This window comes from Nocardia concava NBRC 100430, assembly GCF_000308815.1.
GTDB lineage: Bacteria > Actinomycetota > Actinomycetes > Mycobacteriales > Mycobacteriaceae > Nocardia > Nocardia concava.
Genome location: NZ_BAFX01000138.1, coordinates 1 through 55,024 on the forward strand (window position 1 = coordinate 1; position 55,024 = coordinate 55,024).

At 68.0% G+C, this 55,024-nt stretch carries 62 protein-coding genes (1 of these 62 cut by a window edge); 31 read left to right on the forward strand and 31 right to left on the reverse strand.

The annotated features are described in order from the left end of the window. Positions 1-1,157 (reverse strand): purine-cytosine permease family protein (locus tag ON43_RS31965; protein WP_083913872.1); only part of this gene is annotated, 1,157 nt, incomplete at its 3' end. Positions 1,158-1,351: 194 nt separating this feature from the next. Here ON43_RS31965 and ON43_RS31970 point away from each other — a divergent pair. Then, positions 1,352-1,801, forward strand: coding sequence for a VOC family protein (locus ON43_RS31970; protein ID WP_040813512.1), 450 nt, complete (start codon positions 1,352-1,354; stop codon positions 1,799-1,801). A gap of 106 nt (positions 1,802-1,907) precedes the next feature. On the opposite strand, the gene ON43_RS31975 is transcribed toward ON43_RS31970, so the two are convergent. Beyond that, on the reverse strand, positions 1,908-2,411 hold the full coding sequence (locus tag ON43_RS31975; RefSeq protein ID WP_040813514.1) for a DUF2505 domain-containing protein: 504 nt from the start codon (positions 2,409-2,411) through the stop codon (positions 1,908-1,910). 39 nt (positions 2,412-2,450) lie between these two features. Here ON43_RS31975 and ON43_RS31980 point away from each other — a divergent pair, with 39 nt between their 5' ends. From ON43_RS31980 to ON43_RS31995, 4 genes are all read left to right on the forward strand, one after another. Continuing rightward, complete coding sequence (locus tag ON43_RS31980; RefSeq protein ID WP_373283510.1) at positions 2,451-2,969, forward strand: DUF3592 domain-containing protein; 519 nt, start codon at positions 2,451-2,453, stop codon at positions 2,967-2,969. Between the two features lie 9 nt (positions 2,970-2,978). Further along, positions 2,979-3,689, forward strand: a complete 711-nt coding sequence (locus ON43_RS31985) for a demethylmenaquinone methyltransferase (protein ID WP_040813516.1) — start codon at positions 2,979-2,981, stop codon at positions 3,687-3,689. A gap of 152 nt (positions 3,690-3,841) precedes the next feature. Beyond that, on the forward strand, positions 3,842-8,374 hold the full coding sequence (locus ON43_RS31990) for a bifunctional nitrate reductase/sulfite reductase flavoprotein subunit alpha (protein WP_040813519.1): 4,533 nt from the start codon (positions 3,842-3,844) through the stop codon (positions 8,372-8,374). Between the two features lie 40 nt (positions 8,375-8,414). Further along, positions 8,415-9,482, forward strand: coding sequence for an alpha/beta hydrolase (locus tag ON43_RS31995; protein ID WP_063712671.1), 1,068 nt, complete (start codon positions 8,415-8,417; stop codon positions 9,480-9,482). Positions 9,483-9,486: 4 nt separating this feature from the next. Here the strand turns inward: ON43_RS31995 and ON43_RS32000 are convergent, their stop codons facing one another. Beyond that, positions 9,487-10,521, reverse strand: coding sequence for an aldo/keto reductase (locus ON43_RS32000; RefSeq protein ID WP_040813620.1), 1,035 nt, complete (start codon positions 10,519-10,521; stop codon positions 9,487-9,489). An 85-nt stretch (positions 10,522-10,606) separates the two neighbouring features. Here ON43_RS32000 and ON43_RS32005 point away from each other — a divergent pair, with 85 nt between their 5' ends. Further along, positions 10,607-11,236: a TetR/AcrR family transcriptional regulator gene (locus ON43_RS32005; RefSeq protein ID WP_040813523.1), complete on the forward strand. Its 630-nt coding sequence runs from the start codon at positions 10,607-10,609 to the stop codon at positions 11,234-11,236. An 89-nt stretch (positions 11,237-11,325) separates the two neighbouring features. On the opposite strand, the gene ON43_RS32010 is transcribed toward ON43_RS32005, so the two are convergent. Beyond that, positions 11,326-11,898, reverse strand: a complete 573-nt coding sequence (locus tag ON43_RS32010; protein WP_040813525.1) for a TIGR03086 family metal-binding protein — start codon at positions 11,896-11,898, stop codon at positions 11,326-11,328. 183 nt (positions 11,899-12,081) lie between these two features. Between ON43_RS32010 and ON43_RS32015 the strand changes: the two genes are divergently transcribed. Then, a complete protein-coding gene (locus tag ON43_RS32015) occupies positions 12,082-12,315 on the forward strand; it encodes a DUF8836 family protein (protein ID WP_040813527.1) in 234 nt (77 codons plus the stop codon). A gap of 90 nt (positions 12,316-12,405) precedes the next feature. After that, positions 12,406-12,621, forward strand: coding sequence for an Rv3202a family protein (locus tag ON43_RS32020; RefSeq protein ID WP_040813529.1), 216 nt, complete (start codon positions 12,406-12,408; stop codon positions 12,619-12,621). 41 nt (positions 12,622-12,662) lie between these two features. Here the strand turns inward: ON43_RS32020 and menD are convergent, their stop codons facing one another. Beyond that, complete coding sequence (gene menD, locus ON43_RS32025; RefSeq protein ID WP_040813531.1) at positions 12,663-14,297, reverse strand: 2-succinyl-5-enolpyruvyl-6-hydroxy-3-cyclohexene-1-carboxylic-acid synthase; 1,635 nt, start codon at positions 14,295-14,297, stop codon at positions 12,663-12,665. Positions 14,298-14,385: 88 nt separating this feature from the next. Here menD and ON43_RS32030 point away from each other — a divergent pair, with 88 nt between their 5' ends. Next, on the forward strand, positions 14,386-15,213 hold the full coding sequence (locus tag ON43_RS32030; protein ID WP_040813533.1) for a siderophore-interacting protein: 828 nt from the start codon (positions 14,386-14,388) through the stop codon (positions 15,211-15,213). A 101-nt stretch (positions 15,214-15,314) separates the two neighbouring features. Here ON43_RS32030 and ON43_RS32035 read toward each other — a convergent pair whose 3' ends face one another. Continuing rightward, positions 15,315-15,761, reverse strand: a complete 447-nt coding sequence (locus ON43_RS32035) for a DUF6918 family protein (protein ID WP_040813535.1) — start codon at positions 15,759-15,761, stop codon at positions 15,315-15,317. A 352-nt stretch (positions 15,762-16,113) separates the two neighbouring features. On the opposite strand from ON43_RS32035, the gene ON43_RS32040 reads away from it, so the two are divergent. From ON43_RS32040 to ON43_RS32090, 11 genes are all read left to right on the forward strand, one after another. Continuing rightward, entirely contained in the window at positions 16,114-17,007 is an 894-nt protein-coding gene (locus tag ON43_RS32040) for a 1,4-dihydroxy-2-naphthoyl-CoA synthase (protein WP_040813622.1), read from the forward strand. 40 nt (positions 17,008-17,047) lie between these two features. Continuing rightward, complete coding sequence (locus ON43_RS32045; RefSeq protein WP_040813537.1) at positions 17,048-17,437, forward strand: VOC family protein; 390 nt, start codon at positions 17,048-17,050, stop codon at positions 17,435-17,437. 119 nt (positions 17,438-17,556) lie between these two features. Further along, on the forward strand, positions 17,557-18,762 hold the full coding sequence (locus tag ON43_RS32050; RefSeq protein WP_040813539.1) for an inorganic phosphate transporter: 1,206 nt from the start codon (positions 17,557-17,559) through the stop codon (positions 18,760-18,762). Positions 18,763-18,771: 9 nt separating this feature from the next. After that, positions 18,772-19,041 (forward strand): hypothetical protein, encoded by a 270-nt coding sequence (locus ON43_RS32055; RefSeq protein ID WP_040813541.1) that lies wholly within the window; start codon positions 18,772-18,774, stop codon positions 19,039-19,041. 25 nt (positions 19,042-19,066) lie between these two features. Next, a complete protein-coding gene (locus tag ON43_RS32060; protein ID WP_051179528.1) occupies positions 19,067-19,408 on the forward strand; it encodes a DUF3349 domain-containing protein in 342 nt (113 codons plus the stop codon). A 109-nt stretch (positions 19,409-19,517) separates the two neighbouring features. Then, a complete protein-coding gene (gene menE / locus ON43_RS32065; protein WP_040813543.1) occupies positions 19,518-20,654 on the forward strand; it encodes an o-succinylbenzoate--CoA ligase in 1,137 nt (378 codons plus the stop codon). A 116-nt stretch (positions 20,655-20,770) separates the two neighbouring features. Continuing rightward, entirely contained in the window at positions 20,771-21,781 is a 1,011-nt protein-coding gene (locus ON43_RS32070; RefSeq protein ID WP_040813545.1) for a daunorubicin resistance protein DrrA family ABC transporter ATP-binding protein, read from the forward strand. Next, positions 21,778-22,620, forward strand: coding sequence for an ABC transporter permease (locus ON43_RS32075; protein ID WP_040813546.1), 843 nt, complete (start codon positions 21,778-21,780; stop codon positions 22,618-22,620). The genes ON43_RS32070 and ON43_RS32075 overlap by 4 nt, the downstream gene beginning before the upstream one ends. A gap of 210 nt (positions 22,621-22,830) precedes the next feature. Then, entirely contained in the window at positions 22,831-23,124 is a 294-nt protein-coding gene (locus ON43_RS32080) for a hypothetical protein (protein WP_157514259.1), read from the forward strand. Positions 23,125-23,186: 62 nt separating this feature from the next. Then, positions 23,187-23,945, forward strand: coding sequence for a DsbA family protein (locus ON43_RS32085; RefSeq protein WP_040813550.1), 759 nt, complete (start codon positions 23,187-23,189; stop codon positions 23,943-23,945). Continuing rightward, complete coding sequence (locus tag ON43_RS32090; protein WP_051179529.1) at positions 23,942-24,838, forward strand: cytochrome c biogenesis CcdA family protein; 897 nt, start codon at positions 23,942-23,944, stop codon at positions 24,836-24,838. Before ON43_RS32085 ends, ON43_RS32090 begins: the two co-directional genes overlap by 4 nt. Here the strand turns inward: ON43_RS32090 and ON43_RS32095 are convergent. Continuing rightward, positions 24,822-28,508: an AfsR/SARP family transcriptional regulator gene (locus ON43_RS32095; RefSeq protein WP_157514260.1), complete on the reverse strand. Its 3,687-nt coding sequence runs from the start codon at positions 28,506-28,508 to the stop codon at positions 24,822-24,824. The two genes, ON43_RS32090 and ON43_RS32095, sit on opposite strands and share 17 nt — an antisense overlap. A gap of 168 nt (positions 28,509-28,676) precedes the next feature. On the opposite strand from ON43_RS32095, the gene ON43_RS32100 reads away from it, so the two are divergent. Continuing rightward, positions 28,677-29,132: an SRPBCC family protein gene (locus ON43_RS32100; RefSeq protein ID WP_040813552.1), complete on the forward strand. Its 456-nt coding sequence runs from the start codon at positions 28,677-28,679 to the stop codon at positions 29,130-29,132. A 126-nt stretch (positions 29,133-29,258) separates the two neighbouring features. Next, the gene (locus tag ON43_RS32105; RefSeq protein ID WP_040813555.1) at positions 29,259-30,134 is read left to right on the forward strand and encodes a 1,4-dihydroxy-2-naphthoate polyprenyltransferase; all 876 of its coding nucleotides are present in this window, start codon (positions 29,259-29,261) and stop codon (positions 30,132-30,134) included. A gap of 14 nt (positions 30,135-30,148) precedes the next feature. Here the strand turns inward: ON43_RS32105 and ON43_RS32110 are convergent, their stop codons facing one another. The 4 genes from ON43_RS32110 to ON43_RS32125 all read right to left on the reverse strand — a co-directional run bounded on the left by ON43_RS32110 (position 30,149) and on the right by ON43_RS32125 (position 31,726). Next, entirely contained in the window at positions 30,149-30,529 is a 381-nt protein-coding gene (locus ON43_RS32110; RefSeq protein ID WP_040813557.1) for a phage holin family protein, read from the reverse strand. 63 nt (positions 30,530-30,592) lie between these two features. Then, complete coding sequence (locus ON43_RS32115; protein WP_040813559.1) at positions 30,593-31,183, reverse strand: Clp protease N-terminal domain-containing protein; 591 nt, start codon at positions 31,181-31,183, stop codon at positions 30,593-30,595. Further along, the gene (locus ON43_RS32120; protein WP_040813561.1) at positions 31,183-31,404 is read right to left on the reverse strand and encodes a hypothetical protein; all 222 of its coding nucleotides are present in this window, start codon (positions 31,402-31,404) and stop codon (positions 31,183-31,185) included. The genes ON43_RS32115 and ON43_RS32120 overlap by 1 nt, the downstream gene beginning before the upstream one ends. A 91-nt stretch (positions 31,405-31,495) precedes the next feature. Next, positions 31,496-31,726 (reverse strand): hypothetical protein, encoded by a 231-nt coding sequence (locus ON43_RS32125; RefSeq protein ID WP_157514261.1) that lies wholly within the window; start codon positions 31,724-31,726, stop codon positions 31,496-31,498. A 193-nt stretch (positions 31,727-31,919) separates the two neighbouring features. Here ON43_RS32125 and ON43_RS32130 point away from each other — a divergent pair, with 193 nt between their 5' ends. Beyond that, on the forward strand, positions 31,920-32,804 hold the full coding sequence (locus tag ON43_RS32130; protein WP_040813566.1) for a helix-turn-helix domain-containing protein: 885 nt from the start codon (positions 31,920-31,922) through the stop codon (positions 32,802-32,804). 38 nt (positions 32,805-32,842) lie between these two features. On the opposite strand, the gene cds1 is transcribed toward ON43_RS32130, so the two are convergent. Further along, positions 32,843-33,928 carry an L-cysteine desulfhydrase Cds1 gene (gene cds1, locus ON43_RS32135; RefSeq protein WP_040813568.1) on the reverse strand — a complete coding sequence of 362 codons (1,086 nt, stop codon included), beginning with the start codon at positions 33,926-33,928 and terminating at the stop codon, positions 32,843-32,845. After that, the gene (locus ON43_RS32140; protein ID WP_040813571.1) at positions 33,925-34,236 is read right to left on the reverse strand and encodes a DUF4229 domain-containing protein; all 312 of its coding nucleotides are present in this window, start codon (positions 34,234-34,236) and stop codon (positions 33,925-33,927) included. Before ON43_RS32140 ends, cds1 begins: the two co-directional genes overlap by 4 nt. Before the next feature lie 220 nt (positions 34,237-34,456). Here ON43_RS32140 and ON43_RS32145 point away from each other — a divergent pair, with 220 nt between their 5' ends. Further along, the gene (locus ON43_RS32145) at positions 34,457-34,687 is read left to right on the forward strand and encodes a BldC family transcriptional regulator (RefSeq protein ID WP_051179536.1); all 231 of its coding nucleotides are present in this window, start codon (positions 34,457-34,459) and stop codon (positions 34,685-34,687) included. Positions 34,688-34,790: 103 nt separating this feature from the next. Beyond that, a complete protein-coding gene (locus ON43_RS32150; RefSeq protein WP_040813632.1) occupies positions 34,791-34,979 on the forward strand; it encodes a hypothetical protein in 189 nt (62 codons plus the stop codon). 93 nt (positions 34,980-35,072) lie between these two features. Here ON43_RS32150 and ON43_RS32155 read toward each other — a convergent pair whose 3' ends face one another. Continuing rightward, positions 35,073-35,474, reverse strand: coding sequence for a Dabb family protein (locus ON43_RS32155; RefSeq protein ID WP_040813573.1), 402 nt, complete (start codon positions 35,472-35,474; stop codon positions 35,073-35,075). Positions 35,475-35,585: 111 nt separating this feature from the next. On the opposite strand from ON43_RS32155, the gene ON43_RS32160 reads away from it, so the two are divergent. Continuing rightward, the gene (locus ON43_RS32160; protein WP_040813575.1) at positions 35,586-36,209 is read left to right on the forward strand and encodes a TetR/AcrR family transcriptional regulator; all 624 of its coding nucleotides are present in this window, start codon (positions 35,586-35,588) and stop codon (positions 36,207-36,209) included. A gap of 63 nt (positions 36,210-36,272) precedes the next feature. Then, entirely contained in the window at positions 36,273-36,446 is a 174-nt protein-coding gene (locus ON43_RS45135) for a hypothetical protein (protein ID WP_157514262.1), read from the forward strand. Here the strand turns inward: ON43_RS45135 and ON43_RS32165 are convergent. Continuing rightward, positions 36,443-37,006: a TetR/AcrR family transcriptional regulator gene (locus ON43_RS32165; protein WP_040813634.1), complete on the reverse strand. Its 564-nt coding sequence runs from the start codon at positions 37,004-37,006 to the stop codon at positions 36,443-36,445. The genes ON43_RS45135 and ON43_RS32165 overlap by 4 nt on opposite strands. A gap of 93 nt (positions 37,007-37,099) precedes the next feature. On the opposite strand from ON43_RS32165, the gene ON43_RS32170 reads away from it, so the two are divergent. Next, positions 37,100-37,522 (forward strand): tautomerase family protein, encoded by a 423-nt coding sequence (locus tag ON43_RS32170; protein WP_040813577.1) that lies wholly within the window; start codon positions 37,100-37,102, stop codon positions 37,520-37,522. 92 nt (positions 37,523-37,614) lie between these two features. On the opposite strand, the gene ON43_RS32175 is transcribed toward ON43_RS32170, so the two are convergent. Continuing rightward, positions 37,615-38,805, reverse strand: a complete 1,191-nt coding sequence (locus ON43_RS32175; protein ID WP_040813579.1) for a 3-ketosteroid-9-alpha-monooxygenase, oxygenase component — start codon at positions 38,803-38,805, stop codon at positions 37,615-37,617. A 260-nt stretch (positions 38,806-39,065) separates the two neighbouring features. Between ON43_RS32175 and ON43_RS32180 the strand changes: the two genes are divergently transcribed. Beyond that, complete coding sequence (locus ON43_RS32180; RefSeq protein WP_040813581.1) at positions 39,066-40,628, forward strand: glycosyltransferase family 39 protein; 1,563 nt, start codon at positions 39,066-39,068, stop codon at positions 40,626-40,628. Between the two features lie 69 nt (positions 40,629-40,697). On the opposite strand, the gene ccsB is transcribed toward ON43_RS32180, so the two are convergent. The 6 genes from ccsB to hemL form a co-directional block, all read right to left on the reverse strand. Beyond that, positions 40,698-41,684: a c-type cytochrome biogenesis protein CcsB gene (gene ccsB / locus ON43_RS32185; RefSeq protein ID WP_040813583.1), complete on the reverse strand. Its 987-nt coding sequence runs from the start codon at positions 41,682-41,684 to the stop codon at positions 40,698-40,700. After that, positions 41,684-43,303, reverse strand: coding sequence for a cytochrome c biogenesis protein ResB (gene resB, locus ON43_RS32190; RefSeq protein WP_040813585.1), 1,620 nt, complete (start codon positions 43,301-43,303; stop codon positions 41,684-41,686). Before resB ends, ccsB begins: the two co-directional genes overlap by 1 nt. Position 43,304: 1 nt before the next feature. After that, the gene (locus tag ON43_RS32195; protein ID WP_083913875.1) at positions 43,305-44,129 is read right to left on the reverse strand and encodes a cytochrome c biogenesis CcdA family protein; all 825 of its coding nucleotides are present in this window, start codon (positions 44,127-44,129) and stop codon (positions 43,305-43,307) included. A gap of 5 nt (positions 44,130-44,134) precedes the next feature. Continuing rightward, positions 44,135-44,770: a TlpA disulfide reductase family protein gene (locus tag ON43_RS32200; RefSeq protein WP_051179530.1), complete on the reverse strand. Its 636-nt coding sequence runs from the start codon at positions 44,768-44,770 to the stop codon at positions 44,135-44,137. Continuing rightward, a complete protein-coding gene (locus ON43_RS32205; protein WP_051179537.1) occupies positions 44,767-45,366 on the reverse strand; it encodes a histidine phosphatase family protein in 600 nt (199 codons plus the stop codon). Before ON43_RS32205 ends, ON43_RS32200 begins: the two co-directional genes overlap by 4 nt. A gap of 572 nt (positions 45,367-45,938) precedes the next feature. After that, positions 45,939-47,276 carry a glutamate-1-semialdehyde 2,1-aminomutase gene (hemL, locus tag ON43_RS32215; RefSeq protein ID WP_051179531.1) on the reverse strand — a complete coding sequence of 446 codons (1,338 nt, stop codon included), beginning with the start codon at positions 47,274-47,276 and terminating at the stop codon, positions 45,939-45,941. Positions 47,277-47,623: 347 nt separating this feature from the next. Here hemL and ON43_RS32220 point away from each other — a divergent pair, with 347 nt between their 5' ends. Next, positions 47,624-48,007: a hypothetical protein gene (locus tag ON43_RS32220; RefSeq protein ID WP_040813593.1), complete on the forward strand. Its 384-nt coding sequence runs from the start codon at positions 47,624-47,626 to the stop codon at positions 48,005-48,007. A 74-nt stretch (positions 48,008-48,081) separates the two neighbouring features. Here the strand turns inward: ON43_RS32220 and ON43_RS32225 are convergent, their stop codons facing one another. From ON43_RS32225 to hemB, 5 genes are all read right to left on the reverse strand, one after another. Continuing rightward, entirely contained in the window at positions 48,082-48,306 is a 225-nt protein-coding gene (locus tag ON43_RS32225; protein WP_157514263.1) for a hypothetical protein, read from the reverse strand. A 114-nt stretch (positions 48,307-48,420) separates the two neighbouring features. Next, on the reverse strand, positions 48,421-48,657 hold the full coding sequence (locus tag ON43_RS32230; RefSeq protein WP_040813597.1) for a hypothetical protein: 237 nt from the start codon (positions 48,655-48,657) through the stop codon (positions 48,421-48,423). Continuing rightward, positions 48,657-49,172, reverse strand: a complete 516-nt coding sequence (mce1N, locus tag ON43_RS32235) for a transport-regulating membrane protein Mce1N (protein WP_040813599.1) — start codon at positions 49,170-49,172, stop codon at positions 48,657-48,659. The genes ON43_RS32230 and mce1N overlap by 1 nt, the downstream gene beginning before the upstream one ends. A gap of 278 nt (positions 49,173-49,450) precedes the next feature. Then, positions 49,451-49,954, reverse strand: coding sequence for a hypothetical protein (locus ON43_RS32240; protein WP_040813640.1), 504 nt, complete (start codon positions 49,952-49,954; stop codon positions 49,451-49,453). Positions 49,955-49,984: 30 nt separating this feature from the next. Next, positions 49,985-50,962 (reverse strand): porphobilinogen synthase, encoded by a 978-nt coding sequence (gene hemB, locus ON43_RS32245; RefSeq protein ID WP_040813600.1) that lies wholly within the window; start codon positions 50,960-50,962, stop codon positions 49,985-49,987. 144 nt (positions 50,963-51,106) lie between these two features. On the opposite strand from hemB, the gene ON43_RS32250 reads away from it, so the two are divergent. Continuing rightward, entirely contained in the window at positions 51,107-51,424 is a 318-nt protein-coding gene (locus tag ON43_RS32250; protein ID WP_245568841.1) for a hypothetical protein, read from the forward strand. Between the two features lie 85 nt (positions 51,425-51,509). Here ON43_RS32250 and ON43_RS32255 read toward each other — a convergent pair whose 3' ends face one another. From ON43_RS32255 to ON43_RS32270, 4 genes are all read right to left on the reverse strand, one after another. Next, positions 51,510-51,749, reverse strand: coding sequence for a hypothetical protein (locus tag ON43_RS32255; protein ID WP_157514264.1), 240 nt, complete (start codon positions 51,747-51,749; stop codon positions 51,510-51,512). 292 nt (positions 51,750-52,041) lie between these two features. Next, complete coding sequence (locus tag ON43_RS32260; protein ID WP_040813604.1) at positions 52,042-53,604, reverse strand: bifunctional uroporphyrinogen-III C-methyltransferase/uroporphyrinogen-III synthase; 1,563 nt, start codon at positions 53,602-53,604, stop codon at positions 52,042-52,044. Beyond that, entirely contained in the window at positions 53,601-54,629 is a 1,029-nt protein-coding gene (gene hemC / locus ON43_RS32265; protein WP_051179532.1) for a hydroxymethylbilane synthase, read from the reverse strand. Before hemC ends, ON43_RS32260 begins: the two co-directional genes overlap by 4 nt. 8 nt (positions 54,630-54,637) lie before the next feature. After that, positions 54,638-55,024, reverse strand: the end of a protein-coding gene (locus ON43_RS32270; protein WP_040813606.1) for a glutamyl-tRNA reductase. 1,008 nt of this gene lie beyond the right edge of the window; 387 of the gene's 1,395 nt are visible here — the last part of the coding sequence; the start codon falls outside the window, past its right edge; its stop codon occupies positions 54,638-54,640.

The window sequence follows — 55,024 nt, forward strand, 5'->3', positions numbered from 1 at the left end:
GTTGCGTAGAAGCCGAGGATGTTGTTGAGGAAGTCGAACATATTGGCTTCCATCAGGATCAACGCGATGGCCAGGTTCAGGCCGAGGAACACGATCCGGCCCGGGTAGGTCTTGGTGACGCGGGTGAAGGAGTTGGTCCACGCCAGCGAACCCGAATACGCGTTGGTCACATTGATTTTGATCTGGCTGATGACCACCAGCGCCACGGCCAGCGTCATGGCCAGCCAGGACGGCATCATGTCGCGGTAGATCTCGAGGAACTGGTGCACCGGCTGGTTGGCGATGTCCTGCGCGCCGGGCAGGCTGGCGATCAGGTAGACCGCCAGGAACAGGCCGACGACCTGCTTGATCGCGCCGAACAGCACCCAGCCGGGTCCGGCCAGCAGCATCCAGCCCCACCACTTGCGGGCGTTCTCGGGTGTCCGGGGCGGCATGAAGCGCAGGTAGTCGATCTGCTCGGCGATCTGGGCGATGAGCGAGAGGCAGACGCCGGCGGCGAGCAGCGCGCCCGACAGGCTCACGCCCTTGCCGTCCTGGCCGCCGTAGGACAGGAAGGTGCCGACCGAATCCGGGTGGCGCACCAGCAGGAAGCCGAACGGCAGCACCATCAGGATCAGCCACAGCGGGGTGGTCCACACCTGCAGCTTGGCCAGGGTGTTCATGCCGTAGATGACCAGCGGGAAGATCATCACCGTGGACACCAGGTAGCCGATCGGAAGCGGCACGTGCAGGCCGAGTTTCAGGCCCTGCGCCATGATCGAGCCCTCGAGCGCGAAGAAGATGAAGGTGAACGAGGCGAACACTATGTTCGTGACCACCGACCCGTAGTACCCGAAGCCGCTGCCGCGGGTGATCAGGTCCAGGTCGATGTTGTAGCGCGCGGCGTAGTAGGCCAGCGGGAAGCCGGTCAGCATGACGACGATGGCGAAGATGCCGATGCCCAGCAGCGCGTTGCCGGTGCCGTTGGCGATGCCGATGTTGGCGCCGATGGAGAAGTCGGCCAGGTAGGCGATGCCGCCCAGCGCGGAGACGCCGACCACCGCCGGACTCCACTTGCGGTAACTGCGCGGCGCGAACCGCAGCGTGTAATCCTCCAGCGTCTCTTTCGACGCGGCCACCGCATTCGCCGTGGGTGTTTCTACCTGAACCACCAGCACTCCTCGTTCGGGCTCGTCGCGAGCTGTTTCCGTCTTCGAGGGTGGTCAGCGTTTGTTGATCTTGGCTTTCCGAACCATTGCACGCCGGTTACGGAAGTCTCACCGAGGTTCCGAGTGTGTGAACTGAGCTATCGATGGGAATCGCGCAATTTTGGAGAAGCCGGAAGTACCTGCTGGTCCATAGCCTCTTAGGTATGACGACCATCACCAATGTCTCGCTAGTGACCGTGTACGTGAACGACCAGTCCGCGGCCAAGGAGTTCTACACCGACAAGCTGGGTTTCATCGAGGCCAGCGATGTGACCATGGGCGACAACGGCTTCCGCTGGGTCACCGTGGTGCACCCGAATCATCCGGAGCTGGAGATCACCCTGATGGTCCCCGGTCCCCCGCTCACCGACGACCTGGCCGAGGCCATTCGCCGCTCCATGGCCAGTGGCACGCACGGCGCGCTCGGGCTGCGAACCGAGAACTGCCAGAAGACTTTCGAGGAGCTCACCGCCAAGGGCGTGGAGTTCGTTCAGGCGCCCGCCGAGCGGCCCTACGGCGTGGAGGCCATCATCCGCGACAACTCCGGCAACTGGCTGGTCCTCATCGAACCCCGCGACTTCGATCCGGCCACGGCGCAATTCGGGCCGGAGTGAGCGGTTCGGGCCGGAGTGAGCCCGGCCCGTGGATGCGGGACCACCCCCGCATCCACGGATTTCCGGGATCAGGCGCGCTGCGCCCGATCAGGCATGCCGTGCTCGATCAGGCATTCTGTGCGGCGAACCAGGTCTCGACGGACTTGCGCTCGCTGTTCATGACCTTCTTGAGCAGGTTCTCGACCAGCGGTTCGATGGCCCCGCCCACCAGCGGCACCTTCACATCGACGGTACCGGTGACCTCGATCTCGGAACCCTCTGCGGTGGGCCGCAATTCGAAATCGCCCGCCATCTCGGTGGTGATGCCGCCGGAGCGGCCGGTGAAGGCGCCCTTGGCGACGCCGTCGGCGAGCGGGCCCCAGGTGTCGGTGCGCTCGAGCATGAGATCGCTCTTGAGGACCTTCTTGACGATGCCGGGAATCTGGTCTTCGGGTGCTTTTTCGGTCATATGGATCTGAATCGTGCCGGGGCCGTCCGGGTGGGTGAGCTCCAGCGTGGCGGTGGACGCTCCTTCGAAGCGCGCCTGCCACATCTCGTCATTGGTGAGTGCCCGGTGAAGATCTTCGACCGGGACGCTGTACTGCACGGTGAAGCTGAATTTTCGGGACATGGCGAAGACCGTAGCCCAGCGATGGAATAGCCTGCTGAAGTGTCGGAAACTAGGCAGTCTCATAGCCCTGAACAGCGGAGGGCGGTGCGGTTGCGGCGGGCTCGGATCGGGGTCGTGATCACCGCTTCGGTCTTCAGCGTGCTGGCCGTGCTGCTGGTGCTCGCGGCCTGGCGCGACGACAGTCTGATCAACTCCGACAAGGGCGTGACCAGCGCCGAAGTGCTCTCGGCGGGCACGCTGCGGTCCGCGGTCATCTTCGTGACGCCCGACGGCGAGACCCACAATCCGAAAACCGGTGTGCTGTATCCGACCAAGCTGACCGCCGGCGAGCGCATCAATGTCGAATATCGGCGCAGCGATCCCGATCTCGTCCGGGTGGCGGGTCGCGATGCGCGTGTCGCGATCATTCCGGCGCTGTCGGTGATCGTGGTCGCCTGGGCCGTCGCCCTGCCCCTGCTGTGGCTGCTCGGCTCGCCCCCGACCCTGTGGTTCGACGCGATCGTGAGATGGGCGCGCGCCGCGCGGGCACGATCGTCGCGGGCACGCAGCGCCGGATAAGGTGCGAAGGTGGCGAAATTACGGCAGCGGGAATCGTTTCGGGCCCAGCTGGACAAGCAGCCGCGCGATGTGGCGTCGATGTTCGATGGCGTCGCCAAGCGGTATGACATCACCAATACCGTGATGACCGGTGGCATCGACCGCTATTGGCGGCTGATGACCCGGAAGGCGCTGGCGCTGCGGCCCGGTGAGCGAGTCCTCGATCTCGCGGCGGGAACCGGTGTTTCGACGGTGGAAATGGCCAAGTCGGGCGCCTGGTGCCTGGCCGCCGACTTCTCCCAGGGCATGCTGGCGGCGGGCCGCTGGCGGAATGTGCCCATGGTGGCGGGCGATGCCATGGCCCTGCCCTTCGCCGACGACTCCTTCGACGCGGTCACCATCTCCTACGGGCTGCGCAATGTCTCCGACCCGGATCTGGCGCTGCGGGAGATGCTGCGGGTGACCAAGCCCGGCGGCCGCCTGGTGGTGGCCGAGTTCTCCACCCCGACCTTCGGGCCGTTCCGGACGGTGTACATGGAGTACCTGATGAAGGCGCTCCCGCAGGTCGCCAATACGGTGAGCTCGAATCCGGACGCCTACGTCTATCTGGCCGAATCCATTCGGGCCTGGCCGAATCAGGCGCAGCTGGCCCTGCGGATCGCGGATGCGGGCTGGTCATCGGTGAAGTGGCGCAATCTCACCGGCGGGATCGTGGCCCTGCACCGCGCATACAAGCTCTGAGCACCGCGCCTACAAGCTCTGAGCTGTGGCATTGCTCACCGCACCGCGCTGACCTGGCCTCACAGCCGCGGTTACCGACTGTGAGGCCGATTGTCATCTGGCGATAACGTTCGGTAAATCGGGTGCAACCCGGGCTGGTTTAACTCGGAACCATGCCGGATCAGCCCGCTCCCCCGACAAGCACCCGGACCGCGTGCTCGTACTGCGGGGTGGGCTGCGGAATGACCGTCGAGACCAAGGCCGATGCGCGCGGCCTGCCCATCATCGCCAAGGTCAGGGGCGACCGGGAGCATCCGGTCAATGCCGGGCGGCTGTGCACCAAGGGCAATACGCACGCCGAGATGATGGCCGCGCCCGGCCGCATGGAGACCGCGTACCGCCGCCCCGAACGCGGGCAGCCGCCCGTGCCCATGCCCGTCGACGAGGCGATTCACGAAGCGGCCGAACGACTTCGGGTGATTCTCGACACGAACGGACCGGACGCCATCGCGCTCTACGTGTCCGGGCAGATGTCGCTGGAAGCCCAGTACCTGGCCACCAAGCTGGCCAAGGGCCACCTGCGCACCGTGCACATGGAGGCCAATTCGCGGCTGTGCATGGCGAGTGCGGCCAGCGGCTACAAGCTGTCGCTGGGCGCGGACGGGCCGCCCGGCTCCTACGACGACCTCGACCACGCCGACCTGTTCTTCGTGATCGGCGCGAATATGGCCGACTGCCATCCGATCCTGTTCCTGCGCATGGCCGATCGGCTGAAGGCGGGCGCGAAACTGATCGTGGTGGATCCGCGGCGCACCGACACCGCCGCCCGCGCCGACCTGTTCCTGCAGATCAAACCCGGCACCGATCTGGCGCTGCTGAACGGACTGCTGCACCTGCTGGTCGAGAACGGCGATATCGACGCCGAATTCATCGCCGAGCACACCGAGGGCTGGGACGGCATGCCGGACTTCCTGGCCGGTTATCGGCCCGCACTGGTCGCCGAGGTGACCGGGCTGGCCGAGGCCGATATCCGGACCGCGGCCGAATGGATCGGGGCGGCGGGTGAGTGGATGTCGTTGTGGACCATGGGCATAAACCAGTCCACGCACGGCACCTGGTCGACCAACGCCATCATCAACCTGCACCTGGCCACCGGGACCATCTGCCGCACCGGCAGCGGGCCGCTCTCGCTGACCGGGCAGCCCAATGCCATGGGCGGGCGCGAAATGGGCTACATGGGACCGGGATTGCCGGGGCAGCGCAGCCTGCTCTCGGCCGCGGACCGGGCGTTCGTGGAGGACGTCTGGGGACTGGAACCGGGCACGATTCGCGACGAGGCCGGGCCGGGATCCATCGAGATGTTCCGCGGGCTGGCCGACGGGCGGATCAAGGCCGCGTGGATCATCTGCAGCAATCCCGTTGCCTCCATGGCGAATCGGCGCACCGTGATCGCCGGGCTGGAGGCCGCCGAACTGGTGATCGCGCAGGACGTGTTCACCGACACCGCCACCAACGCCTACGCCGATCTGCTGCTGCCCGCCACGCTGTGGGCCGAATCCGATGGCGTGCAGGTGAATTCGGAACGCAATCTGACCCTCCTGCGGCGCGCGGTCGACCCGCTCGGCGACGCCAGGCCAGACTGGCAGCTCATCGCGCAGCTGGCGACCGCCCTCGGCTTTCCCGGCTTCGACTACGCCTCCAGCGCCGAGATCTTCGATGAGATCCGGCGTTTCGCCAATCCCGCCACCGGCTACGACCTGCGCGGCATCGACTACGAAATGCTCGCCGACGGCCCCGCCCAGTGGCCGTGCCCCGATCCGGCGCAGCGCCGCAATCCGATCCGCTATCTGAACGACGGGATCAGCCAGACCCGGTTCACCGACGAGCAAGGCCACACCCCGCGCCTGGCCTTCGCCACCCCCAGTCGCAAGGCCGTGTTCTTCCCGCGGCCGCACCTGCTGCCCGACGAGATGCCCGACGACGACCACCCGTTCGTGCTCAATACCGGCCGCCTGCAACACCAGTGGCACACCATGACCAAGACCGGCAAGCTCGCGAAGCTGAACAAGCTCAACGGCAAGCCGTTCCTGGAGATCCACCCGGACGACGCCGCGACACTCGAGGTGCGCGAGGGCGACGAGCTCGAAATCGCCTCCCGGCGCGGACGCGCGGTGCTGCCGGCCCAGATCAGCGACCGGGTTCTTCCGGGCACCTGCTTCGCCCCGTTCCACTGGAACGACGAGCAGGGTGAATACCTGACCATCAATGCCGTCACCAACGACGCCGTGGACCCCATCTCGCTGCAGCCCGAGTTCAAGGCCTGCGCAGTCCGGCTGCGCAAGGTCACGGTCCTCGACGCGTCCGACCACCCATCGAGCATCGCTGATTCGCCTGCCGCGACCGATGATTCGGCCGAGCCCCCGGGCTTCGGCGTGTTTCCGAACATGACGACCCCCGGCGATACCGGCCCCGCCGACGGACCCCACCCGCTGGCCGTGATGCTCGGCTTGGACGGTGCCGTCGCACCGACCCTCAGCGAGGTCGAGCGCATCTACCTCGGCGGGTATCTGGCCGCGCTGCAAAGCCTTCCGGTGAATGGCGTTCCGGTGCTGCCGGAGACCGCGCCTATGTCCGAGCACAGCCGGATCTGGATCAATGGCCTGCTCGGCGGCATGTACTCCCGTGGCGCGCAGCCGAGTTCGGCGACCGGCGGCACCGAGATCGATGCGTCCGGCGCGGCCGACGGTGGCGCGCGGGCGGACGGCTCGGCGCGGACGCGGATGGTCACGGTGCTGTGGGCCTCGCAGACCGGCACCGCCGAGGATCTGGCCGTGGCCCTGACCACCTATCTGTTCGATTCCGGATTCACGCCCCTGCTGCTGGATATGGATTCCGCCGAATTGTCCGACCTGACCGGCGATGTCCTGGTCATCACCAGCACCTTCGGCGACGGCGGCCCACCGGACAATGGCGCGGATTTCTGGGAACGCCTGAGCACCAGCGCAATCCAGCTGACCGGCATGCGCTACGCCGTCTTCGCCCTCGGCGACTCCTCCTACGCCGACTTCTGCGGCCACGGCCGCAAACTCGACGAGCTCTTCGCCGAGCGCGGCGCGACCCGCCTCCTACCGCGCGTCGACAGCGAGCCCGACCACGAGGACCTGTCCGCGGCCTGGTTCGACGAGGTGGCCGACATCCTCGACGCCGCGGGACCGACCTCCACGCCGGATGTCCAAGACAATGGCGGCTTGTGGGTTTTCCCGGGCTCGGGCCCGAATGCTGCTGGCCTCGACGAGGTTTCCGCCGCGCCGAACAGCAGCTGCGACCTCGAGCCGGAGTTCGGCGAAAACGGTGATCCGGGCGATCGCGGCGCGGCGGGTGTCGTCGGCGGCGTTGCCGCGCAAGGTCGATTCGGCCATCCCAGCGCCTGGACCGGCGATATCTCCGCGGGGCGGGGTGGCCGCGATCCGCGCAATGGTGCTGCCGGTGCGTCGAATGCGGTTGGTCGCAGCACTGCCGGTTGGTCCGGGGCCGCTACCGCGATCGACCCGGGCCGGGCGCGCGGGCGAGTGGCCGCACCCTTCACGCGGAATTCCCCGGTGCTCGCGACATTGGCGCGCAATGAATTGCTTTCGCGGGACGGGTCCGGGAAAGAGGTGCGGCAGTTCGGGTTTGATCTGAGTGATTTGGAGGCGACGTACGAGGTCGGGGATTCGCTGGGGATTCGGCCCGCGAATTGTGATGCGCTGGTGGCGGAGTGGCTCGAGGTCACGGGGTTGGACGGGCGGCGGATCATCGATGTCGAGGACGGGGAGTTGACGCTGGCGCAGGCGCTGCGCACGTATTACGACATCACGCGGGTGAGTTCGGATCTGCTGTCGTTCGTGGGTGAGCACAATGACAGCCAGCGATTGGCCAAACTGCTGCGCCGCGATAATCGGAACGAGCTGGAGGGGTACCTCTGGGATCGGCAGGCGGTGGATGTGCTGCGGGACTTCCCGGTGCACGCCGATCTGGTGGAGTGGCTCGGGACGCTGAAAAGGCTGCAGCCGCGCCAGTATTCGATCTCCTCGAGCCCGCTGGTGAGCCCGCGCGAGGTGCAGCTGACCGTGAGCGTGGTGCGCTACGGCGATCCGGCGGGCATCGGGTCGGCGGCCCGCCGCGGTGGGGTGTGCTCCACGTTCCTCGCCGATCGCGCCGACGCGCAGGTGCCGATCTTCCTGCAGCGGGCGCCGCATTTCCGGCCGCCACTGGATCCGGCCGCGCCCATGATCATGGTGGGCCCGGGCACCGGAATCGCGCCCTTCCGCGGCTTCCTGCAGGAGCGCCGCGCCCTCGGCTGCACCGGCCGCAACTGGCTGTTCTTCGGCGATCAGCATGCCAAGGACAACTTCTACTACCGCGCCGAGCTCGAGGACATGTTCCGCTCCGGCTTCCTGACCCGGCTGGATCTGGCGTTCTCGCGGGATCAGCGCGAGCGGATCTACGTGCAGCACCGCATGATCGAGCACGGCGCGGAGCTGTGGGCGTGGCTGCGCGAGGGCGGGCACTTCTACGTGTGCGGCGATGCCGCGCGGATGGCCAAGGATGTGGACGACACCCTGCTCAAGATCGCCCGCATTCACGGCAAGCTGAGCGAGGATGGCGCGCTGGCGTTCAAGAAGCAGCTGGTGGCGGAGAAGCGGTACGTCAGGGACGTGTACTGAATCCCCCTCCGACAATCTGAAAACATGATATTCCTGACGCATGTCGGTCAGGACCAGTCGATCAACCGTGCGTTTTGCGGTCGCCACCCTGCTGGCCGCCGCGTCTCTGAGCCTCGGCGGCCTGCCCGCGGGTGCGGAACCGCCCGCCCCGACCCTGCCCGGCGTCACCCTCCCCGATCTGAAGACCGAGGACGGCTCCTACATCAAGACCGTGGCCGCCAAGGACGAGCACACCGTCACCTTCTCGGTGTTCTCCGCCGCCATGAACCAGGTCTTCCCGGTCGACGTGCTGCGCCCCGACGACACCTCCGAGGCCCGCCCCACCCTCTACCTGCTCAATGGCGCGGGCGGCGGCGTGGACGCCGCCACCTGGCAATTGCGCACCGACGCACTGGATTTCCTGGCCGACAAGAACGTCAATGTGGTGCAGCCCATCGGCGGCGCGTTCACCTGGTACACCGACTGGATCCAGCCCGACCGATCGCTGGGCGTGAACAAGTGGTCCACCTACCTCGGCAAGGAATTGCCGCCGCTGATGGACGCCGCGCTGGGCGCCAACGGCGTGAACGCCATCGCCGGAATCTCCATGGCCGGTCTGCCCGTATTGAATTCGGTCATCTTCAATCCCGGACTGTTCCGCAGCGCGGCCGTCTACAGCGGCTTCTTCCAGACCGTCACCCCGCAGGGCCGGGAATCCATCAAGCTGGTCACCGAGCTCTACGGCGGCGGCAAGGTCGAGAACATGTGGGGACCGGAGAACGGCCCGCTGTGGGCCGCCAACGATCCCACCCTCAATGCCGAGAAACTGCGCGGCACCAACCTTTTCATCTCCACCGGCAATGGCATTCCCGGCGCGTTCGACGTGCCGGGCGCGCGCGGGCGGATGGAGAAGAATCCGGCCGACACCACCCAGACCGTGGCGCTCGGCTCGTTCATCGAGGCCAATGTCGAACTGTCCACGATCATTCTGCAGAAGCGCCTCGAATCCCTGAACATTCCCGCCACTTTCGAATTCCGCAGCAGCGGAACCCATATCTGGGGTTACTGGCAGGACGATCTGAAGGCGTCGTGGCCGGTGCTCGCGCAGGGTCTCTACTCGAACCCGTAATCGCCTACACCACGGGTGGATTGACGCGCGCGAAGCCTTCCTGCCGGTAGTACGGGTAGTAGGGATAGGCCGGGGTGACCGCGCTGGCCTTGTCCAGGCGGGCGATCTGATCGGCGTCCAGACTCCAGCCGACCGCACCGAGGTTCTGCCGCAACTGCTCCTCGTTGCGCGCGCCGACGATCACGGTGGCCACGGTCGGCCGCCGCAGCAGCCAGTTCAGCGCGATCTGCGGGACGGTGCGGCCGGTCTCGACGGCGATGTCCTCGAGCACGTCGACGATGTCGTAGAGCCGTTCGTCATCCACCGGCGGTCCGGCGTCGGCGGTCTTGTGCAGGCGGCTGGTCTCCGGAAGCGGTTGGCCGCGACGGATTTTCCCGGTGAGCCGACCCCAGCCGAGCGGGCTCCACACCACCGCGCCCACGCCCTGATCCAGGCCGAGCGGCATCAGCTCCCACTCGTAATCGCGGCCGACCAGCGAGTAGTAGACCTGGTGCGCGACATAGCGCGGGAACCCGTGCTTGTCCGCGGCGGCAAGGGATTTCATCAGCTGCCAGCCCGCGAAATTGGACGCGCCGACATAGCGGATCTTGCCCGAACGCACGAGATCGTCGAGGGCCGAGAGCACTTCCTCGACGGGAGTGCCCGCGTCGAAGGCGTGCAGCTGGAACAGGTCGATGTGGTCGGTGCCGAGCCGGCGCAGCGCGCCCTCGACCGACGAGATCAGCCGCGCGCGACCGGATCCCGCGTCGTTCGGGCCGGGGCCGGTGGGCAGCGTGGACTTGGTCGAGATCAGCACCTGATCGCGCCGACCCCGGATGGCCTCGCCCAGCACCTCTTCCGAGGCCCCGTCCGAGTAGACGTCGGCGGTGTCGAAGAGGGTGACGCCCGCGTCCAGGCTGATGTCCACCAGGCGGCGGGCCTGCTGCGCGTCGGTATCGCCCCAGGCCGAGAAGAGTTCGCCGCGACCCCCGAAGGTGCCCGCGCCGAAGCTCAGGGCCGGAACCATCAGACCTGAAGCGCCGAGCCGACGGTATTCCATGACCACCACTCCTAACGGAACTACAGTTTCATTAACACGAAGGACGCTACACTCGTCTCGCCACAAATGGAACTGGAGACCCGTTATGACGCCCGACACACGCACTCGCGAAGGCGCAGCCGATTCCCCCGGATCGGTCCGCCCCGGCGGTCGCACCGCCCGCGTCCGCGAGGCCGTGCTGCGCGCCGCCGGCGACCTGCTGGCCGAAAGCGGTTACGCCACCCTCGATCTGGCCGAGGTGGCCGCCCGCGCCGAGGTCGGCAAGACCACCGTCTACCGCCGCTGGCGCACCCCCGCCGGACTGGTCGCCGACCTGCTGGTCGAAATGGCGGAAACCTCACTCCCGCACAGCGATACCGGCACGCTGCGCGGCGATCTGCTCGAAAACGCCCGCCTGGTCGGCAAGACCCTCTCCGATCCACGGCAGGGCCGCCTCTTCCGTGCCGTCATCGCCGCCGCCACCAGCGACGACACCGCCGCCACCGCCCTGCGCGCCTTCTACGCCACCCGGCTCGCCGAATGGTCGCCGTGCGTCGAGGCGGCGATCGCCCGCGGCGAGGTGCCGCCCGGAACCGACTCGCGCGCGGTCCTTTCCGCGGTTTCGGCCCCGCTCTACTACCGGCTGCTCGCCAGCGGCGATCCGGTCGACGCGGCGGCGATCAGCGCCGCCGCGGAAGCCGCCGCGCTGGCCGCCGAGCAGGGCGTATTCGCCTAGGCCCCCTCGTCATCCCGGCGCGTTTTTGGCCGGGATCCACAGCGACCACGTGGATTCCGGCCAAAAGCGTGCCGGAATGACAGGGTGAATCAGCCTGCCACCCAGGCGGGATCGCGGCCGGTGAGGCCGACCACGCGATCCAGCAGCGACCCCTCGGCCGGAACCTCGACCACCGGGCCGAAGAGGCCGGGGATGCCCTCGCGCGGGGTATCGCGCAAGAAGCCGAGCAGCACCGCCAGATCCTGGTCGGCCGGGGCGTAGTCCTGCCCGGTCGCGCGGGCCAGGTCCCAGCCGTGGACCACCAGCTCGTCCAGGGCGAAGAGCGCCATCTGCGCGGCGGGCGCGAGCACCCCGCCGACCTCGGTCTCGCCGTCCCACGCCTCCGGTTCGCGCCAGGCCGCCACCAGCGACTTCAATTGCGCGGGAATGCGATCGCGCCAATCGCCGGGCAGCGGGGCGGGCGCGGGCGGCTGGGAGTTGCCGATCGCCTCCTTGGTCGCGCCCTGCCGGAAACCCTCGGTGAAGCCGAGGACGTGGGCGAGCATGTCGCGCACCGTGGGCAGTGCGGGCGTCGGCCGATCGAGATCGGCGTCGGTGACGGCGGCGGCGACCGCCTCCACCGCCGTGGCGGCGGCTTCCAGATCGAAGGCCGGTGTGGTCATGGTTCCTCCCGGTGCGGTGCGAAGACATGCCGAACCATCCGTGCGGCCCGGTCACCCATAAGGACGGAGCGGGGTCGCGCAATTCATCGGAGCACCGCGAAATGTGCTTGCAGCGCCGCGTCGCAACCGGTTCGTTAGGTGCGATCAGCGGCGAAAGCCGCTGGTAGGGAGGAGAATTGATAGATGAAGGGTGATCGTGTGGAGATCGTCGTCGATACCGGCGACGGATCTCGGAACTACGAAATAATCGCGACGAGAGCGGGTAGGCGGATAGAGACCCGCATTGCCCGCGGCATTGTGGAAGTGAGCGAAGTGACACGAACCGGAAGCTCGGTTCGTACCGCCCGATTCATGGCCGGCCGCGTATTGGCGCTGGTCGAGCACCCCGCCGACGACGGCCCGCTGCCGGACGAATGATCACCGGCGGTTGCCGACCGAGACGATCAAGCGGATCCTCGAAGGTGGCCCACTGCACGGCATCGCCAACCCGGCAGAGAGGAGCATCCGATGATCGATCGCATCGATTCAGTGCCCGAGGCCGATTCGGTGGAGCAGAGCATCCCCGCCAATCCGGTGGACGAGGCGCTCGACTCCGATTCCGAAATCACCGACCTCCCGGCCGAAGACGTTGGCTGGACCGCCTCCGAGGGAGACCTCGTCGAACAGTCGATTCCGGTCCCCCTGGACGACGACCGCGAGGACAGCGCCGGTAGCGATTACTGACCGGTTCTGCCCGCACTCGAGCCGAAAGGCTCCCGCCCAAGCTAATTCGAGACGCCCGCCCGCACGGTGGCGTGCAGTTCCCGCAGGCTCGACCGCTCGGTGGCGACCTCGAGCACCCGCATGCCGTGGGCATTGCCGGTCAGCTCGACCGCCAGTTCCGCCGGGTCGACCTGGCGGTGCGGAATCCGGTAGGCGGCGCACAGCGCGGCCAGATCCATGCCGTGCGGGGTGCCGAAGACCCGCTCGAACACGCCCGCGTACTGCGGATCGCCCTGTTCGAGCAGTTCGAAGATGCCGCCGCCGTCGTCATTGGCGACCACGATGGTGAGGTCCTCCGGCCGCGGCTCGCCCGGCCCGATGAGCAGGCCGGAGGCGTCGTGCAGGAAGGTCAGGTCGCCCATGAGCGCGACCGTGCGGCCGGGATGGGTGAGCGCCGCGCCGACCGCCGCCGACACGGTGCCGTCGATCCCGGCCACGCCGCGATTGGACAGCACCCGCACACCGGGCCGCGGCTGCGAGACCAGCGCCGCGTCGCGCACCGGATTGGACGCGCCGAGCAGCAGCTGATCGCCGTCGCGCAGGGCGTCCATGACCACGGCCGCCACATGCAGACCGGTCGGCTTCGGGTGTCCGGCCAGCTCGGCGCGAACGACCTTGACGGCCTTCTCGTTCAGATCCCGGCACTGCTCGAGCCACTCGGGTCGCGGCGCGCCGGAGGTGACCGCGCGGGTGCCGGTGCCGACCACATTGCCCGAGACATCGGGCCAGCGCGGGCCGGTGGTCAGCGCGAACACCGTGATCTCGGGATCGGCCAGCACCTTCGACACCTGCCGGTGCAGGGTGGGGCGGCCGGTGATGATGGCCTGCTTGGGCTTCAACAGTCCCAGCGCCAGCGGGTGCAGGGCCGGGCCGTGCATGGGCGCGGTCGGCTCGGCGACCGTGGGCAACGCCGCGAGTTCGGGGCGATGGCCCGCGCCGTGACCGGAGATGACCACCGTGTCCGGGGTCAGATCGATATCCAGCGGCACATCGAGGGTGGCGTATTGCGTTGCCGTCCAGGGCCGTTCGCCGGCGCGGCCGGGCGGCAGCGCATCCCCCGCGGCCAGGTCCGGGACCAGCGGTTCGCGCAGCGGGATGTCGAAGTGCACGGGCCCGGCATTGCCGGAGCGGGTGCCGCGGGCGGCGGCCAGCACCCGGCACACCGCCGAGCGCCAGACGCTGTTCTGCTTCGAGTATTGCGGATCGTCCGGCTCGGCCTCGGCCAGTCCGAGGCTGATGGCGGCACGCACCTGGCTACCGAAGAGCCCGAATTGTTCGACGGTCTGGTTCGCGCCCGTGCCGAGCATCTCGTAGGGGCGGTTGGCGCTGAGCACGATCAGCGGCATGCGGGCGTAGTTGGCCTCGAGCACGGCCGGGCCCAGATTGGCGACGGCGGTGCCGGAGGTCATGACCACGGGCACCGGGCGGCCGCTCGCGGCGGCCAGGCCGACGGCCAGGAATCCGGCGCTGCGCTCGTCGATCCGCATGTGCAGCCGGATGCGTCCGGCCTGGTCCGCGGCCTGTAATGCGAAGGCCAGCGGCGCGTTTCGCGATCCGGGGCACAGGACGACGTCCCGGACTCCGCCGCGCGCCAACTCGTCGACGACGACGTGCGCCTGTGCAGTCGAAGGATTCACGCCTCCAGCCTCTCAGACAGCGGCCCGGAGCGCTGCGTCGCCCCGCTCACACCTATGCTGGCAAGTTAGGCTTTGCTAACCTAAGCCAATGGCGAAGCGCAGCAAGCATGTCAAGCCCGAGCACCGCGAGATCCTCACCGCGGAAGTCCTGGCCAGCAAACGAATCAGCCCCAATTTCGTCCGGGTCACCGTGGGCGGCCAGGGCCTGTCGGGATTCACCGCCATGGGCTTCGACCAGTGGTTCCGGCTCTTCATGCCCGGGCGTGACGGCAGCCTCAAGCTGCCCACCTCCGCCAGCAATCTGGGCTGGTACGCGCAGTACCTCATGATGGGCAAGGAACACCGTCCGCTGGCGCGCAACTACACCGTGCGCGACTACCGGGCCGCCGGCTTCGGGGAGTTCGGCAGCACGGCCGAGATCGACATCGACTTCGTCTCGCACGGCGACGACAGCCCGGCCTCGGCCTGGGCGAACAATGCCACACCCGGCGCCAAGGCCGGAATCCTCGACGAGGGCATCATGTACCAGGCTCCCGACCACAGTGATTGGACGCTGCTGGTGGGCGACGAGAGCGCGCTGCCCGGCATCGCGGGCGTGTTGCGGTCGCTGCCGCGCGGGACCAAGGGCGCGGCCTATATCGAGATTCCGCATGCCGAGGACGCGCAGGAACTGGGCGAACCCGCAGGCGTTCAGGTGAACTGGCTGGTCCGCACCGATGCGCATGCCGAGGTGGGCGCGCTGGCGGCCGAGACGGTGCGCGGGGCGGAGATTCCGAGCCGGGGCGTCTACGCCTTCGTCGCGGGCGAGCAGAAGCTGGCCGCGGGTGTGCGGCGGCACCTGGCGCAGGAGCGCGAGATTCCCAAGGCGGACATCACTTTCACCGGCTACTGGCGAGTCGGCAAGTCCCAGGGCTGATTACGGAGAAGAGAAGGGGCGAGTGCCCGGGAACCACCTCGCGGGCACCGCATTCCAGACTGTTCGCGGCCCCTCGCCGGGCCGCGAACCGGTCGGTCTGATTAACCAGCGTGCTTCTGCACCAGCTCACCCAGGCGCGGAAGCGCCTCGACGACATGCTTCTTCGCCGACGAGCGCATGGAGTTGTAGACCTTGGTCAGCGCCGGACGCGAGGATGCCTCGGCACGCGCGTCGGTCACCGACAGCAGCGCGTCGGCCACCTCGTCCTGCTTGGCGACCAGCAGATCGGCGAAGGACGCCGCGCCACCGTTCTGGTACTCGGCCCAGTACGGCTCGAGCTGCTCGACGAACTTGGGCGCGAAGGAGGACAGCGCGTCACCCACGATCGAGGGGCTGACCTTCTTGATCGCGGCATAGCCGCCCTTGACGACGAGGCCCGACGCGCCGCCCTTGTCCGACACCTCCTCGTCCAGAACCTTCTCCGCGTCGGCGATGAAGGCCGGACGCTTGGCGTCATCGAGCAGGGATTCAGACAGTGCTGCAACCACTTTCAGGTTCCTCCGGATAGTTTTTCGATGAACGAGCGCACGCAACTATACGCACCGGTGTCCCCGCACACACGATGCCAATGCGCTGCTACTGCCACAGCAGCAACAGCACTGTAAGCCCTCCGCAATCGGTTGGCAGCGTTTCACTTTCGGTTACCGCCGGGTCCAGTTTCTCCGACCAGGAGGAGCAAGCGTCCGATCGTGCCATCGGGCAACGCATCCGGCTAACAATCAGCGCCCTTATCGGATGGCCGAAATCCGCCGCCACGAATTTCGAGTGACGTGCGAAACACCGCACCGAACTGCGGTGGGCCTTCACCACGGCGCGAACCGGAACAGTATGTTCACACCCGTGACCTTCAATGCGACGCTGTGGCGGCCCGTTCCGGGATTCGAGAACCTCACCGACATCACGTATCACCGGCACATCGACCAGGGCACCGTCCGGATCGCCTTCGATCGCCCCGAGGTACGTAACGCCTTCCGGCCGCACACCGTCGACGAGCTCTACCGCGCCCTGGATCACGCCCGCATGACCCCCGATGTCGGCGCGGTCCTGCTCACCGGCAACGGCCCCAGTCCCAAGGACGGTGGCTGGGCCTTCTGCTCCGGCGGCGACCAGCGCATCCGCGGGCGCAGCGGCTACCAGTACGCCTCCGGCGAGACCGCCGACACCGTGGACGTCGCCCGCGCCGGACGACTGCACATCCTCGAGGTGCAGCGGCTCATCAGATTCATGCCCAAGGTGGTCATCGCGCTGGTGAACGGCTGGGCCGCGGGCGGCGGGCACAGCCTGCACGTGGTCTGCGATCTCACCCTGGCCTCGCGCGAGCACGCACGGTTCAAGCAGACCGACGCCGACGTGGGCAGCTTCGACGCCGGGTACGGCAGCGCCTACCTGGCGAAGATGGTGGGGCAGAAGTTCGCTCGCGAGATCTTCTTCCTGGGCCGGCCCTACACGGCCGAGGAGATGCACCAGATGGGTGCGGTCAACGCGGTCGTGGATCACGAGCAGCTCGAAGATGTGGCGCTGGAGTGGTCCGCCGACATTCTCGGCAAGTCGCCGCAGGCCATTCGAATGCTGAAGTACGCCTTCAACCTCCAGGACGACGGACTGGTCGGTCAGCAGCTCTTCGCAGGTGAGGCCACTCGCCTGGCCTACATGACCGACGAGGCGGTCGAGGGTCGCGACGCCTTCCTCGAGAAGCGCGAACCGGACTGGAAGCCGTACCCCTACTACTTCTGATTTCCGGCGCGGGCAAACGCGCGGCTGCCATGCTGCACTCATGGAGATACTGAGCAGTCGGATCATCCTGCGGCCGCGCGATTACGAGCGGACGCTGACCTTCTATCGCGACGGGCTCGGGTTGGCCATTGCCCGCGAGTATCCGGGCGGGACGGTCTTTTTCGCCGGGCAGTCGCTGGTCGAGGTGGCCGGGCACGGTCGAGCGGAGGACGCTCCGAGCGAGTTCTCCGGAGCACTCTGGTTGCAGGTACGTGATTGTGACGACACCGCCGCCGAACTCGCGCTGCGCGGGATACCGATCGAGCGCGCGCCCCGGCTAGAGCCCTGGGGACTCATCGAGATGTGGGTCCGCGACCCCGACGGGGTGCCCCTGATCTTCGTCGAGATTCCGGCGAATCACCCGATCCGCCGGGACATCCGGGGCGACTGACTCCGCCCGCGATATCCGCGCGCCCGTGGGCCGCCACCCCTTAGCACGAAGGTAACTGTGAAATGCGTCGGGGGGCACCGGTTAACGGAGCGTAAAGGGTATAGCGCAAACTGATCGGTGTGTCTGCCGAACTGCTCGTTCTGCTGATCGTTGTTTGCACAGCCTTGGCATTCGACTTCACCAACGGATTCCACGACACCGCGAACGCGATGGCGACCTCCATCGCGACCGGTGCGCTCCGGCCGCGTACCGCCGTACTCCTGTCCGGGGCGCTGAATCTGATCGGCGCGTTCCTCAGTGTGGCCGTCGCCGCGACGGTCGCCGAGGGCATCGTGGACCTGTCGGAGGTGAGCGGGCGGGCGCTGCTCGACATCGTCTTCGCCGGTCTCGTCGGCGGCATCCTGTGGAATCTGTTCACCTGGCTGCTGGGTTTGCCGTCGAGTTCCTCGCACGCCCTGTTCGGCGGTCTCATCGGATCCACCATCGCCGCGCTCGGCCTGCACGGCGTGATCTGGGCGCACGGCAGCAAGGGCGTGATCGCCAAGATCATCATCCCGGCCCTGCTGTCCCCGATCGTGGCCGCGCTGGTGGCCTCCATCGCCTCCTGGGTGGTGTACCGGATCACCAAGGGCAGCAATGAGAAGACCGTCTCCGGCGGCTTCCGCTGGGGGCAGATCGGCACCGCCTCCCTGGTCTCGCTGGCGCACGGCACCAATGACGCGCAGAAGACCATGGGCATCATCTTCCTGGCGCTGATCGCGCACGGTTCCGCCAAGGCCAGCGATCCGCTGCCGCTGTGGGTGATCGTGTCCTGCGCCATCGCCATGGCCGCCGGCACCTGCCTGGGCGGCTGGCGCATCATCCGCACCCTGGGCAAGGGCCTGGTCGACATCGCGCCGCCGCAGGGCTTCGCCGCCGAATCCACCAGCGCGGCGATCATTCTCACCTCGGCCCACTTCGGCCTGCCGCTGTCCACCACCCAGGTGGTGACCGGATCCATCCTCGGCTCCGGCATCGGACGGCCCGGCGCGGAGGTGCGCTGGGGCGTGCTCGGCCGCATGGTGACGGCCTGGGTGCTGACGCTGCCGCTGGCCGGTGTGGTGGGCGCGATCTGCTGGGGCCTCCTGCACGGCATCGGCGGAACCGCCGGTGTGCTGGTGGTGTTCGCGCTGCTGATCGCCATGGCCGCGTTCATCTGGTTCCGGTCCAAGCGCGCGGTGGTGAACTCGCAGAACGTCACCGACGACTGGGAGGACACGGCGGCCCCCGCGACTCCCCCGGCGACCCCCGCCCGCCGCAATGACGACACCGTCGGAATCGGTTAGGAGACCGCGATGCACTCCCTGCTGCACAACCTCTCCGACCTGTGGCGAGTCATGCTGGCCGCGTTGATCTTCGGGGCCGGGCTGCCGACCGTGTTCGCCGTCGGCATCCGCTGCCGCGCCCAGGTCGACGACGGCGCGACCGGCACCACCCGGACCGCGGCGCTGGTCGCGTCCACCCTCTGCTTCGCGGTGGTCATGATCGCGGTGGTGGTCGGTGTGCTCTTCATCGCACGCGGCTTCCTGGCCACCCGGCTCGGCATTCACCTGCTCGGCGCGTGACGCCGCCTCATCGAAAGGCACGCTCGTGAGCACCCCCGCAGAACAACAGCCGCTCGACCCGACGCCGCGCACCAATGTGCTGCAGAAGGTGCTGGACTGGCTGAAAGCCGGATACCCGCAGGGCATCCCGCAATCGGACTATGTGGCGCTGCTGGCGGTGCTGCACCGCAGGCTCACCGACTACGAGGTGCACCTGGTGGTGGAGCAGTTGGCCCGCGAACGCGTGGCCTCCGACATCGAGCGCACCGACATCGAGGCGGCCATTGCCCGAGTTGCCAAGGAGCAGCCCGGCGAGGACGATATCGCTCGGGTGGCCTCCAGGCTCGCAGCCGGTGGATGGCCGCTGGCGACACCGACGTCCGACTGACCGCACTCGACCCGCAGCTTTCGACAACCGGGCGCCGACCCCTCCGCGCGCCGCCACCCCACGGAATGACACGATCGCGAACGTGAGCAATACCCTCCGAATCCTTCCCATGCCCACCGGCGCAGCGGTGGGCGAAGTATTGCCGCATCTCCGAGAGGCCTTGGAGGGCAACGGCCCGGCCTGGCTCCCGGTCCCCACCGCCGACCGCCGCGAGACCCAGCGGCTCAGCGGTAGCCTGCGGCCCGGCGAGGCGATCGACGAGGACGTGGCCCTGGTGGTCACCACCTCCGGCACCACGGGAAACCCCAAGGGCGCCATGCTCACCGCGGCCAATCTGCGGGCCAGCGGCGACGCCACCCACGAGCGCCTGGGCGGTCCCGGGCAGTGGTTGTTGGCCCTGCCGACCCATCACATCGCGGGCATCCAGGTGTTGCTGCGCAGCATTCTGGCCGGGACCGAACCGATCACGCTCGACGTGTCCGGCGGCTTCCTGCCCGAGGCGCTGGTCGGCGCGATCAAGAGCATGCGCGGCGAGCGCCGCTACACCTCGCTGGTCCCGACCCAGCTGATCAAGGCCCTCGACGAGCCCGCCGCCACCGCGGCGCTGGCCTCGCTGGACGGGGTGCTGGTCGGCGGGGCCGCCACCCCGAAGCCGGTATTGGAACGGGCGCGCGCGGCGGGCATCACCGTCTTCCGCACCTACGGCATGAGCGAGACCTGCGGCGGCTGCGTGTACGAGGGAGTACCGCTGACGGGCACCCAGGTACGCATCGAGGACGGCCGGGTGCTGCTCGGCGGCGACATGGTCGCCAAGGGCTACCGCAATATCGCCGACCATCCCGCCTTCGCCGAACCCGGCTGGTTCCGCACCGAGGACGCGGGCCACTTCGAGAACGGCGTGCTGACCATCACCGGCCGCCTCGACGAGGCCATCATGACCGGCGGCCTGCTGGTCATCCCCCAGGTGGTCGAGGCTGTCCTGATCACCCACCCGGCCGTGTCCGAATGCGTGGTCCTCGGCCTGCCCGACGAACGCCTCGGCCAGCGCGTGGCCACGGCCATCGTCCCCGCCCCGGGCGCGACCGCCCCCAGCCTCGACGAACTCCGCGAACACGTGGTCGCCGAACTGGACGCCATCGCCGCCCCGCGCGAACTCGCGGTGCTGGACGAACTTCCGCTCCGCGGCCCGGGCAAGCCCGACCGCGCGAAGCTGCGCGAACTCCTGCTGGCCGGCTCGCCGAACTGATCCGGTAACCATTTCCGCAGATATATCGGCATCTGTCGTCGACATGTCGTGACCTTGCGTGAGCCGTGCAATCGCCATGCAAGGGGGGTGCAAGGCGGGCACCCCATGGTTATCGCATGACTTCTTACACACCTGCTGAGGCACTCGCCATCGAGGCGGACGGCTTGGTCAAGGTCTTCGGGGAGCAGCGGGCCGTCGACGGCGTGAGTCTCGCGGTGCCGCGGGGGGCTGTCTACGGCGTGCTCGGACCCAACGGGGCCGGCAAGACCACGACAATCCGCATGCTCGCTACCCTGCTTCGCCCCGACGGGGGCAGCGCCCGGATCTTCGGCCACGACGTGCTCGCCGAGCCGACCGCGGTGCGCTCGCTGATCGGCGTGACCGGCCAGTACGCCTCCGTCGACGAAAAGCTCACCGCCACCGAGAATCTCATCATCTTCTCGCGGCTGCTGGGCCTGTCCAAGTCCGATGCGCGGCGCAAGTCGGCCGAACTGCTCGAGGAGTTCGGGCTGACCGACGCCGCCGACAAGCCCCTGGAGAACTTCTCCGGCGGCATGCGCCGGCGCCTGGATCTGGCCGCCAGCCTGATCTCGCGCCCGCCGCTGCTGTTCCTGGACGAGCCGACCACCGGCCTCGATCCGCGCACCCGCGCCCAGATGTGGGACACCATCCGGCGGCTGGTGCGGGAGGGCTCGACCGTGCTGCTCACCACGCAGTACCTGGACGAGGCCGATCAGCTGGCCGACCGGATCGCGGTCATCGACCGCGGCAAGGTCATCGCCGACGGCACCTCCGACGAGCTCAAGTCCTCGGTCGGCATGTCGGCCCTGCAGCTGACGCTGGCCGACCGCGACCACATCGAGGAGGCGCGAAACCTGGTGGGCGAGTACCTTTCCCGCGCCGCGGGCCACCTCGTCGAGGCCGCCATCTCCCCCGAGGCCGGTCGCATCACCGCACCACTGCCCGACCCCAGCATCACCACCGACATCCTGATCCGGTTGCGCGAGCACGACATCCGGGTCGAAGAGATCAATGTCGCCAAGCCGAGCCTGGACGAAGTGTTCTTCGCACTCACCGGGCACGCCGCCGAGGACGACACCGACGAGACCGAACGGAGCGCGGCATGACCACGACTCTCACCGCCCCCGCCACCGGGCGGCACGCGGCTACGGCCGCGCCCATTCCCGAAGTAAGCAACCACATCCCGTTCAAGCAGACCGTGGCGAATTCGCTCACCATGGCCTACCGCGGGATCCTGAAGATCAAGCACAACCCGGAGCAGCTGTTCGACGTCACCGTGCAGCCGATCCTGTTCACCGCGCTGTTCGCCTACATCTTCGGCGGGGCGATCGGCGGCAATGTGCACGACTACCTGCCGATTCTGATTCCCGGCATTCTGGTCCAGACGGTCGTGCTGACCTCCGTGGTCACCGGCACCCAGCTCCGCGAGGATATGGACAAGGGCGTCTTCGACCGGTTCAAATCCCTTCCCATCGCCCGCATTTCGGCGCTGGCCGGCGCGCTCATCGCCGATATGGTGCGCTACGGGCTGGCTACCGTGCTCACCGTGGGCATGGGCCTGATCCTCGGCTACCGGCCGGCCGGCGGCGTCGTCGGCGTGGTCGTCGCGGGCCTGGTCGTGGTGTTCTGCTCGTTCGCGGTGAGCTGGATCTGGGCGCTGGTCGGCATCACCGGCAAGAGCGCGGCCGCCGTGCAGGGCGTCTCGATGATGATCATGTTCCCGCTGACCTTCATGTCCGGCGCGTTCGCCCAGGTCTCGACCATGCCGGGCTGGCTGCAGGGCATCAACAAGGCCAACCCGATCTACTACATGGTCAATGCCGCCCGTGAGCTGATGAACGGCAATGTCTACAGCTCGAACCTGCTCTGGTCGATCGTCGGCTCCATCGTGGTGATCGCGATCTTCGCCCCGCTCGCGGTGAAGGCGTACATGCGGCGCGCCTGACGCGACCGGTCGCCCCGCGGTCGGAACGCCCGTCCATCGAGAAAATCGATGGGCGGGCGTTCTGTTATGGTCGGTCCGGTGAATCCCGCAACCGCCCCGCTATGCCGAAAGTCCATTCGGCTGTATTGGGCTGCGCTTTTCACGGGAATCGCGATTGTTCTCGGGCTCATCGCCGCGGTCGCGGGATGGGGCTCATCACAGCGGCTTTCGATGCTCGAATCGAGCACACCGAGTGTGGCCGCGGTACAGACGCAGGTCTCCAAGGATTCCAGTCACCAAGCGGTTGATCCGATGCCGTCGTGCCGCAAGCAGGAACACCCGGCCTCCGATCCCACGGGCACGCTCGCTACACCGCCGCGGGCCATCGGTGACCAGCTGGTCGCCGACTGCACGGCCCTCGAACCGGCATTCCAAGCACCCCAACCGCTTTCGATCGGGAAGCAACCTCGGGCGCCCGCCCTCGCGGTGCCGGCTCCGCATCTGACGACCGTGCTGATCATTTAGACCCCTCTGAATGATCCAGCACCTTTTCGTCATTCTCGATGCGGCCGTTGAGGAGTGCACGCATGTCCCGAAAGACCAAGAATTCCAAGCGTAGAAACCCGAATTCCAACCGGAGGAAAACCTTCGCCGGGCTCGCCGCCATCGCGGCGGTCGGCCTGCTCGCCATTGCCGCGATTCAAATGCTGGGCGACGACAAGAAATCCGACCAGCCCGCCGCGGCGGCGACCGAATCCAATCCCATGTACGCGCAGCTGGCGAAGATGGCCAAGCGCGACGCGAAGGATCCGCTCGCTATGGGCCGGGCCGACGCACCGGTCGTGATGGTCGAGTACTCGGATTTCCAGTGCCCGTTCTGCAAGGTGTTCGCCACCAAGATCGAACCCCAGCTCGTCTCGCAATACGTCGACCAGGGCGTGCTGCGCGTCGAATGGCGCAGCATGGCCATTTTCGGACCGGAATCCGAGGACGCCTCACGGGCAGCCTGGGCGGCCGGACAGCAGGGCAAGTTCTGGGAGTATCACAAGGCGCTGTTCGACCACGCGCCCGAGAAGAAGAACACCAGCGCGTTCACCCGCGACAAACTCGTCGAATTGGCCGGTGACGCGAGCATTCCCGATATCGAGAAGTTCCGCGCGGATCTGGACTCCCCCGCCGCCACCGCGGCCGTGCAGGCGGATGTGAACGAGGGCATCGGGATCGGCGTCAATTCCACCCCGGCGTTCCTGATCAACGGCCGCCCGATCCTGGGCGCGCAGCCGATCGAGCAGTTCCGCGCGGCCATCGACGCGGCGCGGATTGCCGCCGGGCAGGCCACGGAATGACCGGCGGCATCGGGTTTTTCGCCGCCTTCCTGGGCGGCCTGCTAGCACTGCTGAGCCCGTGCAGCGCGCTACTGCTGCCCAGCTTCTTCGCCTACTCTTTCGAGAATCAGGGCAAGCTGCTGGCCCGCACCGGCGTCTTCTACCTGGGCCTGTGCACCACCCTGGTCCCCCTCGGCGCGGCGGGCTCGATGGCGGGGCGGCTGCTGGTCGGGCACCGCGAGCTGCTGATCGCCATCGGCGGCTGGACCATCATCGCGCTGGGCGTCATCCAAATCCTCGGGCGCGGTTTCGCTTTCGGCTTCGCCCAGCGCGCGGCCGCCAAGCAGGGACGGCCCGAGCAGGCGGGCGCGGTGTATCTGCTGGGCCTGGTCTACGGCCTGGCGGGGTTCTGCGCGGGCCCGATCCTGGGCTCCATCCTCGCGGTCGCGGCGGTCGGCGGTTCGCCGGTGCACGGCGGTCTGCTGCTGGCCGTGTACGCGCTGGGCCTGGCCGCGCCGCTGTTCGTCCTGGCCTCGCTGTGGGATCGCTTCGAGCTCGGCAAGCGAAAGTGGCTGCGCGGCCGCACCTTCCACCTCGGTCGCGTCGAACTGCACACCACCTCGGTGCTGTCGGGCCTGTTCTTCATCGCCCTCGGTGCGCTGTTCCTGGCCTTCGACGGCACCGCCGCGCTGCCCGGAATCCTCAGTGCCGACACCGAATTCGCCATGGAGAACAAGGTGCGGCAACTGGGCGACCTGGTCTCCAACAGCACCGTGCTGCTGGTGCTCGCCGCAATCGCACTGGGCGTGCTGGCCTGGCGGCTGCTGCGTACCGGCGCCTCCGAATCCGAGGCGGATTCGGCAGACCCCGAGGCGGATTCGACACGATCCGAACCGCTCAGAACCTCCCGTTGACGACCTGCAGATTCGCCATGATCCGTTCGGCGGCGCGGCGGCGGCCCAGGCCCGCCACCGCGTCCTGGGCGGCCGCGATCCGCTCGTCCCCGACCTGCGGGCGATGCAGATCCAGGTGCCGTTGCCACTGCATGACCGAGTAGTCCTGGCGTCCGAAAACCTTGGGCGTCAGGGCGATCAGCTCCAACCCCTGCTCGACATGCTGCCCGGTGGCCACCAGGTAGGTGCCGATCGCGCAACTCACCGAGCCGATCTGCGGTAGGTCCCAATACTGGCCACCGAGCACGTCCACCGCGATGCCGGTGAGCTCCGGGACGAGCCGGCCCAGCTCCTCGGAGCGGCCGTGCAGCACATGGGCGTCGATGGCCGCCGATACGAAGATGAAGGTCGCCGGGCCCGGCATCCCGACATTGTGCGGCCAATCCATCAGCGCGGGGAGCTGCCGGTAGCGGCGCAATCCGGAGTCGATATTTCCCTCGGCGAGTTCGATTTCGGCCAGTGCCGCCGTCACCGCGGCGACGCGGTGGTTGGGTTTGAGCACCGTGGCGTCCAGGGGCGGTGCGCCGACCACCGCGAGGGCGGGCTCCAGCGCCTGGCGCGCCGACGCGGGGTCGCCCACACCCGCCAGCGTCACCGACAGGAATCCGCGCATCTCGACGGCCTCGTCCCAGGCCCGCAGCTCCTCGAGCAGGTCGACCGCCCGCCGGTAGTACCCGACCGCCTCCGAATACTGTGCCGACTGCCCGTACATGCTGCCGAGGTGCTGGGTGGTCATGGCGGTGCCCCAGGTATCCGCGTCACCGCTGATGTTCATGGCGATCTCCGCGTCCCGGATGGAGCGGTAGACCTTGCCGTCGTTCTCGCACAGGTTGGCGCGCAACAGCAGTGCGGCCACCTGGATCTGCTCATCCGGCGACCGCACACCGGCGCTCAGCCGCCGGGCCAGCTGCGTGGTGTTGCGGGAACGGGTGACCAGTTCGCCGAGATACCTGGCGACCGGGCTCATCGGCGCATCCGACGCCAGGATGCGGCGCAGCGTGATCCGCACCCGGGCCGCCTCGCGCAGGTCGAAGCCGCCGAACATCATGTGCATGCCGAGCATCAACTGGCCGTAGATGAGCAGGTCGGTCGCGGCCGGGTCGGTCGGAAACGTCGTGGGCGGCATCGCGACGATGCGCGGGGACCAGCTCATCAGTTCGGCGTGCGCGCCGCGCATGACCCACAGCCCGGCCAGGACCGGGTACACGGCATGGACGGTCTCCGCGTCGCGCCGCTCGAGCGCGTAGCGCAGCACGGCGATGAGGTTGTCCATGTCGGCAGCCAGGCTCAGCACCGCCCGCACCTGTTCGGTGGTGTGGTAGCGGCGCGCGGTCTCGACCGCGAAGTCACTCGCCCACTTCGACATTCGGGTCATGACCAGGTCGGACTCACCGGTGAAGGCCAACTGCTCCTCACCGAATTCGCGGACGGTCTCCAGCATCCGGTAGCGGGTGCCGCCCTCCTCGTCCTCCAGCACCGTCAGCAGCGACTGGCTCACCAGACCGTCGACGGCCATGGCGGGATCGAGGATCTCGGGATCGGCCAGCACGTATTCGGCGGCGCCGAGGGTGAATCCCGCCGGGAATCGGCATAATCGGCGCAACGCCACCCGCTGCGGCTCGTCGAGCAGATTCCAACTCCACTCGATCACCGCGTGCAGCGTCCGATGCCGCTGCGGTGAACTGCGATCCCCACTGCGCAGCAGGGTGAATCGATGGTCGAGGCGGGAGTCGATCTCCTCCACGCTCATGGTGCGCACCCGCGCCGCCGCGAGTTCGATGGCCAGCGGCAGGCCGTCGAGGGTGCGGCAGAGCCGGGCCACCACTTCCGCATCCAGCCGCACCGAGGGGCGCACCGCGCGTGCCCGCGCCTCGAACAGGTCAGTCGCGGGTGACCCGGCGGCGTCGATGGTCAAGGGCGGCAACGGATACACGGCCTCGGCCATGATCTCCAGCGGTGCGCGGCTGGTGGTGAGGACGGTCAGCTGCTCGCTGACGCCCACCAGATCGGCGACCACCTCGGCCACCGGCTCGATCAGGTGCTCGCAGTTGTCCAGGATCAACAGCGTCGGCCGCACACCCAGCGCCTCGCGCACCTTCTGCCGAATGTCGCGGCCGTGCACCGGCCGCGGCGTGAGCGGGTCCCGCATGACATCGGCCACGCCGAGGGTGGCCGCGATGGCGACCTCGATCTCGGCGCGGGTCTCGAGCGGATTCTGCGAATCCCCGCGCAGCGAGGCCAATTCCACCAGCGTCACCGCCGTATCGTGCGCCATTCGCGCACCCAGCTCATTGGCGATCCGGGTCTTGCCGGTGCCCCCGGGCCCGAGCACCGTCACCACCCGCGAGGAGCGCAGCAGTCCTTCGAGCGCGGTCAGGTCGGCTTCCCGGCCCAGCAGCGGATTCGGGGCGGCGCGCAGCCCGATGGCGTTCTCGCCCACCAACTCTCGCGCCTCGGCGGCCTGAGCGGCACCGACCACCCGGCCCGCCGGACGCGCATGGCCCGTGCCATCCGGACCGAGCGGAAGCCCGGTGGCGAGCGAATCCTGTTGCGCTCGAATCGTTCCCGCCCCGCCGAGCTCGCGGCCACCAGGCCCGGACGCGCCCGCGTCGGGCACGACGGACAGCCTGCTCTCGGCGGAACCCTCCGGCCGACTCCGGCTGCCACCGTCCACATCGGGCGGGCGCGTTCCGGAGCCCACCACGGTCAGCTCGGGCGCCGCCACCGAATCCCCCTGCACGGCAGCGCCATTCGCCGCGGGGATACCCGGCCCCGCTCCGCGCGGCTTCCGCGCGGACGGCTGACCGGGCAGCGGCTCGCCGCGGAGGATGGCGGTATTCAACGCCACCAGCGCGGGACCCGGATCGGCGCCGAGCTGGTCGACCAGCCGGGTGCGCAAGGTGGCGAAGACATCCAGGGCCTCATTGGTCCGGCCCGCGGTGGCGAGCAGTCGCATGAGCGTCGCGTGCGCGGGCTCGTCGAAGGGGTCGGCGGCGACGGCGTGCTCGGCGAGTTCGATGGCGGCGGGCAGATCGCCGACGGCTTCGCGGGCCGCCAACTCCAGCGCGTCCAGGGCGCGGCGGCGAGTGGCGGCGAGGGTGGTGAGTTCCTCCGCGACCGGGCCGGGCGGGAGGTCGGCGGCGGGTTCGCCGCGCCAGAGGGCGCGGGCCGCCAGCACCGCTTCCAGGCAGGCCGCTCCGTCGCCGGCGGTATGAGCCTGCCGGGCTTGCTTCTCCAGCCGTTGCGCCAGGGTCAGGTCGACCTGTTCGGGGGCTAGGACGAGACGGTAGCCGGCCGGGCCGATTTCGAGCGCGCCCTCGGGCAGCGCGGAGCGTAGCCGCGAGACCTGGGTGTGCAGCGCGTTCATCGGGGAGCGCGGTGGATCTTCGCCCCAGATCTCGTCGATCAGCGACTGCGCGCTGCGGCTGCGGCCGGGGTGGATGGCGAGGGCCGCCACCAGCAGCCGGGCCCGGGCTCCGGGTACGGCGGCGAGCGCACCGTCGCGGCGCACCGCGATCTCGCCCAGCAGAGCCACTGTGATGTCATCCAGCAGGGCCATCGGGGTCGAGTCGCCCGCGTCCACGGTCCGCGCGCTTCCCGTGCTGCTCGAACTGCCTTTTTCCGAATTCATTCCCTGCCAATCGTAGGTGAGCGAACGAGCCGATGCTCGCCGCGCCCGACGGGGTCTCACCGTGTTCCGCGGTCGGCCGCACCCCGGCTTACCGGACATGCCCGACCCGGTTCAACCGGATTTCCCGAGGGCGGACCATCGATGACCTTCACGGCCTAGGCTCATGCCATGGCCGAATTCGACATTCACCGGGAAACGGTCATCAAGGCCGATCCCGTGCAGGTGCAGGCGCTCATCGACGACTTCCACCAGTGGCGCAAATGGTCGCCGTGGGAGGACACCGATCCCGCCATGGAACGCGTGTACAGCGGAGCCGATCGAGGCATCGGGGCCCGCTATTTCTGGAAGGGCAATCGCAAGGCCGGTCGCGGCGATATGGAGATCACCTCCGCCACTTCGGAGGAGATCGGCATCAAGCTGCACTTCGAGAGGCCGTTCAAGGCGACCAATCAGGTCCGCTTCGAATTCCGTCCGGCGGGTGACACCACGGCGGTGACCTGGCGCATGACCGGCGAGCAGAACGGCCTCATGGCGCTGTTCGGCAAGCTGGTGCCGATGGATCGCCTGGTGGGCAAGGACTTCGAGAAAGGTTTGGCCCAGCTCAAGGCCGCCGCCGAGGCCTGACCGGAACACTGGCCGACTCGGACAGGCGCGGCTGTCAGAGATCGCATTAGGCGTACCTCCGCATTCGCTCCGGCCGTGCGCTGGTTGAGGACGGCTTCGCCGACAATGCCTATTACGCTGCGGTGCATGGCTACAGCAGCGCAGTGGATCGAGGGCGCGCGGCCGCGCACCCTGCCCAACGCCATCGCCCCGGTGTTGGCGGGGACGGGGGCGGCCGCCTCGATCGGGGGGTTCGTGTGGTGGAAAGCGATACTCTGCCTGCTGCTTTCGGTGGCCCTGATCATCGGCGTCAACTACGCCAACGACTACTCCGACGGCATTCGCGGCACCGATGACGAGCGGGTCGGCCCGCTGCGGCTGGTCGGCTCCAAGCTGGCCGCCCCGGCCGCGGTCCGCAATGCCGCGGTCGGCTGCCTGGCGCTCGGCGCGGTGATCGGCCTGGTGCTGGTGGCCACCACCGCCTGGTGGCTGATCCTGGTGGGCGCGGCCTGCCTGGCCGGGGCCTGGTTCTACACCGGCGGCCGGAACCCGTACGGGTACAGCGGTTTCGGTGAGATCGCGGTCTTCGTGTTCTTCGGCCTGGTGGCGGTGCTGGGCACCGAGTTCGTGCAGGCCGAGCGGATCGAGTGGGCCGGGCTGGCCTGCGCGGTGGCGGTCGGGTCGTTCTCCAGCGCGGTGCTGGTCACCAACAACCTGCGCGATATTCCGACCGATACCGAATCCGGCAAGCTCACCCTGGCCGTGCGGCTGGGCGACACCCGCACCCGCACACTGCATCTGGTGCTGCTGGCGGTGCCGTTCGTGGCGAGCCTGCTGCTGGTGGCGCGCACGCCGTGGGCGCTGGCCGGGCTGCTCGCCCTGCCGCTCGCGCTCAAGGCCAACGAGCCGGTGCGGTCCGGCAAGAACGGGCCGGGTCTGATTCCCGCCCTTGCCGGTACCGGTCTGGCGATGCTGGTCTGGTCGGTCCTGACCGCCATCGCGTTGACCATCTCGGGGCTCTAGCCCTCGGGGTTCGGCTAATCCTCGTCCGGAACCAGGACGCCGAGCACCCAGTTCACCAGCGAGATGATCACGCCGCCGAGCACCGCGGCCCAGAAGCCGTCCACCCGCAGGCCGTAGTCCGTGGTCTCGGTGATCTTCGCGGTCAGCCACAGCATGAGCGCGTTGATCACCAGCAGGAACAGGCCCAGCGACACCACGATGAAGGGGAACGAGAGCACCTTCACGATCGGCTTCACCAGCGCGTTCACGATCGCGAACACGACGGTGATGGCCGCGATCACCAGGATCTTGCTCTGGGTGGTGTCTTCGGGGGTCTTGATCTCGATGCCGTTCACCCAGGCGGCGGCCAGCCAGATGGCCACCCCGTTGATCAGCAGACGTATGAGGAGCGTCATGCCCCCGATCGTAGGGCGAGATCATCGCGGAGGCCGGACATCCGGGGCGCGGCGCGAACCCGGTCAGGCCGCGCGGTCCAGATAGCCGGTCACCGCGTCGCGCAGGGCGTGCCGCGCGTCGTCGTCCCCAAGCAGGCGCTGGGTGACGGCATTGGGTGCGCGCAGGACGGCCAGCATGATGTGGGCGGCCTCGATCCGGTCGTCCGCGCGCGAGAGCGCCTCGCGCAGGGACAGTTCGACGATCTTCTTCGATTCCTTGGTGAACGGAATGTGCCCGCGCGGGCCGCCTTCCGAACCCCAGTACCTGGCCCAGCGCGATTTGTCGGCGGGGACGTCGGCCTGGTCGAGGGCGTTCTCGCCGAAGGTGGCCTCCAGGCTCTCGCGCACGGCGTCGAGGTCGATGCCGATGGAACGCAGTGCGGCCGCGTCCTCCTCACCGAGCGGCTCACCGGACCGCTTGCGGGCCAGGGCATCACGCACCTGCTGGGCGGTGAGACCGTGGGCCGCAAGGATTTCCCGCAGACCGTCATCGGGGCAGGCCAGCAGACCCAGCAGGACGTGCTCGACCTCGATGGTCGACGAGCACAGGTCCCGCGCTTCCTCCTGGGCCATCACGATCGCCGTTTTGGCCGCCTTGTCGAATCGTTCGAACATCAGCGGATACCGCCCTTCCGGTTGTACTTCTGGTGGACCGCCTGCCGGCTGACCTCGAGCGCGTCCGCGATGGCCTGCCAGGACCAGCCCTGCTTGCGGGCATTGCCGACCTGAATGGCCTCGAGCCGCTCGAGCAACCGGCGCAGCGCCAGCACCGCGCGGAGCCCGACCTGGGGGTCGGGGCTGCCGGCGGCGGCCGCCAGAGTCGTTGCTTCACTCATGAGTGTCAATTTACGTTGACATTCGGAGCGCGTCAACGAAAATTGACACGAAAGGGTGTTCGCCGTCAGCGAATCATCGGGCGGAAGGGTGTCACCCCCAGGCGGTGAACGGCGCGTACTCGCGCACGACCTCGGCCCAGCCCCACAGGGTTTCGGGATCGACCGGGATACCGGCCTGCAGGCACAGCCGCCAGCCGCTCGGCGCCTTCTCCCAGATGTCTCCGTCACGGTCCTGGTACAGCCCGAAAGCCGCAGGCTCCCAAGCGTTGACGAGCCCGGTGGACGCCGGCGGTACCGCCGTACCGCGCGCTGTCGTGATCACCCAGGGTCCGACTGTGACGTTCACATCCAAAACCGGCCGCGGTTGCTGCCCCAATTTCACTCCCGTTTGTTGTTGTCTCAAACTATTGGAGCAGAACGGATTACCGATCGGCCTCCCGCCCGGAGACCGAGTGGGTATCCGTGGGCAACCACGCGTGTACCCGACGGCCATACTAGTAAGGTCAGCCTAAGTAATGGATGGAGTCCCCACGTTCGGCGAGTACATTCGCCAGCGCCGCACCACCGCGAATCTCACGCGCCCACAACTGGCCTGGTTGGCCAACCTCTCGGTCCCCTACCTGACCAAGATCGAAGGCGGCGCCAACCCCTCGCGCCGCGTCATCGAATCCCTCGGTACCGCATTGAAACTGCCGACCGCCGAGTTCGAGTACTCACTGGTGCTGGCCGAGGGCCCACTGCCGCGCATCGAGGCCGACCACCCCACCCAGGCCGATCAGGAATACCTGGATCTGCTCAACCCCGCCATCGGCGCCTACACCACCGAACTCTGGGACATCGTCGCCGCCAATGCGGCGCACCGGCAGTACTTCCCCGAACTCGACCCCGGCACCAACTACCTGGAATGGCTGATCTTCAATCCGATCTCGCGCACCGTCATGGTGAACTGGGACAGCGAGATCCGCATGGCCGCCGGCCGGTTCCGGCTACAGCTGGCCCGCAGCGGCGAGAACGAACGCGGCGGGCAGGTACTCGAGAAGTGCCTGACCGATCCGGACTTCGCGCTGATGTGGCGGTCCGATGCCGTCGCCACCGAGCGCGCCCATCTCATCAAGCTGGTCCGGGATCCACAGACGCTGGCCATCACCGAGTTGCGCATCAATATGTGGCGCACCCAGTCGACGTTGCAATCGTGGATGTTGGTGCTCGGCACGACGGTCGATCGACCCACCGCGGTGACCCGTCCGGTGGTGCGCCAGCGGCCCGAATCGTCAAGCCCCATTAACACCATTTCGGGTCAACAAAACCGACCGGTGCGCCCGGAACAGACTGCCTTAGCTAACGACCCGACCCCGACAAAACCCCTACAGCAAATTGATGGCAATCTTCTGGATGGGTGATCAACGGTCATCAGCCGACCCGTCATGCCGTGCGAAAACTAGCCCGACCAAGTACCGGTGGCGATGAATTCGGCCAGCACCGCGGCCGGCTCGGCCAAGCTCAGCCCCTGGTCGGCAACCCATTTGTCATTGAAATAGGTTCCGGCATAACGGTCTCCGCCATCACAGAGCAGTGTCACCACGCTGCCGGTGCGCCCCTCCGCGATCATGTCGGCAATCAGGGCAAACGCACCCCACAGGTTGGTTCCCGTGGAGCCGCCGACCCTACGACCGAGCACCTCGCCCGCATGCCGGGCGGTCGCCACCGAGGCCGCGTCGGGCACCTCGATCATGCAGTCCACCACGGTCGGCACGAACGACGGTTCCACCCGCGGCCGCCCGATTCCCTCGATCCGCGAAGGCATTCCGGTCTGATAGCCCAGGTCGTCGACCTCGTAGCCGCCGTAGAAGGCCGAATTCTCCGGATCCACCACGGCCAGCCGGGTCGCGTGCCGCTTGTAGCGCAGGTAGCGGCCGATGGTCGCGCTGGTGCCGCCGGTGCCCGCGCCCACCACGACCCACTCCGGCACCGGGTGCGTCTCCAAAGTCATCTGCTGGAAGATGGATTCGGCGATGTTGTTGTTGCCGCGCCAGTCGGTGGCGCGCTCGGCATTGGTGAACTGGTCCATGTAGTGGCCGCCGGTCTCGGCCGCCAAACGCGCTGCCTCGGTGTAGATATCGGGAGCGCGCTCGACCAGATGGCATCGCCCGCCCTGCGCCTCGATCAGCGCGAGCTTCTCCGGCGAGGTCTTGGCCGGGACCACGGCCACGAAGTCCAGGCCCAGCATCCTGGCGAAATACGCCTCGCTGATGGCGGTCGAACCCGACGAAGCCTCCACCACCGTGGTGCCTTCGGTGACCCAGCCGTTACAGATGGCGTACAGGAACAGCGATCTCGCCAGGCGGTGCTTGAGACTGCCTGTCGGATGTGTGGATTCGTCCTTCAGATAAAGCTGAATGCCCCATTCGGTGGGCAGGGGGTAGCGCAGCAAATGCGTGTCCGCGCTGCGCTGGGTGTCGGCGTCGATGAGCCGGACGGCATTGTCGACCCAGTCCCGGGGTGCGCTGCGATCGCAGCGCTTCACTGCTCGTCCTTGCCCTGCAGCCGCGACATCAGCTGCTCACGGTCCTTGCGGCGCTTGGCGTCCACCGCGGCGATGTCCCGGTTGACCTGCGCGCGCAGCTTCTTGAACAGCACCAGCGACAGCGGCATGGCGATGAGCAGGCCGAACAGCAGGGCGACGATGAGCGGGATGGAAACCTGCACGGCCGCGGCCACACCCATGATGACGGCGGTGATGACGGCGACCAGCCCGAGCCGGGCCACCGTGTAGAGGGCCAGGTTTCGCGCCAGGCGGCGGCCCGCGCTGGGGGCCGGGGTTGCGTCACTCACGCAGAACAGCGTAGGTGACCGGGTAGCGGCGGCCGCCGGTGGCCTGAAGGTCGCTGGAGATTCGCTGGGCCGGGGTCAAACGTGACTGTAAACACATAACGGATATCCGTTTTGTCTATTACTCCCCCTTTACCAAAGCGAGACCGTTCGAACACCCGGGGGTCGCGGTGCAACGATGTCGCTACTGATGAGGGATCTGTCGAAACGGAAAGGTTTGCGAATGACTGCGTTCACCGCGGCGAGCCGCGCATTGGGTTCCGTCAACGGCCAGGACAGCTTGCTCACTCCTGGCCAAGTCGCTGCCCTGTTCCACGTTGACCCGAAGACCGTGACCCGATGGGCTCACGCGGGTCGGCTGGGCTCCCTGCGGACTCCGGGCGGCCACCGCCGGTTCCGCGAATCCGAAGTCATGCAACTCCTGCGGTCCCTCACCACCGAGGCCCGCGTGTAACACCCATTCATTTCCAGGGTTTGCCGCATTTCAGGGTTTACAGCCCGCTTCACGTGCCCCGGGTACGCACTCGGATTACCCTCGTTGTCAGGAGGTGAGCGACGTGACGTACCTGTTGGCACTCATCGCGGTGGTGGCGATCGCGATGCTGTGCTGGAAGGCTTTCGGCCCCCAGCGATCGGCCGGCATCGGCCCAGCACCCGCTCGGCGCAACCGCATCATCGGTCCCGAAGACGATCCGGATTTCCTCGCCAAGCTCTCGCGAGAGCATCGCGACGGCGAATCCACCTGAATTACCGAAGCTCGCCAACCAGTTAGCCAATAGACAGATGTGACCTGTCCCCCGCGGATCCGCGCCGGCGCACCCGCGGGGGACGCGTCGTTTTCAGGCGAACACGAGCTCGGGAATCGTCGCCATCAACTCCTCCCACTCCGGGTACAGCTCGACCTTGCGCCGATGCAGCGCCTCGATCTTGGCGGCCAGCTGTGGGTCCGGATCATCCGAAAGGTCCGGTCCGATCACCAGTTTCGCGAAATGCGGCGCGATCTCCGGATCCCCGGCCAGGTGCACCGGGTCGTGTAGATAGCGCTCGAGGGCGTCGAGATCCTCGATGCCCACGCAGAACGCGTGCGTGAGTCCCGACGCGGGATCGCCGAGGTCTTGCCCGACGGTCGAGAAACTGACCGAATCCACCGAGGCCGTGCGGCGCATGGCCGCGAGCACCTCGTTGCGCTGCTCCTCGGTCGTCTCATCGCGGAACCGGAACCGCAGTACGTGCACGATCATGCCAACTCCTTCGATTGAACTTGCCGGTTCAATTTTTGAGACCGGTAAGTCAAAGTAGACAACATTGAACCCATTGGTTCAATAGGGCGAACGCGTCGGTAGGATGAACCGGTGACCACAGCGAAGGCGAGCCGCGGCCGGATCGACAAGCGGCAGGCGATTCTCGAGGCGGCGCTGACCGTCTTCGCGCGGCGCGGCTACGCGCAGGCCTGCGTCCAGGAGATCGCCGACGCGGCCGCCGTCGCCAAGCCGACCGTCTACAACCACCTCACGGACAAGGAAACCCTGTTCCGCGAGGCGATTTCGGCCGCGGCGGAGACCGTCGGGGAGCAGGCGCTGACCGCACTCGAGCCGCTGCGCGAACCCGGCGAACTGGATGCGGCGCTCGGCGAGACCGCCCTCCTACTGCTGCGCGCCTGCTCCGACGACCGCGCCCTGGCCCTGCACCGGCTCACCTACGCGCAGGCCGCGGACTTCCCGGACCTGGTCGACACCGTGCTGACACGCACCACGATCCGGCTGCGCGAAACGCTCGCCGACCGGCTGGCCCGCCTGGCCCTGGCCGGTCGGCTGCGGCACGGCGATCCGGCCGTCGCGGCCGAACAGTTCCTCGCGCTGCTCAGCGGTCCGCTGGAAATCCGCTCACGACAAGGCAATCGGACCGTTCCGGCGGCCGAATTGCGGGCCGTCGCCGAGGCGGCCACCGACACCTTCCTGCGGGCCTATCGCGCCTGAGTATTCCGGGGTCATACTGAGCAAGTCTTGTTCCACAGCGGTTCCCGTTCGGGAGGTACCACGATGGAGCGTCAACAGAATCTGTCCCAGGATGCCCGCCGCAAGGTCGGCGACGAACAGGCCGCCGCACGGCGGGCCGAGCGCCGCGATCAACTGTCGGACCGGAATCTGATCCTCCGGGAGTCGGGCGGGGATTACGAAGCGCCCACGCGGCTCGATTTCATGGCCGACGCCTAGCGCTCGAAGCGGTGCCGGACCAGATCGATCCCGGACCGGGACATGCGATCGAAGGGGTCGATCGTCCCTTCGGCGCGGCACAGCACATGCGCGCCCTGTAACAGGGTCAACAGCGTGGTGGCGAGGTCCGCGGCGGCGGCTGGCTCGACACCGGCGGCCGTGAGGCGCTCGGCGAGAGTCGTTGTCCAGGAATCGAATGCGGTCGCCGCCACGGTGCGCAGGTCACCACCGTCCGGATCGATGGTGACGGCGGCGACGGCACAGCCCGCACCGCCGGCGGAGGCCTCGACGACCGGGCGGACCATGGCGAAGAAGGCCTCGACCAGGCCGACCGGATCGGCGGCTGGGAGCGCGGCGAGATGTGCGCGGACCTGATCGCCGTTGCGGGCGGCCGCGGTGGCCACCAATTCCTGCTTGCCGCCGGGGAAGTGGTGGTAGATCGCGCCGCGCGCGGCGCCGCTGGCATCCAGGACGGCGGTGAAGGACATGCCCGCCACGCCCTTCTGCTGCAGCGCGTCGATGGCCGCGTCGATCATGCGATCGCGGGTGGTCGCCGCCATGGATTTCTCCCAACCGTTGACTAGTACGGCCATCCTAGTACACACTCGACTCGCTAGTACGTGCGTACTAGTAAATCGAGAACGGAGCCTTCCGTGCCCATCACCGTCACCGCGCCCCGCGGAGTCCTCACCGACCGCGGCGAACGCGACATCCTTCCCGCCCTGACCGCCGCACTGGCCCAGATCAGCGGCGGCAGCGGCAATGACTTCTTCACCGGAATCATCGGGGGCACAGTGCATCTGCTGCCGCCGGGCGATATCTACGCGGGCGGGGTGAACCGGCCGATTGTGATGGTCGAGCTGAAGCTGCCCAATATCGGGCTGCCCGATCCGGCCTCGCGCGCGGCGTTCATCGTCGCGGCGACCGATATCGTCACGGGTCATACCGCGGAAGGCCATCGGCGCGAGGACATTTGGGTCAATATCGTCAACGCGCCCGACGGGGGTTGGGGTATCGGCGGGCGCGCCTATACCGGCGAGGCGCTGATCGCCGCGGTCACGGCCGCCGCACACTGAGATGACTGCCCGCGCTGACACGAACGTCCGTGTCCTGAAACGACTTCGGGGCGGGGAGGAATCACCCTCGCCCGCCCCGAATTTCGGTCGCGTCAGTTGCTGAGCGCGTCCTCTTCGGCCTTGCGCCTGAGGTTTTCGGCTACCTCGGCCTCCCAGGCCTGGTTGGCCTTGGTGGTGTCGACTTCGAATTCGAAGCGCTGCACCGACTTCGGGTCGATATCGGCGACGTCCACGTAGAACTGCTCGTACCAGCGGCGCAGCTGGTAGACCGGGCCGTCCTCCTCGGTGAGCAGCGGATTCTCGATCTTGGACTTGTGCTTCCAGATCTCGACGTCCTGCAGGAAGCCCTCGCCGATGCCCTTGGTCATCTTGGCGGCGATCCGATCGGCGGCGGCATCGTCGATACCGGTCGGCTTGCGGACCGACATGCCGTACTGCAGCACGAAGGCGTCCTGCGAGATCGGGTAGTGGCAGTTGATCAGCACGGTCTCGAGCTCGAAGCCGCTGTAGTTGTTGATCAGCGGATTGACCATGTAGGACGGGCCGAAGTAGGAGGCCACCGACTTCAGCGTCGAATTGCCGCCGTACTGGGTGGCCATGCCCTTGTCGGGGCGGGCCGTGGAGTCCAGGTACTGGGTCGCGACATGGCCCTCGAAGACGTTCTTGAAGAACGTCGGGTAGGCGAAGTGGATATAGAAGAAGTGCGCCATATCCACGACGTTGTCGATGATCTCGCGGCAGTTGGAGCCCTCGATCACCATGGACTCCCAGGTCCAGTCGGTCCAGCCGTCGGCCAGCGACTCCGAGCCGCTGCCGTCGGCATTGGTGAACGGGCCCTCGATATAGGGGATCGTCACCTCGTCCGGCGGCGGGTTGCCCTCGTGGTCGTGCCACACGAACAGCTGACCGTTGCGCTCCAACGTGATCCACGAACGGGTGCGGGCCAGCGGCGGGACGCGCCGGGCGTACGGAATCCCGGTGCATTTGCCATTGCCGCCCCAGCGCCAGTCGTGGAACGGGCAGGCGATCGAATCGCCCTTGATCTCACCCATGCTCAGGTCGCCGCCGAGGTGGCGGCAGTAGGAGTCGAGCACGTGCAGCTCGCCCTTGCTGTCGGCGAAGATCACCAGCTTGGTTCCGAACGCCGACACCTGATGCGGCTTGCCGTCCCGGAACGACTTGGCCAGCCCGAGACAGTGCCAGCCCCGGGCGTAGCGGGTCGGTGCGGTACCCACATCGATCTCGCGGACCTTACCGACGCGACCCTGCGGCGCCACTGCCATGATGAGCCTCCCCATCGAAAAACTAGAACGTGTTCTAATCACTGACGCTTAATACGGTACAACGTGCCGGTACCCACCGGTAGGGGCTCCCGAGAAGAAGATTCGCCGGGCAAGCCCCCGAAAGCCGGGGGCGACCGCCGGCCCCGGGCCGCGATAATCTGCCGAAAGCGATGCGAAACGATCGCGATTCACAGTAGAGTCGGCGCCCGGCCCCGCCGAAATTCGGTTTCCGCCGGGTGTTTCGCGTTCTCGGGAGGAAGATGGCCACCACCGATACGGCGCCCCAGCTGGGCACCGTCGAACCAGCCGCTGTTCGAGCGCCTTTCGCCTGGAAGGGCGTGCTGGCCGTCTCCTTCGGCTTCGCCGCGATCATGGGCATCGCCGCGGCGCGGATCAACTACTTCGGCGACGAGCTGTACTTCGTCGCGGCCGGACGCCGGCTCGCGTGGGCCTACCCGGATCAGGGACCGCTCGCACCGTTCGTCGCGCATCTGATGGATTCGATCGCGCCGGGTTCGGTGCTGGTGCTGCGGATTCCGGCGCTGGCCCTGATGGCCGCCGCGGCCGTACTGTCCGCCGCCACCGCCCGGGAACTCGGCGCGGGGTCGCGCTATCAAATTCTCGCCGCCCTGGCCTACGCCGTCTCACCGCTGGCCTTCGACCAGATCCAGCTGATCACCCTCACCTTCGACATCCCGCTGCAGGCGCTGATCATCTTCCTGCTGATCCGCTGGGTGCGCACCCATCAGGACTGGCTGCTGATCGCCGCCGGTGTCGCGGCCGCCGTTGCCTTCCAAGCCAAATGGATGGTGCCCGGCGTGTGGGCCATGCTCGGCATCGGTGTGCTGGTGGCCGGACCACGCGAGGTGCTGCGCCGCCCCGCGCTCTACATCGGCACGCTCATCCTGGTGCTGGCCATGGTCCCCGGCATCATCTGGCAGCAGCAGCACGGCTGGGTGGAATCCCAGATGACCGAGATCATTTCGCAGGAACAGCACGCCGCCAACACCGGCCCGCTGATCTGCGCCATCGAAATCGCCATCCAATGCGGCCTGATCGGCGGCCTCCTCAGCATCTTCGGCCTCTGGGGCATGATCCGCCTAGAAGCCTTGCGCCCCTACCGTTTCGCGCTGGTCGCGGGCCTACTGCTGGTCACCGTGGTCCTCGTCGAAAACGGCCGCTCCTACTACGTCGCAGGCTTCTGGCCCGCCCTCCTCGGCGCGGGCGCCTTCGCCCTCGGCACCGTCGAGGCCGAGCAGCTGCACCGCCGCCTGGTCAACGCCCTCGCCGTCCTCTCAGCCCTATTGTTCACCGCCTGGATGATCGCCATCCCCCTCCCCAAAAGCCTGATCTCCAGCCCCATCACCGACCAGGCCGCCTACTGGATGCGCGAATCCTGGTTCGGCCCCGACGGCTACGACACCTTCACCGCCGCGGTGAACGATGCCGTCCAAACCCTCCCCGAATCCGACCGCAAGACCACCGCCGTAGTCGCCGCCGCCTACGTCCAGGCAAGCGCCCTCGAAGAATTCGGCCGCGACTACAACCTCCCCCCGGTCTACAGCCCCAACCGAGGCTTCGGCTACTTCGGACCACCCCCCGACTCCGCCCACACCATCATCTACCTCTCCGTAGACGGCGTAGGCGACAAAGACTTCCTCTCAAAATTCGCCACCACCACCGAATTCCGCAAAATCAACAACCCCAACGGCCTCCCCGGCCTCGAACGCCTCATCACCGTCTACATCTGCAAGGACCCGTTGAAGCCCTGGTCCGAAGTCTGGCCCAGCCTCCAAACCCTCACTTTCCCCAGCGGAATCTGACTCCAGCCCAACGAAAATGCCGCCCACCCCTCCAAGGGGCGGGCGGCATTTCTTTCGTCGAGAGACAGATCAGTTGAGGCCTGCGTAGCTGTGGAGGCCGCTGACCACGATGTTGATGATGAAGAGGTTGAAGAGCATGGCTACGAAGCCGGCGATGTTGATCCAGGCGGCCTTGGTGTCGCGCCAGCCGGAGGTGGCTCGGGCGTGGAGGTATGCCGCGTAGAGGACCCAGGCTATGAAGGAGCAGGTTTCTTTCGGGTCCCAGCCCCAGAAGCGGCCCCAAGCCGCTTCGGCCCAGATGGCTCCGAGGATTACGCCGGCGCCGAAGATGGGGAAACCGATGATGGTGGTGCGGTAGGCGAGGCGGTCCAGGAGTTGGGCGTCGGGGAGGCGGCGGGCCAACTGGCCGAAGATGTTGTCGGATTCCATGCCTGCGGGCTGCCAGATCCGGTACAGGAACAGGAGACTCGCTACGCCTGAGACCAGGAAGACGCCGGAGCCGATGGAGACGACGGTTACGTGGACGGGGAGCCAGTAGGACTTCAGGGCGGGGACTACGGGGGCCGCGTCTACGTGGAGTTTGGTGCCTGCGAGGAAGAGCAGGATCAGGACCGGGGTCAGGAGGAAGGACCACATGCCCCGGTAGCGCTGGTCGCGCAGGAGGACCAGGCCGAGGCCTACGGCGGCGGCGGTGGCCATCGAGATGAACTCGAACATGTTGCCGAGGGGGAAGCGGTGGGTGGCGAAGCCGCGCAGGACGATTGACGCCGCGTGGATGCCGAAGCCTACGAAGAGGACGGCGAAGGCCATGTTGCCGAGGCGTTCCGGGAAGGGGCGGCCGGGCTCGCGGGGGGCCACCTTGCCGGGGGCGTCGGCGGGGGGTTCGTCGACGGTGTCGGAACCGCCTCCGGCGGTGACCAATTGGCGCGTGGTGGTCGGGACCGTGCGGGTGAGGGCGAACTGCCACACCAGCATGATCCAGACCAGCGCGTAGATCACGATGGCCGATTTGAAGGCGAGATCGCTGTAGGAGGCGAAGGTTTCGTCGATCAGCATTACTTCTCTCCCGTCAGCAGCCGCTCACGCAGGCGGTCGAATTCGCCGCCCCACCCGGCCTGGTCGGTGCGGGCCAGTCCGCCCATTTCTACTACAGTACGTCGTATCCCGTCGGTTTCTTCGCCGGGGTAGACGCGCAGCCAGATGCGGCGGCGCTTCACCAGCAGCGACACCAACAGACCCGCCATCATGGTCAGCGCCGACACCAGCACCCATTGCTGCGCCGGATCGTGCGAAACCTGCAGGTTCACGAACTCTTCCGCGCCGTCGAAGGTCACCTTGGTGCCGTCGGACAGGGTCGAGGTCTCCCCCGGCTTCAGGTTCACCCGCTGTTCCTTGACCAGGCGGCCCTGCTTGATCATCTCCGGATCCAACGAGAACAGCGACTGCGCGCGCCCGGTGTCGAGACCGGTATCGCCCTGGTAGATGTCGATCGCCACGGCCGGATCGTTCATGGCCGGATACATGGAGGTAAGCAGCTGGCCGTGCATCAAAGCGGTCGGCGCGAACAAACCCTGGATCGCCACCTGATGCTTGCGGCGCTCCTCCTCGTTCGGATACATGCCGCCCGGCGGATCGATGCGCAGCACGCCCGAGGACAGGAAGGTGGTGGCGTCGTCCGGCTTCCACTGGATGGCCTCGGTGCGGGTCTGGCCGTTCGGGAAGGTCACCGTGAACTTGGGCGCGAAACCGTGGCCCTGCAGGTAGACCCGGTCACCGGCGACACGCAGCGGGTGGTTCACGCTGATGGTGGTGTCGCGCCAGGTGCCCGACTCCAGATCCTTGCCGGTCTGGTACTGGATGTTCGAGGTGAACATCGACGCCTGACCGTTCTTCAGGTAGTCGGCCTTGAAGTCCTTGACCCGCACGCACATCGGCGTCAGCCCGGTGCCGTCGTTCACATTGCCCGCGCGGAAGGAGTCGAAGACCGCGGGCGAGGTGGTGCAGAAACCCGGCCCGTCATTGGCGATCACGACCACATTGCCCTCATAGCCGAACAGCTTGCCCAGCGCCACCGCCAGCAGCAGCCCGACGAGGGCGAGGTGGAAGACCAGGTTGCCGAGCTCGCGGGTGTAGCCCTTCTCCGCCGAAAGGGTCAGTTCCCCTTCGCGATTGCCCGGCTGCACGACCGCGCGCCAGCCGCGCATCTGGGTGCGGGCCCGCTCGATCACCTGCTCCGGCGTCGCGTCGTCGGCGCCCGACCAGTGGTGCGGCAGCCGGGACAGGTTGCGCGGCGCCTTGACCGGCGGCGTGCGCAGCGCGCGGTAGTGGTCCAGGCAGCGCGGCAGGATGCAGCCCACCAGCGAAACGAACAGCAACACATAGACGGCCGTGAACCAGGCGCTGGAGAACACGTCGAACAGCTGCAGCCGATTCATCCACGGGCCCAGCGTCGGCCGGTTGCGGATGTAGTCGTCGACCTTGCCCGCGTTCAGACTGCGCTGCGGCAGCAGCGCGCCGGGGATGGCGGCCAGGGCCAGCAGGAACAGCAGCATGAGCGCGGTGCGCATGCTGGTGAGCCCGCGCCAGGCATTGCGCAGCAGGGCGATCGCGCGGCCGAGCGGGGACTGACGCGGCGGTTGGACCGGGGCACTGGGGGTTTCGATGGTGGCAGTCATGTCAGATCGGCAGGGTCACATTCGAGACGAAGGCGTCGCGGACCCAGGAGACGAACTGGTCCCACGCTCCGGTCACCAGGGCGATGCCGACGGCCACCAACAGCAGACCGCCCACCACCTGAATGGTGCGGGAATTGCGGCGCAGCCAGCCGACACCGCGCAACGCGGTCGCCGAACCGAACGCCAGGATCACGAAGGGCAGGCCCAGCCCCAGGCAGTAGGCCACGATGAGGGCGACGCCGCGCGCCGCGGTGGTGCCCTCGGTGCCCGCCGACACCGCCATCACGCCCGAGAGCGTCGGGCCCAGGCACGGCGTCCAGCCGAGCGCGAACACCGCGCCCAGCAGGGGCGCGCCGATCAGACCGCTCAGGCGGCGCGGCTCCATGCGGGTGTCGCGCTGCAGGGCGGGGATGAGGCCGATGAAGGCCAGGCCCATCACGATGGTGACCACGCCGCCGATGCGTTGCAGCAGATCGCGGTTCACGTTCAACGCCTGGATCGCGCCGAACACGGTCGCCGAGGCGAGCACGAAGACCACGGTGAATCCGGCCACGAACAGGCCCGCCGCCCCGGCCACCCGCAGGCGCGCCGAATTGCGGCTGGCCGTGGCCGTTTTGGCGTTCTTCGCCGACTCCACCGTCACCGGCGGAGCCTCCGCGCCGACCACACCCGCCAGATAGGACAGGTATCCGGGCACCAGCGGCACCACACACGGCGAGGCGAACGACACCAGTCCCGCCAGCAGGCACGCGCCCAACGCGAGCAGCAACGGCCCGGTGGCGGCGGTCTGCTGGAACGAATCCCCCACGCTGGCAAGCACGGTCACGTGATTCACGACTGCTCCTGCGCGAGCTTGTCCACCACCGGCTGCAGATCCTCGGCCAGCAGGGCACGCAGGAACACCGCCGCCACCCGATGCTGCTTGTCCAGCACGATGGTGGTCGGAATGACGCTGGTCGGGAACTTGCCGCCGAGCGCGAGCAGGCTGCGCATGGACGGGTCGTAGATCGAGGGGTAACCGACCTTGTTGTCGGTCACGAAATCCTGGGCCTTGTCCTTCTGATTGTCGCGGACATTGATGCCCAGGAAGGCGACGCCCTTGTCCTTGCTCGCGTCGTAAACCTGTTCCAGCGCGGGCGCTTCCGCGCGGCACGGGCCGCACCACTGACCCCAGATATTGAGCACCACGACCTTGCCCGGGAAATCGTCCACGCCGACGGTCTTACCGTCGTGCATCAGATCCGGGCCGGACAGCTTGCCGATGGTGCCGCGCGAGGACGGCGGATCGTAGAAGATCTCGGTCTTGCCGCCCGGGGACACGAAGTCGAAGGTGCCGCCCTGGGCCACCGCGTCCTTGCCCGCCGTCGAACACCCGGCCAGCACCGCCGCCGCGCACAAGGCCGCGAGCAGTGCGGCCGCGCGCCGGAAGCGGCGCGCGGCGGGCAGGGACACGATGGCCGGTCTCATGCTCCGGTCACCGAGGGATCGGAGGCCCCGGCGGGCTCCGAGTACACGATGTCGATCAACGTATCGCCCTGGTAGACAAGCGAAGTCAGCGACGCCAGCGAGCACTGCCGCTGCCGCGGATCGTGCCAGAGGCGCTGGCCCTGCAGGAAACGGCGCAGCGTCCACACCGGCAGCTGATGCGACACCAGCACGGCCTCGCGACCGGCGGCCTCCACCCGCGCCTTGTTGACGGCGGCCAGCATGCGGTGCGCGATCTGCAGATACGGCTCACCCCACGACGGAGTGAAGGGATCGCGCAGCTTCCACCAGTGGCGCGGCTTGCGCAGCGCGCTCGCGGTGACCTTCAGACCCTCGAAGGTGTTACCGGCCTCGATCAGATTCTCATCGGTCCGGATGGTGAGCCCGTGCCCGATGGCGATCGGCTCCGCGGTCTCCTGCGCCCGCTGCAACGGGGAGGCGACGACCAGCGCGATGTCGTGATCGGCCAGCGAGCGGGCGACGGTCTGCGCCTGCGCCCGACCGGTCACCGACAACTGGAAACCGGACAGGCGGCCGTACAGAATCCCCTTCGGGTTGTGCACCTCGCCGTGCCGCATGACGTGCACGATGGTCTCGACATCGGAGGCCACATCGCCGGGCAGGATCAACCCACTTGCGGCGATGGCGGATTCGGCTACCTCGTCGGCCGAATCATCGGCGTCCGGATCGACCTCGACCACGATCTCGGAGGAGAACGGCGCGGCGGCTGAATCGCCTGCCTCGGGCGCATCGGAATCAGCATCGACCACGCCGGAATCGGTGTCGGCGGCGGCGAAGTCCTCGGCGGCGGCGATCGCGGCCTCGAACACCGCTTCCGCGGGCTCGTCGGCAGCGGCAGTCGCGGGAACGCCAGCGGCGGCGATGGCGACCTCCGTGGCGTATTCGTCCGTCGAAACCGCGTCGGCAGCCTCAGCCGTGTCGGAATTGTCGGATTCCGTTGTGGCGGTAGCGGTTTCGGCGGCGGTGGCGGTTTCCGCGGCGGCCGGGGAGACGATGATGTGCTCGCCGGTCTCGGCCAGTTCCTCTTCGGCCTGGCGGATGGAGTCCAGCAGGCGGGTGGCCTCGGCGGCGGAGAGGGGGGCCTGATGCTGGGTGGGGTCGGGTAGACCGGAGTCGGGGTGGGCGGAGCTCACGCGGCGGATCCTTCGGGGGTGGCGGCCGCCGCGGCGCGCGCGGCGGCGGGGAGGGCGGCGGCGATGCGATCGAAAGCGTTCTCGTCGAGGGCGGCCGAGACGAACCAGGCTTCGAAGGCGCTCGGCGGCGCGTAGACACCGGCGTCCAGCAGCGCGTGGAAGAAGGCTGGGAAGCGCCAGGTTTCGCTCGCCTTGGCGGCGGCGTAGTCGGTGACCGGGTTCTCGGCGAAGAACACGCTGACCATATTGCCCGCGAATTGCACGCGGTGCCCGACGCCTTCGGCGGTGAGCGCCTCGGTCATCAGCGCGCCCAGCCGCTCGGCGTTCTTGTTCAGGGTCGCGTACACCTGCTCATCGGCGGCCCGCAGCGTGGCCAGGCCCGCCGCCACCGCCACCGGATTCCCGGACAGGGTGCCCGCCTGATAGACCGGGCCCATCGGGGCCAGGTGGTTCATGATCTCGGCGCGACCGCCGAACGCGGCCGCCGGCAGGCCACCGCTCATCACCTTGCCGAAGGTGTAAAGGTCCCCTGCCACGCCGTCGAGGCCGAACCAGCCCGAGTGGCTCACCCGGAATCCGGTCATGACCTCGTCCATGATCAGCAGCGCGCCGTTCTCGGAGGTGAGCTTGCGCAGCCCCTCGTTGAATCCGGGCAGCGGCGCGACCGCGCCCATATTGCCCGCCGCGGCCTCGGTGATGACGCACGCGATCTCACCCGGATTGGCGGCGAAGGCGGCGGCCACGGCCTCGAGATCGTTGTAGGGCAGCACGATGGTGTCGCTCGCCTGCGCACCGGTGACACCCGGCGAGGTCGGCAGACCCAGCGTGGCCACGCCCGATCCGGCGTCGGCCAGCAGCGCGTCCACGTGCCCGTGGTAGCAGCCGCTGAACTTCACGATCTTGGAGCGCCCGGTGAATCCGCGCGCCAGCCGGACCGCGCTCATGGTGGCCTCGGTGCCGGAGTTCACCAGCCGCACCCGCTCGACCGGTGCGACCCGGCCCGCGATGGCCTCGGCCAGTTCGATTTCCGCCTCGGTCGGCGCGCCGAAGGACAGCCCGCCCGTGGCCGCCCGCTGCACCGCCTCGACGACCGCAGGGTGCGCGTGCCCGAGAATCATCGGACCCCACGAACACACCAGGTCCACGTACTCGTTGCCGTCGGCATCGGTCAGCGTGCAGCCGCGCGCGGACGCGATGAACCGCGGCGTGCCGCCCACTGATTTGAACGCGCGGACGGGCGAATTCACGCCACCCGGAATGACCGCCGCGGCGCGTTCGAAAAGTTGGGCCGAGACCGGGACCGACACCTGGCTCACACGCGGAGAAGAACTCACGGCACCCAGTCTCTCAGCCGCCCCGACCCGCGTCGACGACAGGGTGTAGTCGAGTGGCTTCCCCCACAGCTGTGTCAAATTGCCCTCCGCTCCGCTCCGGGCGGGTTCGCGGCGCTGGAAGTCTCGTTCTTCCCTCCCTCCGCTCCCCCGCTTCGCTCCTCCGCTCCGCTCAGTCCAGAACGAGACGCGCCGCGAACCTGGCGACGAACTCGCTGGGCGTCGAGTCACACACCGTGGACACACCGCGCAACACGCCGAAGTGGAATTCGTACAACGTTATTCGCTAGTTGATTGCCGGTGCGTAATGTCTCGACGCAGGAGGCTGCTTCGGAGAGAGGGCGAGACGGATGCGGGTCGTTCTGTTCGGGGTTGGAATCGCAGCGCTGGCGGCCGGGGCGGTGGCCGCGGGCGGCGCGGCGGCCGCGGGGGTGCCGGTCGTCCAGATCGACCAGGGCCGGGTGGGGGTGGTCCTGTCGCACGAGGAGACCGTGGCCATCGCGGATGGTCCGATACCCGCTGTGATCAGTATGTTCGTGCCGTTGAGCCGGATGGGCGCCGGACTGCAGCCGGACACCACCATCTATAAGGACGACAAGGGCGGGGTGCACGCCTCGCTGCGGCAGGTGATCATGGAGGCCGGTGATCATCCGGACGGCAGCGTGGTGGTCTTCTTCAATGCCCCGGGTTCACGCGGCGGACGAGTGCTGGATATTTACCAGAACTGGGGCTGAGACTTTTCGCGACCGAGCGAGGGGTGGCGGTGCGGTCTGCGGTCGCACCGCCACCGGCTCGATCGAACGATCCGCTACGAGAGCGGAATCCCCAGGCAGAACACCGCCCATCCGGTGGAGAACAGGCAATTCAGTTGAGGCGGTAGTAGGTCGAGCCAGGACGTGGCCACGGGCTGTGTCCGGAGATCCGGGACGGTATCGACGGGAGCGGCGGCCACCGGGCCCGCCGCCACAGCGCCGACCACACCCGCGGCCAGCACCGCGGTGGCGATGCGTTTCACGAGATCAGTGCGCTTCATGACCATCATGTTCCGCGCGTACCCGGGGCCTTCCAAGGCAAACTCCGACTTCGCACCCCCTGCGCACGGTGTGTCGGCCCGACTCGCGGTAAGAAACTTCGGGCGCGGGAAGGATCAGCGCGCTCGCCGGAGGGCCCGGGCCAGCACATCGATGAACAGCAGGCCGGCCCCGATCACGAAGACCGCGGACGCGGCCAGCCACGGCCCCGCATACCGGGTGGCGCTGAACACCGGCGCCTCTCCCTGCGCCCGGAATACCGTGGTCTGAATGCCGTTGCGCCAGCACCACACCGCCGCCACCACCAGAATCGGCACGAGCACGAATTCGGCGAACACGGTCAGCCACCGCATCACTGCGCCTCCTTCTTCCCCTCGACCGTCCCACCGTTCAACCGCTCCAGCGCGGCCGTCAGCTCGGCCCGCAACGTGAAGTGGTCACGCGCCCACGCCTGTACGAGCCGCCCGTCCTTCAGTTTGAGCCCGATTCCCTTGCGCCGCCGCGGCACTCCGGACAGCTCACCGAGCGCCCGCGCCGACTGCCAGTCCTCATAATCCCAGGATTCCTCGTCATCCTCCGGCAACACCTCGGCGATGTCGCCCAGCGGCACCACCTCGGTGCCCTCGCGCAGCTGTTCCGGAGTCAGTTCGACGCTGATGTGGCGCTTGCCCGCGACCACCTGCAACCAGACGAAGCCGGCCAGCAGCAGCGCGCAGAAGGCCAGCCCGAACCAGTGGATGTCACCGCCGCGGATCAGCTCGATGACCAGGATGATCGCGCACAGCGCGGGCCCGTAGGCAATGGTCCGCCAGCGCGCGCCGGGTTCGGAGAACAGCACGGCCCCGGGGGCGTCGATGGACTCACTCATGGGTCGAGCGTAAGGATCGCGGAATCGCTCAGCGGGCCAGGCCCGGAATCAGCAGCACGGCGAGGGTGAGCAGTCCGAAGAGGAACAGCAGACTCAGCACCAACACATCGCGCCGCAGGCTGTGCGGCTGCTGGATCACCACTCGCATCGTTGCCTCCGCCTTCCCGGGGCCGAGACACGCCATAGCACAACGTATGACGATCGGCTTCCGGTTCCCGAAATCCCTGTGACTGCCCTCACCATACCCGTTAGTACGCCCGTAACAAACTCGGGAGTACCTACTGCGGCGGCGGGCGGAAGAACGCCTCGGATTCGCTTCGGTAGCACAGGAATACGGCTCCGCCCGCGAGCACCGCCTGCACGATCCCGGCGCCGCCCGCGACCAGCGCGGCCACGCCTTCCTTGGCCCCGAATCCGAACAGGGTGCCCGCCGCGCCCAGCACCAGGAAGACGCCGAATCCGGTGAGAAGCGCTCGCGCCCAGTTCTTTCCGCGCCCCAGCTGGTACACCACGGCCACCGCGGCCCCGGTGAGCACCAGCCAGAACAGCGCGACCAGCACGAACACGATCAGCATCCAGCCCTGCACCTGCGCCAGCGTGACACCCGCCTGCTTGTCCTTGACCTGGTCGAACATCTGCTGCGCCAGCTCGTGCCGCTGCCCGAACTGCGCGATCAGCGAGGCGATCAACTGCACGAGGCCGACGCCCAGTGCGGCGTACCAGAGTTGGCAGGCGGTGCGGACGTCTTCCGGCGACGGGCGCGAAACAGCCGGGGGGACCATCGGATTCACGAAGCGACTACTCGGTTCCGCTCACCGCAGCCAGTGCGCGGCCTCGGTGGCCCAGTAGGTGAGCACCATGTCCGCGCCCGCGCGCCGAATGCCGAGCAGCGATTCCAGCACCGCGCCCTTGCGATCGATCCAGCCGTTCTGGGCAGCCGCGGTGATCATCGCGTACTCGCCGGAGATCTGATACGCCGCCACCGGCACCGTCGAGCGATCCGCGACCTCGCGCAGAATGTCCAGGTAGGACATGGCGGGCTTCACCATGACGATGTCCGCGCCCTCGAGCAGATCCAGCTCCAGTTCGCGGATCGCCTCGCGGCGGTTGGCCGGATCCTGCTGGTAGGTACGGCGATCGCCCTGCAACGAGGACCCGACGGCCTCGCGGAACGGGCCGTAGAACGCGGAGGCGTACTTCGCGGCGTAGGCCAGGATGCCGGTGTCGGCGTACCCGGCGGCGTCGAGACCCTCGCGGATCGCGCCCACCTGGCCGTCCATCATGCCGCTGGTGCCGAGCAGGTCCGCGCCGGTTTCGGCCTGCGCCAGCGCCATTTCGACGTAGCGGGTCAGGGTGGCGTCATTGTCGACCGCACCGTCGGCGTCCAGCACGCCGCAGTGGCCGTGATCGGTGAACTCGTCGAGGCAGGTGTCGGCCATGACCACGGTCGAATCGCCGACCTCGTGCACCAGCGCGCGCAGCCCGCGGTTCAGGATGCCGTCCGGATCGCTGGCCCCGCTGCCCTGCGCGTCCTTGTCCTCGGCCTTGGGCACGCCGAACAGCATGAGCCCGCCGACGCCCGCGGCCACGGCCTCGACCGCGGCCTTGCGCAGCGAATCCATGGTGTGCTGGTAAACGCCTGGCATGGAAGAGATCTCGCGCGGCTCATCGAGGCCGTCGGCGACGAACATGGGCAGGATCAGGTGCCGCGGCTCCAGGCTGGTCTCGGCGACGAGCCGACGCATGGCGGGAGTGCGGCGCAACCGCCGAGGGCGGTCCATTCCGGTCATGCACGCATGATATGCCCGCCTCGCGGTCCGGGTGCGCGCGCCTCCGCGGGGTTGCCGGGTGAGATCTTGAAAGACATTGTGAGCAGCGGATTTTGTCGGTGGTCCCGAGTAGAATCGAAGATACGTTCGATGGAGGGAGTCGCCGTGCTCGCAGCCGTAACCAGCATGTCCGACAAGAGGAACCAAGCCGCGGTGCCGAAGAAGGGGGACGTGATCGATCACGCGTGGATGCCGCTGGCCAAGCAGCCGCTACCCGCGGGTCGTCCGCGCTCGTGGTACATCTCGCACAATCGCCGGTTGAAGGCGATGCGCCTGGCCATCGCGTTGCTGGACTCGGGCTCTTTCAGCCCGGATCAGGCGACGAACGAAACCATCCGGGAGACAGCCGAAGTCATCGGCGTGCACTGGCCCTCGGACGCCACCTGCCGCATGGTCCGTCGCCTGATGGCGGCCCAGCGCTGACACGACGGAGGCCCTCCGACGAACGCGCAAGTGAGCGTCGGAGAGCCTCCACCGCACGGCGCGGGCGCCGGGATCAGCGTGTGCGCTAGAAGCTGAGGCAGCCGGTCTGGTTCGTTCCCGGCGTGCCCGGATTGCTCGACCCGGCACTGAAGCACCTCAGCAGCGTGTTCAGGATGGCGGCGGACCCGGTCTCGGGGTACTGGCCGACAACCGGCGCGGCAACCGGGCCCTGCTCCGAAACCTGCGCGGACGCGGCCGCCGGAGACCAGACCGCGCCGAGCGCGATCGCACCCATCGCGAGCATGCCGATTGCCGAGCGCTTCATGGACATTCACCTTTCGAAGATCGAATACTGAACGCAGCCTATGCATTTCGCAGGGTGTTGAAACGACGACAGTTCCAACGACAACAGTTCCATGGGCATCCGTCCAGCGAACGAGACCTCCAGACGTTGCCGCGGTCCATACCGGAGCGGCAATGACCGGACGCCGGGCACAGTCGGGGTGGCGTCCGGAGCCGGTTCCGAGGCATACCCTGCACCGCCTCGGACACCGCGAAAACGCAATCGGCCCCGCATCATTGGATGCGGGGCCGATTGTCGGTCAGGACGCCGAAGCTCAGCGGCTGCGGCGGCTCTTCTTGCGCGGCGGGGGCAGCAGGCCCTCGGCGCGCAGGTGGGCGGCGTGCTCGGCGAGCGCCTCGACGAGCGGACCCACCTGGGCGATCTCGGGCTGCACGTCGACGCGCAGGCCGAATTCGATGGCCGTCTCGGCGGTCTTCGGGCCGATGCACGCCACGATGGTGCGCGCGTGCGGCTTGCCCGCGATGCCGACCAGGTTGCGGACCGTGGAGGACGAGGTGAACAGGACCGCGTCGAATCCGCCGGTCTTGATCATCTCGCGGGTCTCCGCGGGCGGCGGGGAGGCGCGCACGGTGCGGTAGGCGGTGACGTCGTCGATCTCCCAGCCGCGGTCGCGCAGGCCCTCGGCGAGGGTCTCGGTGGCGATGTCCGCGCGCGGCAGCAGCACCCGGTTGACCGGGTCGAAAACGTCGTCGTAGGGCGGGAAGTCGGCCAGCAGGCCCTCGGAGGACTGCTCACCCGACGGCACCAGCTCCGGATTGATGCCGAAGGAGCGCACCTTCTCCGCGGTGGCCTCGCCGACGCAGGCGATCTTGACGCCGCTGAAAGCGCGGGCGTCCAAACCGAATTCGCCGAACTTCTCCCACACCGCGCGCACCGCGTTGGTGGAGGTGAACACCACCCACTGGTAGCGGCCGTCGACCAGGCCCTTGACCGCGCGCTCCATCTGCGCGGGACTCCGCGGCGGCTCGACCGCGATGGTCGGCACCTCCATCGGAATCGCGCCGTGGTTGACGAGCTTTTCGCTCATCTCGCCGGCCTGCTCCTTGGTGCGCGGCACCAGGACGGTCCAGCCGTACAGCGCCCGCGACTCCCACCAGGAGGTCTTGCTGCGCTTCTCCACTTCCTTGCCGACCGTGACCACCAGCGGCCCGACCAGTTCGGAGGCGGCATTGTTCAGCGTCGCCAGCGTGGCGTCGATGGTGCGCTGCTGCCGGGTGGTGCCGCGCACGGTCACCGCGACCGGGGTCTGCGGCGCCATGCCGTGTTCCACCAGCGCCGAAGCGGTCTCGGCCAGATGCCCGGAGGTGGCGTGCAGCACCAGCGGACCCGGCGCGGCCGCCACGGCCGCCCAGTCCACCTCGCCGCGCACATCCACCTCGGTGTGGCTGGAGCCCAGTTCGATGCCCGCGTAGGCGGGCACGGTGGCGCCGGCCGAAAGGCCCGGCAGCACCTCGAAGTTCAGATGCGAGCGGGTGACGGCGTTGATCTCCTGGATGACCGAATCGGTGGTCATCGGATCGCCGGACACCAGGCGCACCACGTCGAACCCGTTGCGGGCCTCCGCGATCAGGGTCTTGGCCACCTCGGCGGCGTCACCCAGGGCGGGGCGCACGTCCACGGGCAGGGTCCCGTCCGGGTTCTCCTCGACCTCGGTGCCGATCAGGGCGAGCACGCCCTTGTCGACATCGGGATCGGTGAACGCCAGCGTCGCCCGGCCGAGCACCTCGCGGGCACGCACGGTGAGCAGCGCGGGATCGCCGGGCCCTGACCCCACGAAAAGGATCCGACCGGGATTCTTCTTCGTCACTCGGCTCATCGTTGGTTCTCCATTGGGCTGGGATTGCTGTCGTCGGTGAGCTCAGCGGATTCCTCTGTGACGCTGAGCAGTTCGCGCGCCCCCAGCTCCAAGAGCTCGCGCGCCAGTGCGCGACCCAGTTCCGCGGCATCCGCCACCGGGCCGACCACTGAAGCCCGGATCACGTCCGAGCCGTCGATCGCCGCCGCGCAGGCGCGCAGCGACAACTCCTCCACCACCCGGCCGTCGTCGTCGAGTGATTCGACGACCTCGGCCAGCGCACCGATCGGTGCGGTACAGCCGGCCTCCAGTTCGGCCAGCAACGCCCGCTCCGCGGTGATGGCGGCACGGGTGCCGGCATCGTCGAGGGCGGACAGGATGGTCACGAGATCGGTGTCCTCGCTGCGGCATTCGACCGCCAGCGCGCCCTGGGCCGGTGCGGGCAGCATCTGCACCGGTTCGAGCGATTCGGTGACGGCGTCGAGGCGGTCGATGCGGGCCAGCCCGGCCCGCGCCACCACGACGGCATCCAGATCACCGTTGACAACCTTGGAAATCCGAGTGTCGAGATTGCCGCGCAGCGGCACGATCTCGATGCCGAGACCCAGCGCCTTCAGCTGCGCCGAGCGGCGCGGCGCCGAGGTGCCGACCCTCGCGCCCGCGGGCAGCTCGCCCAGCACCAGGCCGTCGCGCGCGACCAGCGCGTCGCGCGGATCCTGGCGGGGCGGAATGGCCGCGATATCGAACAGCGGGTCCTGCGCGGTCGGCAGATCCTTGTACGAGTGCACCGCGATATCGACGGTGCCCGCGGCCAATTCCTCGCGCAGCGCGGCGGTGAAGACGCCGACACCGATCTTCTGCACGGGATCGGTGGCGTTCTGGTCACCGGCGGTCTTCACGATGACCAGCTCGGCCTGCTGACCGTTGGCGATCAGGGCGTCGCGCACGTGCCCGGCCTGGGTGAGCGCCAGCAGACTGCCGCGGGTTCCGATGCGCCAGGGCGCCTCGGCTGTCCCGCGGACTGTTGTGTCGTTCTCGTGCACCATAGCTCCGGTCATGCGGTGTGCCCCTGTTCGTCCCCCGGGTGGGCGGCGGTGAAATCGTCGGCCAGTTCGCCCTGCAGGGCGGAGATCTCCATCGGCGCGGCAACCGCTTGTGCCGCACCGGGTTTGAGCTCGAACAGCTCGCGTAGCGCCTCGGCGTAGCTGTCGCCGCCGGGTGTGGAGGCCAGCTGTTTGACCCGCACGGTCGGCGCGTGCAGCAGTTTGTCGACCACCCGTCGCACGGTACGGGCGACTTCCTCGCGTTCGCCCGATTCCAGTCCCGGTAGTCGGGAGTCCAGGCGTAGCAGCTCGGCCTCCACCACATCGGCGGCCATCTGGCGCAGCGCGGCCACGGTCGGGGTGACCTCGGCCATGCGCTGTCCGGCAAGGTATTTGGT

Bases quoted from the DNA above. Each gene is read 5' to 3' on its own strand.
- ON43_RS32110 (WP_040813557.1), bottom strand. From the start codon at position 30,529: ATGACGCTCCTCATACGTCTGCTGATCAACGGGGTGGCCATCTGGCTG.
- ON43_RS31970 (WP_040813512.1), top strand. From the start codon at position 1,352: ATGACGACCATCACCAATGTCTCGCTAGTGACCGTGTACGTGAACGAC.
- ON43_RS32075 (WP_040813546.1), top strand. From the start codon at position 21,778: ATGACCACGACTCTCACCGCCCCCGCCACCGGGCGGCACGCGGCTACG.
- ON43_RS32080 (WP_157514259.1), top strand. From the start codon at position 22,831: ATGCTCGAATCGAGCACACCGAGTGTGGCCGCGGTACAGACGCAGGTC.
- ccsB (WP_040813583.1), bottom strand. From the start codon at position 41,684: ATGCTGATCGACGAAACCTTCGCCTCCTACAGCGATCTCGCCTTCAAA.
- resB (WP_040813585.1), bottom strand. From the start codon at position 43,303: ATGACTGCCACCATCGAAACCCCCAGTGCCCCGGTCCAACCGCCGCGT.
- ON43_RS32200 (WP_051179530.1), bottom strand. From the start codon at position 44,770: ATGAGACCGGCCATCGTGTCCCTGCCCGCCGCGCGCCGCTTCCGGCGC.
- ON43_RS32000 (WP_040813620.1), bottom strand. From the start codon at position 10,521: ATGGAATACCGTCGGCTCGGCGCTTCAGGTCTGATGGTTCCGGCCCTG.
- ON43_RS32030 (WP_040813533.1), top strand. From the start codon at position 14,386: ATGGCGAAGCGCAGCAAGCATGTCAAGCCCGAGCACCGCGAGATCCTC.
- ON43_RS32070 (WP_040813545.1), top strand. From the start codon at position 20,771: ATGACTTCTTACACACCTGCTGAGGCACTCGCCATCGAGGCGGACGGC.
- ON43_RS31995 (WP_063712671.1), top strand. From the start codon at position 8,415: ATGTCGGTCAGGACCAGTCGATCAACCGTGCGTTTTGCGGTCGCCACC.
- ON43_RS31975 (WP_040813514.1), bottom strand. From the start codon at position 2,411: ATGTCCCGAAAATTCAGCTTCACCGTGCAGTACAGCGTCCCGGTCGAA.
- ON43_RS32155 (WP_040813573.1), bottom strand. From the start codon at position 35,474: ATGATCGTGCACGTACTGCGGTTCCGGTTCCGCGATGAGACGACCGAG.
- ON43_RS32255 (WP_157514264.1), bottom strand. From the start codon at position 51,749: ATGAAGCGCTCGGCAATCGGCATGCTCGCGATGGGTGCGATCGCGCTC.
- ON43_RS32205 (WP_051179537.1), bottom strand. From the start codon at position 45,366: ATGCGGCACGGCGAGGTGCACAACCCGAAGGGGATTCTGTACGGCCGC.
- ON43_RS31990 (WP_040813519.1), top strand. From the start codon at position 3,842: ATGCCGGATCAGCCCGCTCCCCCGACAAGCACCCGGACCGCGTGCTCG.
- ON43_RS32130 (WP_040813566.1), top strand. From the start codon at position 31,920: ATGGATGGAGTCCCCACGTTCGGCGAGTACATTCGCCAGCGCCGCACC.
- ON43_RS32090 (WP_051179529.1), top strand. From the start codon at position 23,942: ATGACCGGCGGCATCGGGTTTTTCGCCGCCTTCCTGGGCGGCCTGCTA.
- ON43_RS32120 (WP_040813561.1), bottom strand. From the start codon at position 31,404: ATGAGTGAAGCAACGACTCTGGCGGCCGCCGCCGGCAGCCCCGACCCC.
- ON43_RS32105 (WP_040813555.1), top strand. From the start codon at position 29,259: ATGGCTACAGCAGCGCAGTGGATCGAGGGCGCGCGGCCGCGCACCCTG.
- ON43_RS32020 (WP_040813529.1), top strand. From the start codon at position 12,406: ATGATCGATCGCATCGATTCAGTGCCCGAGGCCGATTCGGTGGAGCAG.
- ON43_RS32260 (WP_040813604.1), bottom strand. From the start codon at position 53,604: ATGAGCCGAGTGACGAAGAAGAATCCCGGTCGGATCCTTTTCGTGGGG.
- ON43_RS32015 (WP_040813527.1), top strand. From the start codon at position 12,082: ATGAAGGGTGATCGTGTGGAGATCGTCGTCGATACCGGCGACGGATCT.
- ON43_RS32240 (WP_040813640.1), bottom strand. From the start codon at position 49,954: ATGGTCCCCCCGGCTGTTTCGCGCCCGTCGCCGGAAGACGTCCGCACC.
- ON43_RS32220 (WP_040813593.1), top strand. From the start codon at position 47,624: ATGCGGGTCGTTCTGTTCGGGGTTGGAATCGCAGCGCTGGCGGCCGGG.
- ON43_RS32175 (WP_040813579.1), bottom strand. From the start codon at position 38,805: ATGGCAGTGGCGCCGCAGGGTCGCGTCGGTAAGGTCCGCGAGATCGAT.
- hemC (WP_051179532.1), bottom strand. From the start codon at position 54,629: ATGGTGCACGAGAACGACACAACAGTCCGCGGGACAGCCGAGGCGCCC.
- ON43_RS32145 (WP_051179536.1), top strand. From the start codon at position 34,457: ATGACTGCGTTCACCGCGGCGAGCCGCGCATTGGGTTCCGTCAACGGC.
- menE (WP_040813543.1), top strand. From the start codon at position 19,518: ATGCCCACCGGCGCAGCGGTGGGCGAAGTATTGCCGCATCTCCGAGAG.
- ON43_RS32230 (WP_040813597.1), bottom strand. From the start codon at position 48,657: ATGCGGTGGCTGACCGTGTTCGCCGAATTCGTGCTCGTGCCGATTCTG.
- ON43_RS32180 (WP_040813581.1), top strand. From the start codon at position 39,066: ATGGCCACCACCGATACGGCGCCCCAGCTGGGCACCGTCGAACCAGCC.
- ON43_RS32165 (WP_040813634.1), bottom strand. From the start codon at position 37,006: ATGGCGGCGACCACCCGCGATCGCATGATCGACGCGGCCATCGACGCG.
- ON43_RS32055 (WP_040813541.1), top strand. From the start codon at position 18,772: ATGCACTCCCTGCTGCACAACCTCTCCGACCTGTGGCGAGTCATGCTG.
- ON43_RS32045 (WP_040813537.1), top strand. From the start codon at position 17,048: ATGGAGATACTGAGCAGTCGGATCATCCTGCGGCCGCGCGATTACGAG.
- ON43_RS32085 (WP_040813550.1), top strand. From the start codon at position 23,187: ATGTCCCGAAAGACCAAGAATTCCAAGCGTAGAAACCCGAATTCCAAC.
- mce1N (WP_040813599.1), bottom strand. From the start codon at position 49,172: ATGAGTGAGTCCATCGACGCCCCCGGGGCCGTGCTGTTCTCCGAACCC.
- ON43_RS45135 (WP_157514262.1), top strand. From the start codon at position 36,273: ATGGAGCGTCAACAGAATCTGTCCCAGGATGCCCGCCGCAAGGTCGGC.
- ON43_RS32095 (WP_157514260.1), bottom strand. From the start codon at position 28,508: ATGAATTCGGAAAAAGGCAGTTCGAGCAGCACGGGAAGCGCGCGGACC.
- ON43_RS32115 (WP_040813559.1), bottom strand. From the start codon at position 31,183: ATGTTCGAACGATTCGACAAGGCGGCCAAAACGGCGATCGTGATGGCC.
- hemB (WP_040813600.1), bottom strand. From the start codon at position 50,962: ATGACCGGAATGGACCGCCCTCGGCGGTTGCGCCGCACTCCCGCCATG.
- ON43_RS32010 (WP_040813525.1), bottom strand. From the start codon at position 11,898: ATGACCACACCGGCCTTCGATCTGGAAGCCGCCGCCACGGCGGTGGAG.
- ON43_RS32005 (WP_040813523.1), top strand. From the start codon at position 10,607: ATGACGCCCGACACACGCACTCGCGAAGGCGCAGCCGATTCCCCCGGA.
- ON43_RS32225 (WP_157514263.1), bottom strand. From the start codon at position 48,306: ATGAAGCGCACTGATCTCGTGAAACGCATCGCCACCGCGGTGCTGGCC.
- ON43_RS32100 (WP_040813552.1), top strand. From the start codon at position 28,677: ATGGCCGAATTCGACATTCACCGGGAAACGGTCATCAAGGCCGATCCC.